The 55,970-nt window shown below is 59.1% G+C and carries 55 protein-coding genes and 2 tRNA genes (2 of these 57 cut by a window edge); 24 read left to right on the top strand and 33 right to left on the bottom strand.

The window, feature by feature from the left end; translation table 11 throughout:
* The 5 genes from AB4Y89_RS11560 to AB4Y89_RS11540 all read right to left on the bottom strand — a co-directional run.
* A protein-coding gene (locus tag AB4Y89_RS11560; RefSeq protein ID WP_442301077.1) for a M1 family metallopeptidase crosses the window boundary here: on the bottom strand, positions 1-1,134 show its 5' portion. The gene continues 882 nt to the left of window position 1, outside the view; only the first 1,134 of its 2,016 coding nucleotides appear in the window; its start codon is at positions 1,132-1,134; its stop codon lies off the left edge, out of view.
* 19 nt (positions 1,135-1,153) lie between these two features.
* A complete protein-coding gene (locus AB4Y89_RS11555; protein ID WP_442301076.1) occupies positions 1,154-1,792 on the bottom strand; it encodes a class I SAM-dependent methyltransferase in 639 nt (212 codons plus the stop codon).
* Positions 1,789-2,589, bottom strand: coding sequence for a hypothetical protein (locus tag AB4Y89_RS11550; protein ID WP_442301075.1), 801 nt, complete (start codon positions 2,587-2,589; stop codon positions 1,789-1,791). The genes AB4Y89_RS11555 and AB4Y89_RS11550 overlap by 4 nt, the downstream gene beginning before the upstream one ends.
* Before the next feature lie 307 nt (positions 2,590-2,896).
* Positions 2,897-4,633 (bottom strand): 1,4-alpha-glucan branching protein domain-containing protein, encoded by a 1,737-nt coding sequence (locus tag AB4Y89_RS11545; protein ID WP_442301074.1) that lies wholly within the window; start codon positions 4,631-4,633, stop codon positions 2,897-2,899.
* Positions 4,634-4,883: 250 nt separating this feature from the next.
* The gene (locus tag AB4Y89_RS11540; RefSeq protein WP_442301073.1) at positions 4,884-5,954 is read right to left on the bottom strand and encodes a BON domain-containing protein; all 1,071 of its coding nucleotides are present in this window, start codon (positions 5,952-5,954) and stop codon (positions 4,884-4,886) included.
* Positions 5,955-6,248: 294 nt separating this feature from the next.
* On the opposite strand from AB4Y89_RS11540, the gene AB4Y89_RS11535 reads away from it, so the two are divergent.
* Both AB4Y89_RS11535 and AB4Y89_RS11530 read left to right on the top strand, forming a co-directional pair.
* Positions 6,249-6,620 carry a YtxH domain-containing protein gene (locus tag AB4Y89_RS11535; RefSeq protein WP_442301072.1) on the top strand — a complete coding sequence of 124 codons (372 nt, stop codon included), beginning with the start codon at positions 6,249-6,251 and terminating at the stop codon, positions 6,618-6,620.
* Positions 6,621-6,695: 75 nt separating this feature from the next.
* Complete coding sequence (locus AB4Y89_RS11530; RefSeq protein WP_442301071.1) at positions 6,696-7,256, top strand: hypothetical protein; 561 nt, start codon at positions 6,696-6,698, stop codon at positions 7,254-7,256.
* A gap of 87 nt (positions 7,257-7,343) precedes the next feature.
* Here AB4Y89_RS11530 and mnmA read toward each other — a convergent pair whose 3' ends face one another.
* Together mnmA and AB4Y89_RS11520 are read right to left on the bottom strand one after the other, a co-directional pair.
* Complete coding sequence (gene mnmA / locus AB4Y89_RS11525; RefSeq protein ID WP_442301070.1) at positions 7,344-8,468, bottom strand: tRNA 2-thiouridine(34) synthase MnmA; 1,125 nt, start codon at positions 8,466-8,468, stop codon at positions 7,344-7,346.
* Positions 8,469-8,612: 144 nt separating this feature from the next.
* Positions 8,613-9,794 (bottom strand): cysteine desulfurase family protein, encoded by a 1,182-nt coding sequence (locus tag AB4Y89_RS11520; RefSeq protein WP_442301069.1) that lies wholly within the window; start codon positions 9,792-9,794, stop codon positions 8,613-8,615.
* 75 nt (positions 9,795-9,869) lie between these two features.
* Between AB4Y89_RS11520 and AB4Y89_RS11515 the strand changes: the two genes are divergently transcribed.
* Positions 9,870-10,475, top strand: coding sequence for a DinB family protein (locus tag AB4Y89_RS11515; protein WP_442301068.1), 606 nt, complete (start codon positions 9,870-9,872; stop codon positions 10,473-10,475).
* A 129-nt stretch (positions 10,476-10,604) separates the two neighbouring features.
* Here AB4Y89_RS11515 and AB4Y89_RS11510 read toward each other — a convergent pair whose 3' ends face one another.
* The 3 genes from AB4Y89_RS11510 to AB4Y89_RS11500 all read right to left on the bottom strand — a co-directional run bounded on the left by AB4Y89_RS11510 (position 10,605) and on the right by AB4Y89_RS11500 (position 14,124).
* Positions 10,605-11,621 carry a hypothetical protein gene (locus AB4Y89_RS11510; protein ID WP_442301067.1) on the bottom strand — a complete coding sequence of 339 codons (1,017 nt, stop codon included), beginning with the start codon at positions 11,619-11,621 and terminating at the stop codon, positions 10,605-10,607.
* Between the two features lie 249 nt (positions 11,622-11,870).
* Complete coding sequence (locus AB4Y89_RS11505) at positions 11,871-13,016, bottom strand: citrate synthase (protein WP_442301066.1); 1,146 nt, start codon at positions 13,014-13,016, stop codon at positions 11,871-11,873.
* A gap of 70 nt (positions 13,017-13,086) precedes the next feature.
* Positions 13,087-14,124 (bottom strand): FAD-dependent oxidoreductase, encoded by a 1,038-nt coding sequence (locus tag AB4Y89_RS11500; protein WP_442301065.1) that lies wholly within the window; start codon positions 14,122-14,124, stop codon positions 13,087-13,089.
* A gap of 84 nt (positions 14,125-14,208) precedes the next feature.
* Here AB4Y89_RS11500 and AB4Y89_RS11495 point away from each other — a divergent pair, with 84 nt between their 5' ends.
* Entirely contained in the window at positions 14,209-15,009 is an 801-nt protein-coding gene (locus AB4Y89_RS11495; protein WP_442301064.1) for a hypothetical protein, read from the top strand.
* A gap of 151 nt (positions 15,010-15,160) precedes the next feature.
* On the opposite strand, the gene AB4Y89_RS11490 is transcribed toward AB4Y89_RS11495, so the two are convergent.
* The 4 genes from AB4Y89_RS11490 to AB4Y89_RS11475 all read right to left on the bottom strand — a co-directional run bounded on the left by AB4Y89_RS11490 (position 15,161) and on the right by AB4Y89_RS11475 (position 18,618).
* Entirely contained in the window at positions 15,161-15,742 is a 582-nt protein-coding gene (locus AB4Y89_RS11490) for a hypothetical protein (protein ID WP_442301063.1), read from the bottom strand.
* A 5-nt stretch (positions 15,743-15,747) separates the two neighbouring features.
* On the bottom strand, positions 15,748-17,490 hold the full coding sequence (polX, locus tag AB4Y89_RS11485; RefSeq protein WP_442301062.1) for a DNA polymerase/3'-5' exonuclease PolX: 1,743 nt from the start codon (positions 17,488-17,490) through the stop codon (positions 15,748-15,750).
* A gap of 147 nt (positions 17,491-17,637) precedes the next feature.
* Positions 17,638-17,856, bottom strand: coding sequence for a cold shock domain-containing protein (locus AB4Y89_RS11480; protein ID WP_147646898.1), 219 nt, complete (start codon positions 17,854-17,856; stop codon positions 17,638-17,640).
* A gap of 147 nt (positions 17,857-18,003) precedes the next feature.
* Positions 18,004-18,618, bottom strand: a complete 615-nt coding sequence (locus AB4Y89_RS11475) for an NUDIX hydrolase (protein WP_442301061.1) — start codon at positions 18,616-18,618, stop codon at positions 18,004-18,006.
* 185 nt (positions 18,619-18,803) lie between these two features.
* Here AB4Y89_RS11475 and bshC point away from each other — a divergent pair, with 185 nt between their 5' ends.
* On the top strand, positions 18,804-20,402 hold the full coding sequence (gene bshC, locus AB4Y89_RS11470) for a bacillithiol biosynthesis cysteine-adding enzyme BshC (protein ID WP_442301060.1): 1,599 nt from the start codon (positions 18,804-18,806) through the stop codon (positions 20,400-20,402).
* Positions 20,403-20,547: 145 nt separating this feature from the next.
* On the opposite strand, the gene AB4Y89_RS11465 is transcribed toward bshC, so the two are convergent.
* Positions 20,548-21,291: a DUF6454 family protein gene (locus AB4Y89_RS11465; protein ID WP_442301059.1), complete on the bottom strand. Its 744-nt coding sequence runs from the start codon at positions 21,289-21,291 to the stop codon at positions 20,548-20,550.
* A 172-nt stretch (positions 21,292-21,463) separates the two neighbouring features.
* Here AB4Y89_RS11465 and hemG point away from each other — a divergent pair, with 172 nt between their 5' ends.
* A complete protein-coding gene (gene hemG, locus AB4Y89_RS11460) occupies positions 21,464-22,831 on the top strand; it encodes a protoporphyrinogen oxidase (protein WP_442301058.1) in 1,368 nt (455 codons plus the stop codon).
* Between the two features lie 15 nt (positions 22,832-22,846).
* Here hemG and AB4Y89_RS11455 read toward each other — a convergent pair whose 3' ends face one another.
* The 4 genes from AB4Y89_RS11455 to AB4Y89_RS11440 form a co-directional block, all read right to left on the bottom strand.
* Entirely contained in the window at positions 22,847-23,236 is a 390-nt protein-coding gene (locus AB4Y89_RS11455) for a hypothetical protein (protein ID WP_442301057.1), read from the bottom strand.
* A gap of 56 nt (positions 23,237-23,292) precedes the next feature.
* Complete coding sequence (locus tag AB4Y89_RS11450; protein ID WP_442301056.1) at positions 23,293-23,697, bottom strand: energy transducer TonB; 405 nt, start codon at positions 23,695-23,697, stop codon at positions 23,293-23,295.
* 413 nt (positions 23,698-24,110) lie between these two features.
* The gene (locus tag AB4Y89_RS11445) at positions 24,111-24,662 is read right to left on the bottom strand and encodes a DUF2059 domain-containing protein (protein WP_442301055.1); all 552 of its coding nucleotides are present in this window, start codon (positions 24,660-24,662) and stop codon (positions 24,111-24,113) included.
* A gap of 3 nt (positions 24,663-24,665) precedes the next feature.
* Positions 24,666-26,903, bottom strand: coding sequence for an OPT family oligopeptide transporter (locus AB4Y89_RS11440; protein ID WP_442301054.1), 2,238 nt, complete (start codon positions 26,901-26,903; stop codon positions 24,666-24,668).
* Between the two features lie 273 nt (positions 26,904-27,176).
* Here AB4Y89_RS11440 and AB4Y89_RS11435 point away from each other — a divergent pair, with 273 nt between their 5' ends.
* From AB4Y89_RS11435 to AB4Y89_RS11400, 8 genes are all read left to right on the top strand, one after another.
* On the top strand, positions 27,177-28,094 hold the full coding sequence (locus AB4Y89_RS11435; protein ID WP_442301053.1) for a ComF family protein: 918 nt from the start codon (positions 27,177-27,179) through the stop codon (positions 28,092-28,094).
* A gap of 69 nt (positions 28,095-28,163) precedes the next feature.
* Positions 28,164-28,733: an HNH endonuclease gene (locus AB4Y89_RS11430; protein ID WP_246153736.1), complete on the top strand. Its 570-nt coding sequence runs from the start codon at positions 28,164-28,166 to the stop codon at positions 28,731-28,733.
* A gap of 60 nt (positions 28,734-28,793) precedes the next feature.
* A tRNA-His gene (locus tag AB4Y89_RS11425) sits at positions 28,794-28,869 on the top strand.
* Between the two features lie 23 nt (positions 28,870-28,892).
* Entirely contained in the window at positions 28,893-29,636 is a 744-nt protein-coding gene (locus AB4Y89_RS11420) for a DUF72 domain-containing protein (RefSeq protein ID WP_442301052.1), read from the top strand.
* The gene (locus AB4Y89_RS11415) at positions 29,633-30,634 is read left to right on the top strand and encodes a YheT family hydrolase (RefSeq protein ID WP_442301051.1); all 1,002 of its coding nucleotides are present in this window, start codon (positions 29,633-29,635) and stop codon (positions 30,632-30,634) included. The genes AB4Y89_RS11420 and AB4Y89_RS11415 overlap by 4 nt, the downstream gene beginning before the upstream one ends.
* Entirely contained in the window at positions 30,624-31,214 is a 591-nt protein-coding gene (locus AB4Y89_RS11410; protein WP_442301050.1) for a hypothetical protein, read from the top strand. Before AB4Y89_RS11415 ends, AB4Y89_RS11410 begins: the two co-directional genes overlap by 11 nt.
* A 217-nt stretch (positions 31,215-31,431) precedes the next feature.
* A complete protein-coding gene (locus AB4Y89_RS11405) occupies positions 31,432-32,310 on the top strand; it encodes a TIM barrel protein (RefSeq protein ID WP_442301049.1) in 879 nt (292 codons plus the stop codon).
* A 103-nt stretch (positions 32,311-32,413) separates the two neighbouring features.
* A tRNA-Arg gene (locus AB4Y89_RS11400) sits at positions 32,414-32,490 on the top strand.
* Between the two features lie 52 nt (positions 32,491-32,542).
* On the opposite strand, the gene AB4Y89_RS11395 is transcribed toward AB4Y89_RS11400, so the two are convergent.
* Together AB4Y89_RS11395 and AB4Y89_RS11390 are read right to left on the bottom strand one after the other, a co-directional pair.
* Positions 32,543-33,097 carry a hypothetical protein gene (locus AB4Y89_RS11395; protein WP_442301048.1) on the bottom strand — a complete coding sequence of 185 codons (555 nt, stop codon included), beginning with the start codon at positions 33,095-33,097 and terminating at the stop codon, positions 32,543-32,545.
* Positions 33,087-34,097 carry a hypothetical protein gene (locus tag AB4Y89_RS11390; RefSeq protein ID WP_442301047.1) on the bottom strand — a complete coding sequence of 337 codons (1,011 nt, stop codon included), beginning with the start codon at positions 34,095-34,097 and terminating at the stop codon, positions 33,087-33,089. The genes AB4Y89_RS11395 and AB4Y89_RS11390 overlap by 11 nt, the downstream gene beginning before the upstream one ends.
* Before the next feature lie 263 nt (positions 34,098-34,360).
* On the opposite strand from AB4Y89_RS11390, the gene AB4Y89_RS11385 reads away from it, so the two are divergent.
* Together AB4Y89_RS11385 and AB4Y89_RS11380 are read left to right on the top strand one after the other, a co-directional pair.
* Positions 34,361-35,071 (top strand): DUF433 domain-containing protein, encoded by a 711-nt coding sequence (locus AB4Y89_RS11385; protein WP_442301046.1) that lies wholly within the window; start codon positions 34,361-34,363, stop codon positions 35,069-35,071.
* Positions 35,072-35,267: 196 nt separating this feature from the next.
* On the top strand, positions 35,268-35,555 hold the full coding sequence (locus tag AB4Y89_RS11380; protein WP_442301045.1) for a hypothetical protein: 288 nt from the start codon (positions 35,268-35,270) through the stop codon (positions 35,553-35,555).
* Between the two features lie 132 nt (positions 35,556-35,687).
* Here AB4Y89_RS11380 and AB4Y89_RS11375 read toward each other — a convergent pair whose 3' ends face one another.
* Positions 35,688-36,998 (bottom strand): TolC family protein, encoded by a 1,311-nt coding sequence (locus AB4Y89_RS11375; RefSeq protein WP_442301044.1) that lies wholly within the window; start codon positions 36,996-36,998, stop codon positions 35,688-35,690.
* A 286-nt stretch (positions 36,999-37,284) separates the two neighbouring features.
* Between AB4Y89_RS11375 and AB4Y89_RS11370 the strand changes: the two genes are divergently transcribed.
* Positions 37,285-37,557, top strand: coding sequence for a ubiquitin carboxyl-terminal hydrolase 14 (locus AB4Y89_RS11370; RefSeq protein ID WP_442301043.1), 273 nt, complete (start codon positions 37,285-37,287; stop codon positions 37,555-37,557).
* Positions 37,558-37,687: 130 nt separating this feature from the next.
* Here AB4Y89_RS11370 and AB4Y89_RS11365 read toward each other — a convergent pair whose 3' ends face one another.
* The 6 genes from AB4Y89_RS11365 to AB4Y89_RS11340 form a co-directional block, all read right to left on the bottom strand.
* Complete coding sequence (locus AB4Y89_RS11365) at positions 37,688-38,002, bottom strand: hypothetical protein (protein ID WP_263419651.1); 315 nt, start codon at positions 38,000-38,002, stop codon at positions 37,688-37,690.
* 59 nt (positions 38,003-38,061) lie between these two features.
* The gene (gene hemH / locus AB4Y89_RS11360) at positions 38,062-38,982 is read right to left on the bottom strand and encodes a ferrochelatase (RefSeq protein WP_442301042.1); all 921 of its coding nucleotides are present in this window, start codon (positions 38,980-38,982) and stop codon (positions 38,062-38,064) included.
* A gap of 27 nt (positions 38,983-39,009) precedes the next feature.
* Positions 39,010-40,050: a uroporphyrinogen decarboxylase gene (hemE, locus tag AB4Y89_RS11355; RefSeq protein ID WP_442301041.1), complete on the bottom strand. Its 1,041-nt coding sequence runs from the start codon at positions 40,048-40,050 to the stop codon at positions 39,010-39,012.
* Positions 40,051-40,178: 128 nt separating this feature from the next.
* On the bottom strand, positions 40,179-41,597 hold the full coding sequence (locus AB4Y89_RS11350; RefSeq protein ID WP_442301040.1) for an ArnT family glycosyltransferase: 1,419 nt from the start codon (positions 41,595-41,597) through the stop codon (positions 40,179-40,181).
* Between the two features lie 2 nt (positions 41,598-41,599).
* Complete coding sequence (locus AB4Y89_RS11345; protein WP_442301039.1) at positions 41,600-42,760, bottom strand: glycosyltransferase family 2 protein; 1,161 nt, start codon at positions 42,758-42,760, stop codon at positions 41,600-41,602.
* Positions 42,761-43,057: 297 nt separating this feature from the next.
* Complete coding sequence (locus tag AB4Y89_RS11340) at positions 43,058-43,942, bottom strand: energy transducer TonB (RefSeq protein WP_442301038.1); 885 nt, start codon at positions 43,940-43,942, stop codon at positions 43,058-43,060.
* 534 nt (positions 43,943-44,476) lie between these two features.
* Between AB4Y89_RS11340 and rplM the strand changes: the two genes are divergently transcribed.
* From rplM to AB4Y89_RS11310, 6 genes are all read left to right on the top strand, one after another.
* Positions 44,477-44,911 (top strand): 50S ribosomal protein L13, encoded by a 435-nt coding sequence (gene rplM, locus AB4Y89_RS11335; protein WP_147646925.1) that lies wholly within the window; start codon positions 44,477-44,479, stop codon positions 44,909-44,911.
* Between the two features lie 22 nt (positions 44,912-44,933).
* Positions 44,934-45,329, top strand: a complete 396-nt coding sequence (gene rpsI, locus AB4Y89_RS11330; protein WP_442301037.1) for a 30S ribosomal protein S9 — start codon at positions 44,934-44,936, stop codon at positions 45,327-45,329.
* Between the two features lie 131 nt (positions 45,330-45,460).
* The gene (gene rpsB, locus AB4Y89_RS11325) at positions 45,461-46,360 is read left to right on the top strand and encodes a 30S ribosomal protein S2 (protein WP_442301036.1); all 900 of its coding nucleotides are present in this window, start codon (positions 45,461-45,463) and stop codon (positions 46,358-46,360) included.
* A gap of 146 nt (positions 46,361-46,506) precedes the next feature.
* Entirely contained in the window at positions 46,507-47,172 is a 666-nt protein-coding gene (gene tsf / locus AB4Y89_RS11320; protein ID WP_442301035.1) for a translation elongation factor Ts, read from the top strand.
* Positions 47,173-47,317: 145 nt separating this feature from the next.
* Positions 47,318-48,499, top strand: a complete 1,182-nt coding sequence (locus AB4Y89_RS11315; RefSeq protein ID WP_442301034.1) for an RtcB family protein — start codon at positions 47,318-47,320, stop codon at positions 48,497-48,499.
* 196 nt (positions 48,500-48,695) lie between these two features.
* Positions 48,696-50,939, top strand: a complete 2,244-nt coding sequence (locus tag AB4Y89_RS11310; protein WP_442301033.1) for a patatin-like phospholipase family protein — start codon at positions 48,696-48,698, stop codon at positions 50,937-50,939.
* Between the two features lie 257 nt (positions 50,940-51,196).
* Here AB4Y89_RS11310 and AB4Y89_RS11305 read toward each other — a convergent pair whose 3' ends face one another.
* From AB4Y89_RS11305 to AB4Y89_RS11290, 4 genes are all read right to left on the bottom strand, one after another.
* Positions 51,197-51,949 carry a metallophosphoesterase family protein gene (locus AB4Y89_RS11305; protein ID WP_442301032.1) on the bottom strand — a complete coding sequence of 251 codons (753 nt, stop codon included), beginning with the start codon at positions 51,947-51,949 and terminating at the stop codon, positions 51,197-51,199.
* Between the two features lie 209 nt (positions 51,950-52,158).
* Entirely contained in the window at positions 52,159-52,971 is an 813-nt protein-coding gene (locus AB4Y89_RS11300; RefSeq protein ID WP_442301031.1) for an ABC transporter ATP-binding protein, read from the bottom strand.
* Positions 52,972-53,084: 113 nt separating this feature from the next.
* Positions 53,085-54,035, bottom strand: coding sequence for an ACP S-malonyltransferase (gene fabD, locus AB4Y89_RS11295; RefSeq protein WP_442301030.1), 951 nt, complete (start codon positions 54,033-54,035; stop codon positions 53,085-53,087).
* A gap of 166 nt (positions 54,036-54,201) precedes the next feature.
* Positions 54,202-54,474, bottom strand: coding sequence for a hypothetical protein (locus tag AB4Y89_RS11290; protein ID WP_147646933.1), 273 nt, complete (start codon positions 54,472-54,474; stop codon positions 54,202-54,204).
* Between the two features lie 116 nt (positions 54,475-54,590).
* Here AB4Y89_RS11290 and AB4Y89_RS11285 point away from each other — a divergent pair, with 116 nt between their 5' ends.
* Entirely contained in the window at positions 54,591-55,136 is a 546-nt protein-coding gene (locus tag AB4Y89_RS11285; RefSeq protein WP_442301029.1) for a hypothetical protein, read from the top strand.
* A gap of 101 nt (positions 55,137-55,237) precedes the next feature.
* On the opposite strand, the gene add is transcribed toward AB4Y89_RS11285, so the two are convergent.
* Positions 55,238-55,970 carry the 3' portion of an adenosine deaminase gene (gene add / locus AB4Y89_RS11280; RefSeq protein ID WP_442301028.1) on the bottom strand. 299 nt of this gene lie beyond the right edge of the window, so 733 of the gene's 1,032 nt are visible here — the last part of the coding sequence; its start codon lies beyond the right edge, outside the window; the stop codon is at positions 55,238-55,240.

Raw genomic sequence — 55,970 nt, 5'->3', positions numbered from 1 at the left:
CCAGGCTTCTTCGAACTCATTGGTAGCGACCATGCCGTACCAGTACTGATGGCCGAACTCGTGTTCTGCCGTGACCTCAAGGATATGAATCCATGAGGGCTCCCACCAGTTGGTTCCTCCGGTGATGAGAGTGGGGTACTCCATGCCTTCCATGGCGGAGCCCGGTTCAGGGTCGATCACTGTGATCTGTTTGTACGGATAAGGACCGTACCACTGCTCAAACTTCGCCATCGTCTGGCGGAGGATGGCGGCATATCGTGGTCCGGCCTGGGGATGCGATTTGAGGGCAAGGACACGGATGCGGACCGGGCCCATGGCTGAGAGATACGTCTCTGTGGTCTCAGTAAAGTGCGGTGAGGCAGCCCACGCGAAGTCGTGGACGTCTTCCGCGTAGAACGACATGGTCTTTCTTCCGCCGCTGTGGGTGATACCGGTGGAGACGCCTGTGGTGCCGACGATGTAGTTCTCGGGTAAGGTGAGCTTGACGTTGTAGGCGCCGAAGTCAGAGAAGAACTCGGTGGTCGCGTGGTACTGATGGCAGTTCCATGCGCCATGCCAGAAGGCACCGATTTTTGGGAACCACTGGCCGCCCATCATGAAGTCACGCTTGTAGCCGTTGCGTGCAATGGATTCCGGAAACCTGTCGTGAAACGCAATGTGGAAGGTGATGGTTTCGCCAGGTTCGAGAGGATGCGGCAGCGTAATCTCCATCACAGTGTGATCGGCGGCGTTGCCGTCGTCGGGCGCGATGAAGCGCTGTGCCGAGGTCAGGTCTCCGAAGCCGTCGGCCGTGATGGAGGCGATACGGATCTCGCCGCGGCGATGTTCAGGATACTCACGCTCTACTTCGCGGAAGCCGCCGCTCTCCGCAGTCTCGCGTGCGAACGTGGACTGCGGCTGAAACGCATTGAGGTAGAGATGAAAGGGGAAGCTCGTCAGCCGCCGGCCAGTGAGGTTGCGGTACGCGAGGGTCTCGATGGCGTCAACGGTGTGTTTTACCGGATCGATCTGCGCATCGATCGCGTACTGCACCACGCGTTCGGATAAGGGCGTGGGTGAGTTGGTCGCGATGGATGTCTGTGCACCGAGCGCAGTGGCAAGAGAAAGCAGAGCAAGGAAGAGGGTCTTTCTCATGCCGAGAATTGTATGCGTTTCAGGGCCGTTGCCATAGCTCTGAGATCAGGATGCCACCAAGGAAATCACGTCTTCGGATGCAGATCATGCCTGCACGCTGCAAGACGGGGGCATAGTCGGGAAGGCGATTGGCGCGGAGACCGGTCAGAAGACGAAAGGCCACGTAGAGGGTGCGGGTTAGAAGCGCCGCGATGGGACGGATGGCGCCTTGCTGAGGAACCTGGAAGTCGCTGACCAACCATATGGCATTGTCTGTCAGGGAAGGCAGCAGGGTCTGCACGAGCTGCTCTACCTCTGTCGTAGAGAGGCAATCCAGGAAGAAGTGTGTGGCAACAAGATCGTATGCGGCGTCGGGAACGAAGTTCAGCGCATTGGCCTGGGTGGTGACAAGGCGATCTGCATACGGTGCGCAACGGCGGCGCAGTTCCTGCAGCATGGCCGCGCTGAAGTCTACGGCGTGAACGTGAAGCTGCGGGTTCGCGCTGAGTAGGTCACGTGTGAAGCGGCCGTCGCCATCGCCGAGAACAAGACCGCTGCGGGCCTCGAGAAGTTCAGGCAGCCATGCTGTGCGCGTGCGATGGAGCAGTGGGCCAAAGCTGAACCATTCCATCCAGCGGTAGAGCCGAGCGATGCGATCGAAGTTGGGAGTAGCGTTCACCGCAGAAAGAAGAGGATAAGCGGGGTGAGTAGCGCCGCGTCAGCCGCGGCGCGCAGTGTGACCGAGGAGATAGGCCGGCGGGTGCAGTCCAGTGCCAGCAACAGAAGCGCAGAGCTGGCGGTGCACAGGTTCAGGATGGCGAAGGGGTGGGGTGCGGGAGAGAACGGCGTAAGAGCGCAGACGGCGGCCAGGATAAGGATGAGCGGGCGGAAGTTGCGTGCGCTCCAGTTAGACGATCGCGGATTCTCCCAGCGATGGATAGCGACACAGTTCAGCCAGCAAAGCAGCGCAAAGAAGGTGGTGGCAATAGCCACGCGCGGCGTGAAGAACTCAGGTAGAAAGACCGCTGCTGCGAAGAAAATGCCGACGACCGCCTCCTTAGGAGCCTTCTGGCGAAGGCGGGTCTTATGGATGGCGGCAAAGTAGAGGGCGAGTGGAGCGCACAGCAGAATGTAGGCGAGCAAGGCGCCCGCGGGCATCTTCCACATCAGAGCCAGAAGCGCAGGCAGGGCAATCATGGCGGCGATCACGAAGCGGCGGCGAAAGCGGCCATGGAAGCGGTGCCTGGCTTCGAGCTCTTCACCTTGTTTGTAATCGAGCAGGCGATCGGCAACATAGACCAGCCATACCGCGACGAACATGGCTCCGGGTACATACCAGGAAAGCGTGTGGTGGGTGATGCGCGCCGCCGCAAGAGTCCACACGACAGCGACCGTCGGAGCATCGAGCGAAAGCAGATGCCAGCGGTGAAGGACGCTGTAACGGTGCGTCGGGAGTGTGGGAAGTGCGACAGCCATTGGAAGAGTTAAAAGTTGAAAGTTAAAAGCTGAAGCGGTGCCTTTGTGGTGACGGAAATCATTGAGGCACACCGATTATTGGATGGAGCTGTTTGCCCCATCTTTTAAGGGTAAAGCAAATGGAAGATGGCCGCTGCCATTGGATCTGTCTGCGGCAAAAAGCAGAAGTTGGCGAGTTAAAAGTTGAAGCGGTACCCCTGTGGGAACCGAGGCTGTCGAGGCACAAATCAAGGTCAACCCTTTTCGGGACAAAGCAAAGAGGGACGGCAGCCGATGCCGTCCCTCTTTAACTTTTAACTTGCAACTTTTAACTCGCCTTAGCGCCTGCGGCCCAGAAGCTGGGATCGATGTCGGGAAAGACGGAGTCTCTGATTTCGAGTTCGGAGAGGCGGCGGTCCTGGACTTCGTTGAGGGCGCCGTTCTGTTCGAAGGCCTGCCAGATGCCTTTCATCTCCAGGAACTGATCTTTGTGCACATTGAAGCGCTTCTCGGCGTAGTCGCGTGCGGCTCCGGTGGTGATGAGGAACTGCCAGTCAGAAGACTCAAGTAGCAGCAACTCACGGCAGAGCTGTTTCATGATGCGCTCGCCGAGACCACCGTCTTTCCACTTGCCGGCGGTTGCGATGTCGCGGGTGTACAGTTCAGCGGGATAGATGTGGTTGTAGGTCCAGGAGGTCTCCGGGTTCATCCACACGCGGTTAGTGCCTTCGGACCCCCATGAACCTTCGTGCATCGAGATGAAGCCGGCACGTGGGTACTTGTCGAGATATTCGGAGCAGGTGATGAGCTCGAGTCCGATGGGGTATTCGGCTAGAGTGCGGGCGATGGCTTCGAGCCAGAGCGGACCTTCGAACCACCAGTGGCCGAAGAGCTCGGCGTCAAAGGGCGCACACAGAACCGGCGGGATGGAGTCGTTGAAGCCGTCTTTCAGCGCTTCATAGACCAGGTGCACGAAGTGGCTGGCGTGTTCCTTGACCTTTTCGGCGGCTTCCTGCGGCCAGTATGGCATCTTGAAGGCCATATCGAGCTTGGGGCCGGTGACCTGCCAGTAACGATGGCCACCGGGCCAGCGCTTCTTGTGGAAGTCGAGATAGTTGGCATCGCCTGGATAGCCGGTTTCGCCCGACCAGACCTGCAGGCCGGTGCGCGGATCGCGCGGGAAGATAGTCGTGGCGTAACGCTTGTCGTAAGGACCATCGACGTAATAAGGCTGGTAGAGCCCGCGATGGTTGTTGAAAGTCATCTGGATGGTGGCTTCATCTCGCGGCACCTGTCCGTTGAGCAGCTCGTAGGGGGAAGGGATACGTTCGGACTCCTCGACCAGATGAGTATCGACGTAGAAGTACTCGATCTGCGATTCGCTGAGAGCCTGTTCAACCCCGATACGATCGTAGCCCGGATGCGTGGCCCCATCGTCGTCGGGGACAGGGTAGTTCCAGAAGCCGGCTGGTCGATAGCCACACTCTGGCACCCAGATGCCGCGAGGATGTTTGCCGATGTGCCGCTTATGAGTAGCGACGGCAGTCCGGACCTGTGCGCGTACGCTTTCATCGGTACCCAGCAGAGGCATGTACCCATGCGTTGCGCCGCAGGTGATGATCTCAATGAGACCTTTGTCGTTGAAGTGGCGGAAGCCCTTGATGATGTCGCCTTCGAGGGCGTTGAAGTCATCCAGTGCTTCCTGGAAGAACGCGTGCCAGAAGCGGGCGGTTTCCGCGAAGTGCGTTTCGCCGCCCTGAATGAAGAAGGCTTCGTCTTCCGTAGCGGCGGTGATCTTGCGATCGAGATACTTCGGGAACTCAGCCCGGAAGACGGGATGCGCGAGCTGCTCCAGAAGGATTGGCGAAAGATTAATATTCGCCTTGAGTGCTAACCCGTCTTTTTCAAGACGTCCAAGGACGCGCAACAGCGGGAGATAAGTTTCGGCCGTTGCCTCATGTAACCACTCCATACCATGTGGCCATGTACCGTGGTTGACCACGTAAGGTAGATGAGAGTGCAGCGTAAATGTCAGAAATCCTGCAGGCTTCTTCGTCGATGCCAAGGCGGTAGACCTCGTACAGTCTTGATTGCAGGTGGTTCGTTTGTATCTCGGGAAGGAACGACGCATCCCTCCGGGGCAGCGTTGCTCCGAGTCTACTACACGAAAATCGCACCTTCGTGGTTGTTTGAGTAGACGCAGGTTGATGAAGCGGCGTTGTAACCTGCGCGGTCGCCGACAAACGCCGACATGAAAAAAGCTCCGGATCCACGAAGGAATCCGGAGCCCTTTTATTGAAACGTCTTAGAACCGTTTATTGCATCGGGTGACGTGTAGAGTCATCGTTGTTCGACGCTCCCGCGGGTGTTGCCTGCACCGTGAACGCATTGGTCAGGCGGAAGCGGATGAGCGACTCGGTGGGGATCTGTACCTGCTCACCTCTGGTGACAGCGTTGATGCCCGCGCCGCTTGCGCCGCCGGCGGCTGCGCCGATGGCAGCGCCCTTACCGCCGCCGAAGATACCGCCCAGAATGGCTCCAGCGGCTGCGCCGACACCAGCCTTGGTGGCGGTGTTCTTACCGCGTCCGGCACCTTCCTTACTGAAGGCTTCGGTGGAGACCGCGATGCGCTCACCGCGGCGGGAGATGCTGGTCAACTCAATGGAGAGCAGCGAGCTTCCCTTGAAGTGGGCAGCATCTTTCGCTTCCACAACGCGCCCGCTGACCGGGGTTCCCTGACGAAGAGCAACCCATCCATCGACGATGATGTCGTTGGAGATGACGCCCGTGAAGGAGTCACCCGTCTGTGTGGTCGCGGAGTCCAGACCCTGCGTGATACGTACCGGGAGGAAAGTTCCGGCAGCCACCGTCACATTCTTTGTCGTGGGCGCCGGCGGCGGTGGCGGAGGAGCCTGAACAACAGGGGCCGCGGCTTGTCTTACAGGGGCTGGTGCAGGAGCTGGGGCCGGAGCCGGCTGACGCTCGACGATGACGGGCTTGGGCCTCTTCTCACGCTCGGGCCGTATTGGAGTGGGCTCGGGAGCGGCAGCAACAGGGGCCGGGGCCGCAGTCGGAGCCTGGACGTTCAGGTTGTTGATGACGGTCTTGACGCCGGGAATCGCTGCCGCGTCGTTGGAGGCCAGTGTTTTGGCCGCCGCATTGCTGACATTTCCGCTCAGCGTGGCAACGCCGCCCGAGACGCCTACCTGAATCTGTTCCGCGCTCAGAGCTGAGTCCGAGGTGATCTTGCTCTGGATGGAGGAGGCCAGGCCGTTGTCATCCGGAGGGGCCGGAGCATCGGCCTTCTTGCATCCAGTTACAGCGAGGGCCAGAGCAAGCGCCAGGCCGGTGGTGCGAAGAGTGTTGTGCATATGTTCAAGATTCATGGAAATCCCTCTCCTTACGCGGGATGTGCGTCCTGATCTGCGATTTCCCGGCGAGCTCCGGGGGAGTGTGTGTCGTCACTCATCTTAGACGTCAAGTTTATCTCCGATGTTTCTGTCATAAGAAAGGGAATGTTCTGGGTAAACCTGGCTCGCGCGAGTAGCATCCTCATTAAGCAGCGGTTTTGTGCGCGATGACAGGCGAGGTTTGCCGCCCGGAAGGGGATTTGCTACCATCCGATTCTCCGCAATTCGAAGGTTATATACACCAATCTCGCTCAGGAAAGAGGGAAACAAATGGCAGAGAATGACAATGGCTCGAACGGAATTGGCTGGTTTCTTGCAGGACTTGGCATCGGCGCGCTGATTGGTGTGCTGTACGCTCCAAAGTCCGGGAAAGAAACGCGTGAGGAGCTGGTGCTCTCCGCCAAGGAAGCCCGCGACAAGGCCAATCAATATGTGGAGCGCGGTAAGGAACAGTTGGATGAATACGTTGACCGCAGCCGCCAGTACTATGAGCGCGGACGCAGCCAGTGGACCGAGTATGTAGAAAAAGGGAAGGATTTTCTGCACGAGCAGCAGGACAAGGTGTCCGCAGCCGTAGAGGCTGGGAAAGAGGCTTATAGCAGGACTGCTGTGGAAGACCCTTCCAGCGAGCACTCAGCGTAAACTCAGCTTGAATGGGGCTCCGCGTCTCGACGCGGAGCCCTGTTACTATTTCCGGAAAGAAAGCGCGGCCTACCCATGCTTACAGCAGCCATCCTTTGGCAAAGTCAACTGGCACAGGATCATTCCAACCTGCTCATCACCTTCATCGCGGTGGTTTCCGTTGCGGTCGTGTTGCAGCTCGTTGTGCTGGCCACTATGGCGATAGGCGCTGCCAAGACGCAGAAGCAAATACTTGCAATCGCGCAGGAGCTGCAGGCAAAGGCCTCCCCGATCATGGATAGCGTCACGCGCGCCGTGGAGAAGACAGCGCCGAAGGTGGACCGGATTACCGACAATCTGGTGGAGACGACAAACATTCTGCGCGACAAGGCGCACGAGTTGGACATCGTTGTCTCCGAGGCTGCCACACGTGCACGCGCCCAGGTAGTTCGCGTTGATACTGCGATGACCGATACGCTCAATACCGCCGGTCGCGTAACCGCTGAGGTGCACCATGCCGTTATGGTGCCGGTACGTCATATCTCCGGTGTGATTCATGGGATCAAGGCGGGATTAGAGACGTTGATCGGCCGCGCCAAGACGTGGAGAGATGCTGCCGCGTCGGTTGCGACGGGCGTGGGCGATACCGAAGATTAGGATCGTACCAGCAAGGCCTAGAGTATGGCCGACAGTATGGTGGGAGCAGCACCCTCTGAAGCACACGGCTCCCGTTGGAGCGCTACATCAGCGAATCCAGCCGCCACCTATGACTTCGTCTTCCTGATAGAAGACTGCGGCCTGGCCTGGAGTGACGGCGCGCTGCGGTTCGTCGAAGATGGCTTCCACTTCGTCATCGCTAACTCTCTGCAGAGTCGCCCATGCGGGTTCGTGGCGATGGCGGATCTTTGCCTGCACACGCATCGGCTCTCCGAGTGAGGCGATGGAGATCCAGTTCAAATCGCCTACACGCATGGCGCGTGTCAGCAGTTCCTCTTCCGTGCCGACGGTGACGCGGTGTGAGTTTGGGTCGATCTGCAGAACGTAGAACGGATTCGGCTGATGCCCCTTCAGCCGCTGCTGGATGCCCTTGCGCTGGCCGACGGTGAAGTGATGTACGCCCTCGTGCGCGCCGACAACCTCTCCGGTGCTGGTGATCAACTCCCCTGAAGTATCAGGAAGGGGCTGCTCCTGCTCTTCCAGATAGGCTTCCATAAAGAGCTTGTAGTCGCCGCCGGGGATGAAGCAGATCTCCTGCGAGTCCGGCTTCTTTGCGAGAGCGAGGGAATAACCTTCCGCGAGCTCACGGACTTCGGGCTTCGTCATGTGGCCCAGGGGGAAGAGCGTGCGCGAGAGCTGCTCCTGGGTAAGGCCGAAGAGGAAGTAGGTCTGATCCTTGGCCTTATCCGCAGGCCGCTTGAGAATCCAGCGATCACGCGCCGGATCGTACTCGTTCCGCGCGTAATGACCGGTGGCAATACGCTCGGCGCCGATGGAGCGGGCGGTGAGAAGCAACTGGTCGAACTTCAGGTGGTTGTTGCACAGGGTGCAGGGAATAGGCGTGCGTCCATGCAGATACTCGCGGACGAAGGGCTGCACCACATCGCGCTCGAAGCGCGCCTCCTGGTTGACGACGTAGTACGGGATACCAATCTGCTCGGCCACACGACGAGCGTCGTAGACATCATCGATCGAACAGCAGCGGCCCTGAACAGCCTCCGGCATACCTTCATGCCCTGAGAGGCGGCGCTGGTTCCATAACTGCAGGGTAAGGCCGATGACGGTGTGCCCTTCGGCGCACAGCATCGCCGCGACAGTGGAGGAATCAACTCCTCCAGACATGGCGACGGCGATGGTCTCCTGCTGACTCATACTTCTCTATTTTCGCCCATTTTCGAGGAAATTTGTGGTGAAGCGGGTCCGTGGTGAGTTAGGCGGTATAGCCATCGACCCACCTCGCTCCGTGAGGGTGGGTTAGGAATACCTCAAATTCCTAATAACGAATTGGTCGATACGCTAGACCGTGACAGCCAACTTCCATGCCGGAGAGAGTGCGCGAAGACGGGAGACGACCTCAGGGATGGTTGCCAGAACGGCATCGATCTCGTCTTCGGTGGTCGTCCGCGAGAGTGAGAAGCGGATGCTGGCGCGCGAACGTTCGGGGGAAAGTCCCATCGCCAGAAGGACATGCGAGGGGTCGGTGGCGCCGGACTGGCAGGCAGAGCCGCCGCTTACGGCGACGCCCTTTAGATCGAGAGCGATGACCAGGGCTTCGGCCTCAAGATGGGCGAAGTAGAGGTTGGTCGTATTGGCGACCCGGTCCGCACCTTCCCCATTGATCTCAGTCTGTGGAACCCCGGAGAGAATGCCTGCTTCAAGCCGGTCGCGCAGACTTGCGAGCTGCCGGGGGCCTCCCGTTTGAAGATATTCCTGTGCAAATTCAGCGGCTCGTCCCAGCCCAACGATTCCTGGCAGGTTTTCTGTCCCGGCGCGACGCTGGCGCTCATGGCTTCCGCCGTAAAGCAACGGGCGCAGGTGGAGGCCTCGCCGCACATACAGCGCGCCTGTTCCCTGGGGAGCGTACATCTTATGCCCGGAGATGGAGAGCAGGTCGACGCCGAGATCTTTGGCATCGATCTCAAGCTTGCCGGCAGCCTGGACGGCATCGGTGTGGAAGAGCGCCCCACCTTCGTGAGCGATGGCCGCGAGCTCTTTGATCGGTTGGACGACACCAGTCTCGTTGTTCGCCAGCATGATGGAGACCAGGCGCGTATTCTGCCGCATGGCGGAGCGCAGGCTCTCAGGGGAGATGATCCCGGCGCGGTCAGGGCGAAGGACGGTGAGCTCAACGCCGCGCCGTTCCAGCTCTTCGGCAGCGTTCAGGATGGCATGGTGTTCGACGGCGCTGGTGATCAGATGGTCGCCGCGCGCGATCTCACTGGCGGGCTGCAGCGCACCAAAGAGAGCAAGGTTGTCGCTCTCCGTTCCTCCGCTGGTGAAGACCACCTCCGCCGGGCGGCAGTGCAGCAGTGCCGCCACGGACGCTCGCGCGTGTTCCACCGCAGCCCGGGCCTGCTGCCCCGGTTGATGGATCGACGAGGCATTGCCAAAGCGCTGCGTGTAGAAGGGGAGCATGGCCTCGAGTACTTCCGGCAGCACTTGCGTGGTCGCGTTGGCATCCAGATAAATCCGGCGCATCACTCCATTCTAAGAGATGACGCCCTTCCATACGGGTGCTAGGCTGATTGCGCGCTACACCTAAAAGGAGAGGCAATGAAAAGTAAGATTCTTGCAATCGCATTGGCTGCGTTGTGTTCCTCAACCATGTTCGGGCAGGCGCCACCGCCCGCACCTCAAGGCCCTGTAGAACCGGCGAAGGCGGCGGACTTCATGGTCTCCGGTGCGGAGAAGGATTTCATCAGCCTGATCGAAGCCATGCCCGCGGACAAGTACAGTTTTGCCCCCTCGTCCAGCCTCTTCAAGTCACCCGAGTCAGTTGATTTCAAAGGAGTACGGACGTTTGCTCAGCTGGTGACGCATACCATCCAGGCAAACTACTTCTACTGGGCTCCGGTGCTGGGCGAAAAGCCCGATCCGGAGAAGGTTGCCACGATCGGCAAGCTGACCGAGAAGGATGCCATCGTGAAGGCGGCGAAGGAGTCGCTGGAATACGGCCATAAGGCTGCTGCTTCGATTACGGCTGCCAATGCCTTTGAGGGAGCGGGCCGCGGTGCGGCGTCCACGAAATTGATCAGCCTTGCGGGTGGCGTGAGCCATATTCGTGACGAGTACGGCCAGATGGTCGTGTGGGCGCGTATGGTTGGCGTAGCTCCTCCGGCAAGCAGCGGACGTCCACCGGCGAATCCAGCGAATAAGTAAATTGTCGAGAGGTATGTGAAGAGGGCACGGCGACCGCCGTGCCCTCTTTGCTTAAGGGATTCGAGCTTCGCTCCAATGCCCATGTCCCCGAGGGACATGGGGCACCCAGAGTATGGGTCGTTGAGGGGGCTAGTAGGAACTGTGCTTGAACGGATTGCGCATGGAGACCGTCACAGATACGCCGGTGGTGTCGTACTTCAGCCTCACGCTGCGACTGTAGAAGCCGGAGACGATGACATTGCGATTCAAGGGAATCTCGAGGATGGTATCAACGCCATTATCTTCTGCGAGACTGACACCAACTGCGCGCTCTACCCATGCATGATTCACCCGCACGGGACGGTAGATCTTCTGGTCGCCGATCGGGAGATTTTCGTAGGCCGAGGCCGTGAAGGCACTGCGGAACGGCAAAAGAAACTGAGAGCCGGCCTGGAAGTGGGCAATGTGGCCGATGGTAGTGTAGGTCCGCTGAATCTCGCGATCGATCAGACTGGAAGTGTCGCCGATGCCGGTCTCGACAAAGGGAGCGACCCAATGGGCACTGTAGTCCACCCGGTGGTTCAAGTTGTACGTGACCTGACCATTGCCGAGGCCGTAGCTGTCGGCTCCCGTAGGAAGTGACATGGTAGCCGAACCTGTATAGGTGAACGCGCGGCCGAAGTCGGTGGTGTAACGCGTCGCGAGCGAGGTGTCTCCAACGAGGTGACGCAGCGTCTCCAGTTTGTAGGTCGTAGTGGAGCTGGTGGGGGCTGTGCTGGCGACGTAGCTGTGGATGCTGAAGAACGCCGGAACCGAAAGGTCTACCGACCAGTGACGATTGAAGCGATATGCCACGACCGGGGTCGTCATCTGGGTCCATCCGAGGACAGAGTTATGGATCGAGGAGGAGATGAGGCTGAAGCTCAGAACGTTGCGATCCTGGGGTTGAAACCGCTCCGGATCATAGCCTTCCCGGGCGACCGCCATCGCCAGTTCAGCGGCGACTGCATCATCAAGAGCGTCGTCTGCCGTAGAGCGGGAATCAGTGACCGAAGAGCTGACAGCCGTTGAGGCAGGGACCTGCGCCGATTGGCTCTGGGCGCCTGCGGCAGAGACAAGCCAGATGGGCAACAGGCAAAGACCCGCAATCGTTCGAACGACGTGCAAAGAGACACTCCAGGGGGACCTAGAGGAAGGCTACGCCGGGGCTGCGGCGAATGGCAACGAAAATCGCGGAGGAGATTTTCTCCGTCTGGTTAGAACATTTTCCCTGTTACTGGGTATCCCGGAAGAGGGGCAGAGGCGCCTTCATCTCGGAAACGCCCCTAGATGCGGAAGCCCCACGCTACACCGACAGGGAAATGCTTTAGCGCTGTTTGATCGGTGTGAGCGCTCGATACTCCGGTCCGATGACGGTTACCGCTGGTCAATCGGTATATAAGTCGCGGGATATTCCGGCCCGATGTAGTCGGCACGCGGCCGGATCAGGCGGTTATCGTCATGTTGCTCAATAACATGCGCGGCCCATCCGGAGATGCGGGAGATGGCAAAGATCGGCGTGAACAGATCGATATCGATGCCCAGCATGGTGTAGGTGGAAGCGGAGTAGAAGTCGACGTTGGCGTTGAGCTTCTTCTCGTTCTTAATGAAGAGCTCGATCTCGCGAGACATGCCGTACCACTTGCTGCCGGTGGACTTGGAGAGCTCCTCGCTCATTTTGCGCAGATGGGTGGCGCGGGGATCTTCGGTCTTGTAGACGCGGTGACCGAAGCCGGAGATCTTCTCCTTGCGCGCGAGCATGTCTTTGACGTACTGGACGGGATCTGCGCCGGCCTTGTCGATGGCATAGAGCAGGCGCATGGTCGCCTCGTTGGCTCCGCCGTGCAGAGGACCCTTCAGGGCGCCGATGGCCCCGGTGATGGCAGAGTGCATGTCAGCGAGAGTGGCGGCGATGACGCGGGCGGCGAAGGTGGAGGCGTTGAGCTCGTGGTCGGCGTGAAGGATGAGGGCTACGTCGAACGTGCGGGTTGCGGTCTCGGTCGGTTTCTCGCCATTCAGCATCCACAGAAAGTTTGCGGCGTGCGAGAGCGATTTATCGGCCTCGATCACAGGTTTTCCTTTTCGAATGCAATCGAAAGCCGCAACAATCATCGCGATCTGCGCGGTGAGACGGAAGGCCTTGGTGACGTTAGCGTCGTGCGTCACGCTCTTCTCATCGGGGTCGTTGCCTTCGGGATACATGGAGAGCAGGCTCACGGCGGTGCGCAGCACCTCCATCGGAGTTGCATCCTTCGGAACGGTCTTCAGGAACTCGATGACAGCCGGAGGAAGGCTGCGTGCCTCGGCAAGACTCTTCGTAAAGTCAGTCAGCTCGCTCTTCGAGGGCAGCTTGCCAAACCAGAGAAGATAGGTGACCTCTTCGAAGGTAGACTTCGGAGCCAGCTCATGAATATCGATTCCCCGGTAGGACAGGACGCCCGCGTCGCCGTCGATCCAGCAGATACCAGAGTTCGCGGCAATAATGCCTTCCAGGCCTTTGGGTGCGGCGGTCATCGTGGTCATGCTGAACTCTACTCCCGTGAGAAAACGTAAATTTAGTACTAACGGTTATAGCGCAGCGCCGCGAGGATTGTCATGATGGTTGTGCGAATACCGGCTCAAATGTGCGATTTACGGCGTAGGCTTGCATGTCGATCGGCATGGCCTCTCCGGCCAATTTCAGGCTGATGGCGCGAGCGGTCGCGGCGGCGAGCTGGATCCCATTGCGATAGTGGCCTGTGGCGGCGTAGAGACCTTCTTCAACGGCTCCAATCAGCGGCAGGCCATCGTGGGTTGCTGGCCGAAGACCGGCCCATGTTTCGACGATGGGCGCCTGCGCTACAGATGGAAACAGTTTCAGGGCGCGCGCTTTCAGGGCAGCGATGTCGGCGCTGTGCACGGTCTTGTCATAGCCCGCATCTTCGATGGTGGCGCCGATGACGACACGTCCGCCGCCTCGTGGAATCAGATAGATCTCCGGTGTGCGCACCACGATATCGAGCGGCGCATCCGTCTCGACGGCCATCATCTGGCCTTTGCGGGGGAAGACGGGGAGGTTACGGGGACCGGCCCAGCTTCCGGTGCAGAGGACGACACGGCCGGCAACGATGTCGCCACCACCGATGTGCAACCGCCATCCTGCGCCTTCGCGCGCGAGCGTGTCGACAGCGCAATGGGATCGTATTGAGACGTCTGTATTAGCACATGCGGCATGGAGGGCTGCGCCGAGGTCGCGCGGATCGAGTGAATCTTCTTGTTGGAGTGCCCAGGCGTATCCCTCGGGAGACAAACCGATCTCTTTCAGGGTATTGAGGGCCTCAGGGGAGGAGTTGCCTTCATGGGAGCCCTGCAGCGCACGATGGGTGCGGATGGGAACACTCAGACCACTTTGCTGTTCGATGCGCGCAAGGAACTCAGGATAGAGATCGCGCGACCAGGCGGAGAGCGGCCGCAGGGGGGCGGGATTTTCGGGATCGTCGACGGCGAGCATACCCCCGGCGGCCCAGCTTGCTTCCCTGACCGGATCGTTTTTGTCGGCGATAGCGACCGAAAGCCCGCGGCTGCGAAGCTCCAGCGCAACGGCCAGCCCAATGACTCCTGCTCCTACGACGGCTACATCTACCTGCTGCATACGGTCATTGTAGAAACTCGTCTATCTCAGCGGGCGGGGCAAGGCTATACTTTGCCCCAAGGCTAAGGAGAACATGGGACGCATATGAGTGAAGAAATTGAACAGAGACAGATGTCCGGAGCTTTTATTGCGGTGGTCTTCATCGCCTTGGCGCTGGGGATCGCCTCGCTGATCTGGTGCTATGGGCTGCAGAATCACCTTGGAGAGGCAGAGAAGAATCTGGCCGCCGCCAAAGCAGCGAACGCCGATCTGAACGACAAGCTTACGGCGACAAATGCGCGCCTGAAGGCCGCCACGGAGACCCTGGGAGCCAGCGTCGGTTTGACGCAGCGCCAGCTCGAGCAGCGCGCGCAGAGCATTCTGGCGGCGCAGAAGGCCGCCGACGCGAAACTGATCGCCGCACAGGAGGCGACGAACAAACAGGTAAGCGCCGTATCGAGCGAAGTCAGTACCGTGAAGACGGACGTAGGCGGCGTGAAGACCGACGTGGCCAGCACCAAGGCCGATCTGGACACCACCAAGACCCAGCTGCAGCGCGTTGTTGGGGATGCCGGCGTTATGAGCGGACTGATTGCGAAGAACCACGACGAGCTGGAGATTCTGAAACACAAAGGCGACCGCAACTACGTCGAATTCACGCTGCAGAAGGGCGGGCAACCGACGCTGCTTTCGACCATCAAGGTGCAGTTGAAGAAGGTTGACCAGAAGAAGGGCAAGTACACGATGGTGATCTCGTCCGACGATCGCAATATCGAAAAGAAGGACAAGACGATCATGGAGCCGGTGCAGTTCTACTCCGGCAAGAGTCCGGCCCTGTTCGAGATTGTGGTGAACAGTGTGGCGAAGAACCAGATCAGCGGGTATCTGTCGACGCCGAAGAGCTAGATGGATTTGTTGGAAATGAAGCAGGGCTGAGAGAAATCTCAGCCCTGCTTTGTTTCTGCTCGATGATTGGCAAAACAAAGAGCGGTTCGAGCTGCGGCTCGAATACCCAAGTCCCCTTGGGACATGGGGCACCCGGTTGGTGGCCGGGATGCTACTTCAGCTCGGCCACGATGGGGTCGTAGTGGTAGGGCGCGATCTTGACGGCCGCGTGCTTGCTCTGGTCCCAGGTCTGCTGCGTGGCGTCGCGGAAGCCGAGGAGGACCAGGCCCTCCATATCGCTCATGCCGGGGACTTCGGTTTCGCGCAGCAGTAGAGGCTTGCCGTCGGCGGCTTCTTTCACCTTCGGGAAGGCCGTGAAGGTGGCCGGCACATCATCCTTTTCGACGGCGCTGGTCAGCAGTTCCGATCCATCAGGCATGGTGAGTGCTCCGGTGAGGTCCTTCAGAAAGACCGGAGTTTTGAGGTTGTTGTGCACCTTCACCGTCGCCAGAACATAAAGGGTATTTTCGTTAGAGTCGGTCTTGCCGAGTAGCTTCAGCGTTCCCACGTCGTTGGAGTAGGTAACCGTCGTAGGCACCGCGGCGACGTGTGTAACGCTCACCTTTGCCGGAGTATGCGGGCTGCGGAGATAGATCCCGATGCCGACCGCGGCAAGAACCACGAAGGCAATGGCGATGGGCCACAGAAAGTGGCGGAGGGGTCGGTGGGTCTGGTGAAACTTGATCTCGTGCATGTTCCTCACGGCCTGGGTCGTAACGCCGCAAGAAACTCCTCCGGCGAGTAAGTGTTGATTACGTCGGCCGGTGTAAGCCAGGCGCGGCGCAGTTGAGTGATGCCAAAGGGCATCTGTTCGAAATCAGAGACAGCGTGCGCATCTGTATTGACGGAGACGCGGCAGCCAAGTTCCTTAGCCAGGCGCAGATTGCGGTCGCTGAGATCGAGACGGGGCATGCCGGCGTTGTGTTCCACTACGACGCCGAGCTCGGCGCAACGCCGCAGTACGCGTTCAAGATCGAAGGTATAGGCTTCGCGCGCCATCACCTTCCGTCCGGTCGGGTGTCCGAGAATGCGCAGATAGGGGTTCTCTACGGCACGCAGGATGCGGGCGGTCATCTCTTCGTACGGCTGATTGAAGAGCGTGTGGACAGAGCCGATGACGACGTCCATTTGTGCCATGGTGCTGTCTTCGAGGTCGAGCTTGCCATCGCCGAGAATATCGACCTCGATGCCGGCGAAGACGCGGATGCGACCCTCCATCTCGCGGTCGACCTGGCGGATGGCGGCGATGTGTTCCAGCGCCCGTGCATCGTCAAGGCCATTGGTCATGGCGAGGTTCTTGGTGTGGTCGGTGATGGCAAGAAATTTGTAGCCCCTGGCGAGGGCGCCTTCGGCCATCTCGCGGATGGTCTGCCGGCCGTCACTGGCGACGGTATGGGAGTGTACGTCGCCGCGAATGTCGGCGAGTTCGATCAGGCGGGGAAGGGTGTGGGCCTGGGCGGCTTCGATCTCGCCATTGTTCTCGCGCAGCTCAGGGGGGATGTAGTCGAGGCCGAGGGCCTTGTAGATCTCCTGCTCGGTGGCCGAGGCAACGATCGAACTGTCGTCCATGCGCGCCAGGGCGTATTCGCTGAGGGTGTAGCCCATCTTGATGGCCCTCTGGCGAAGTGCGACGTTGTGCATCTTGGAGCCGGTGAAGTACTGCAGTGCGGCGCCGTAGCTGCTCTTTGGAAGTATGCGCACATCGACCTGCAGGCCATTGCGCATGTTGAAGCTCACCTTGTTCTGACCCTTCGCAATGAGATTGGCGATCAGGGGAAGGCCGGCGACGTGATCGACAACCGCAGCGACACAGTCGGGTTCACAGGCGGGTCCGGTAACAAGGAGGTCAAGATCGCCGACGGTCTCGCGGCCGCGGCGCAATGAGCCGGCCGGGGTAACGGTGTCGATGCCCGGAAATTCGCGGATGAGCGCAGCGATGCGCTCGGCAATGGCGGTGGCATCGTCAATGCGATAGCGGCCGGTGTTCTTGCGGAAGTCCTCGATGCCTTTGAGGATTTTGTCGACCTGCTTCTGGCCGAAACGCGGCAGATCGTTCAGCTTACCTTCTTTGGCGGCGGTCTCCAGGCTATCGATATCCGCAACGCCAAGGGCGCTCCAGATGAGGGCGACGGTCTTCGGTCCCATACCGGGGAGCTTCAGCAGCTCGAGCATGGTGGGCCGGTACTTGGCCAGCAGCTCCTCGCGCAGAGGCATGGAGCCGGACTTGACCAGGTCGACAATGTTCGCCGCCATACTTTTGCCGATGCCGGCGATGGCGAGTAGTTGTTTCGGTTCGTCAACGAGGGTGGTGAGCTGGGTGGTCTGCTGCTCGACGGCTTCGGCGGCGCGGCGATAGCTGCGAATGCGGAATGGGTCGGCGGCGTCGATCTCGAGCAGATCGGCGGTCTCATCCAGCAGGCGGGCGATTGTGACGTTTTCCATGAATCAAAAGCGGACAAGGCTTGAACAAAGCCCTGTCCGCTAGTATGCACCGTGCGGTACAGCTATGAGAAAACTCTGCGGCTCGCGGGCTAGAGCATTTTCCCTGCAGGTGTAGAGTAGGGCTTCCGCATCCCGCAGGGAAATGCTCTAGGATGCTTCTTTTAGCCGTGTGACCTGGTCGGCCTGCGGGCCCTTCTGGCCTTCAATGATGTCGAACTCGACTTCGTCGCCCTCTTTGAGGCTCTTATAACCTTCGAGCTGAATCGAGCTGTAGTGGACAAACACGTCCGGGCCATCGTCCCGGCCCAGAAACCCGTAGCCCTTCGCGTTATTGAACCACTTCACTTTGCCCTTGTAATGTGCCACGTTCGTCGAACCTCGCGGGAGGGAAGTCTGCTCGGGAACGAATGAACCCGCGCGTGATCGGTATGACGCGGATGAGGGGCAGGAAGGTTTTCTGAAGGAACGCAACGGGCGGGAAGTGGTCTTCCCGCCTGAAAGTGGATTGATGTTCTAGGCTTTGCCGGTGCGCCGCAGAGCTTCGTAGATGGAGATGCCGATGATGGTCTTTCCGTCGTGAATTTGGCCTTCATTGCGCATCTTCAGCAATTCAGAGAGGCGGATACGAAGAATCTCGATCTTTTCATCGTCTTCAGGCTGGGCCTCGCCTTCCGTCAGATCGGTGGCGAGGTAGACTTCCATCCACTCACCCAGGAAACCGGGACTGGCGTAGTAGCGGACCAGCTTTTTCCAGCTGCGGGCGCGGTAGCCGGTCTCTTCGATCATCTCGCGTTTCGCGGCGGCCAGAGGCTTCTCGTCAGCTTCACGCCGGCCGGCAGGGAGCTCCAGCAGGAACTGCTGCGCCGCCTGGCGATACTGCCGCTCCATGATGATGTAGGGATCACGCTTTGATTGGCGGTCGTCGACGGCGAGAATGACGACCGATCCGTTGTGACGGATGATCTCCCGGTTGGAGACGATGCCGCCCGGCTCCTTCACGGTTTCAGACCATACCTTGAAGAGCGGGCCGTCGTAGGCAAGCTTCTGTTCGAGGAGTTTCGCCTTGCCGGAACGTCGCGCCGGAGCCTTTTTCGCGGGTGTTCGTTTCGCGGATGTTTTGGTCGCCATAAAACTAAACCTAACACTCTGCATCGCCGGGGCGGGCTGATGAATCTAACCGTGCAACGCGAATTTATGATGCACCGGCTGACAAAACTCGTACGGCAAACGTCTCTTCCTTACTGTGAAAATTTGGAAAACGGATTGTGTCGGTATGCGAGACTCATCTGTGTGCCTCTGCACGAGTAATCTCCATGCGTTCTGAGTGTTACCCCATCACGGTGCTGCCCGGCGTCTCGCGTCTGTTTCGTGAGTATCTTGCCTATTGGGACAATCCCATTCTTGCTGAGAGCTTCGGCGGCCATCCGTCCGATGCGGCGTGGCGCGACAAAGCACCCGATCTGACACCGCAGCACCGCGCCCGCCTGGTCTCCCTGCTGGAGGCCCAGAACCCCGATCCTTCGCCGGCAGCCCGCAGGCACCTGGAGATGCTGCGTGACGGCGCTGGTGTGGTCGTGAGCGGGCAGCAGGTCGGCATCCTCGGTGGACCGCTGTACACCCTCTTCAAGGCGGCGACCGCGGTTCGCAGGGCAAAGGAAGCGACCGAAGCCGGAGTCCCGCATGTACCGATCTTCTGGCCGGCGACCGAGGATCACGACCTCGACGAAGTCAATCAGGTCCTGCTGCTAACGAAGAATTCAGCCGAGACATTGCGGCTGAAGAGCCTGGTACATCGCAACACCGCTGTGGGCGGCGTGGTGCTGCCCGAAGAGATTACGACGTTGGTGGAGCAGGCGACGGAACTGCTCGCCTGGGCTCCGATCACGGAGACATTGAAGCGTCACTACGCCCCTGGCAAGACATTGGCCGAGGCATTTACCGGGCTGCTGCGCGAGATCTTTGCGGCTGAGGGCTTGCTGACGATCGATGCCGCCGAGCGCGGCTATCATGAGCTGGGCTCTCCCGTGCTTCTGGCTGCGATCGAGCAGGCTGAGGAGCTTGAGGCTGCGGTTCGCGCGCGTTCCCAGGCACTGGTCGACGCCGGCTACCATGCACAGGTCTTGTTGCCCGAACAGGGCAGTTTGCTCTTCCTCTTTGATGAGCAGACGGGCGAACGCCATGCCTTGCGCCATAAGGACGGCGCATGGAAGGCGGGTCATGTCACGTATACGACCGGAGAATTGAAGGCGTTGCTGGCGGCATCTCCGGAGCGGTTCAGCCCGAATGCGTTGCTGCGCCCTGTCTTTCAGGACCAGATTCTGCCGACGTCAGCCTATATTGGCGGGCCGGCGGAGATCGCCTACTTTGCACAGTCAGGCGTGTTGTATGACACCATCCTGGGGCGTCGCACGACGGTCCTGCCGCGTATGTCCGCCACGCTGGTGGAGCCGGCGATTGCTAAGGTGATGGATCAGCATGAGCTCGGGTTGAAGGAAGCGTTCTCGTCGGCAGACGATCTGGCGCTTCGCCTGGGTGCGCGAGCTATGCCGGTCGAAGGCAAGAGAAGGCTGCAGGCCGCAGGCAATGCGCTGGACCGCGAGCTGGATGCGCTGCTGGGATGGATGCAGTCAGTCGATGGTGAATTGGCAAGGTCTGGCGAGGTCTCCGCTTCGAAGATGCGCTACCAGATGAATCGGCTGCGCCGCATGGCTGCACGCTTTGAGCAGGAAAAGAACGCTTCGCTGCGCAAGCATGCGGATGCCGTGACGCTGAATCTCTTCCCGGAAGGTCACGTGCAGGAGCGCGYTGTCGCCGGTACCTGGTTCCTCGCCCGCACGGGCGACGACTTCCCGGCGGAAATCGTCAGCCACGCCGGGCAGGAATGTAGCGGCCACAAGGCAATTTTCCTCTAGTGTCCTTGTCCCTAAAGTTCGCGACATAAATCATGAAGCGCTTATCGTTTATATTGCCCGGGTGCCCCACCCTCGCAACGCTAGGGTGGGTTCGGAATACCCTAAATTCCTATTCGAAAACTTAAATCGAATTTGTCGATACGCCCTAGTTGCTGGCCGTGCCCAGCAGGAAATGGAAGATCCGACTCGGCCCGTCTTCAGGCACGAGATAGAGATCTTTCCCCTTCAGCGCCATACCCTCGCCGGAGTACGGTCTGCCTCGATCGGTCGTGCCTGTCGCCACACTGCGCAGTAGTTGCATCGAGGGCCATGCGTACCAGTCCACGGCTCCGGTGGTCTTGGTCAGGTTCCCGCCACCGACCAGCTTGCCATCCACAAACTTGATGTCCTGGTATTGGTTGTTCGAGGCAACATCGATCACGCGAAGCTGCCGGCCGTCCATGGCGAGAACATACAGCTGACGGCTTCCCCAGTTGCCCGCGATCAGGCTGTCACCGGTTACGGCGACGCAACCGATGTGATCGGCGACAGAGAGCTTTCGCTTCACCGCAAGCGTGCGCTTGTCTAACTCCACCAGAGTCGCTGTGCTGCGCGGCTTGTACTCCGCAACCGGCACCCAGATGGAGTCGCCCGCGATGGAAAATCCTCCCGGATGAAACCGGGGGCCATCGGTCACCTCCACCTGCCGTTCAAAGCGGCCGGTCTTGCGGTTGAACTGATGCAGATATCCCTTCTTCTGCGTGATGTCGACCGAGGTCACCCAGATGTGCTCCGCATCGAGATCGACGCCTTGCACATGGAAGAGCGTGCCATCGAGAGGCAATGTCTCCACTAGTCGTGCGTTCTCGACGCCCTGGGCCGAAGGTGTGGACTGCGCAAAAACAGGCACAGCAAAAACCAAGCTCAGAATCAGACAACCAGTTGCTCGCAACATGCCGCTCCCAGACCATACGGGCAATCCGTCTTTTCATGCCGATCGCCTGCGACAGAATAACCTGCCGAAGATTGCATGTGATCGCCGGCATACCAGACAGCCCTTTGCCCTTCTACAATCAGCCTGAGTGAAGAAGATTGCCATCATCGGCGGAGGCATCTCCGGCCTTACCGCTGCCTACCGCCTGCGTCGTCTCGGCATGGACTGTACTCTCTTCGAGGCCGGATCGCGTCTCGGCGGTATCGTCGAGACTCATCGTGAAAACGGCTTCGTCATGGAATGCGGCCCTGATTCCTGGGTTGCTGAGAAGCCGTGGGCACGCGAACTTGCCATCGAGCTCGGTCTCGGCGCCGAGATTATTCCCTCCAACGACCACAACCGGCGCACCTATGTCTTGCAGCAGGAAACACTCGTTCCCATGCCCGAACACATGCGCATGATGGTGCCGCAGGGGCAGGCGGGCATGGACTCGTTGCTGGCCTCAACGCTCTTCTCTGAAGAAGCGAAACGCGCTTACCTGCAGGAGCCCTCACGAGCCAGGGAACTGAAGGAGTATGCTGCGGCCCATGACGGCGATGACGAATCTGTTGCTTCTTTCGTCGCGCGTCACTTCGGTCAGGAGGTTGCCGAAAAGCTTGCCGCGCCCCTCCTTTCCGGAGTTTTCGGAGGCAGCATTCATAAGCTTTCCGTCCACGCCGTCATGGCTCCTTTCGTCGCTCTTGAACGCGAGTACGGTTCTTTGATCACCGGGCTGGCATCGCGCCAACGTACCGGCGCGTCACTCTTCGCCTCGTTGCGCAGCGGACTTGCCGGACTGATCGAACGCATGGCAGCTGTTCTGCCGCCCGCATCGGTTCGCTTACAAGAGGCAGTGACAGCTCTGATACGCACCGGGAATGGGTGGAAGGTGCAGACCGGGCGAGGCCAGGCGTCTTTTGACATCGTGATGCTCGCGACTCCGCCGCAGCAGACCTCTGCTCTGCTGACACCGCTATTGCCCGGCGCCGCGGAGCTTCTCCCTCGTGACGCCAGCTCGGCCATCATCATTGCGCTCGCCTTCCGCGAGCACTTCCCGCTGCCTTCGGGCTTCGGTTTCCTGGTGCCTGAGGGTTCCTGCGAAAGCCGCTTGCTTGCAGCCACCTTTGTCGATCAGAAGTTTGCCCATCGTGCGCCGGATCAGGGTCGCGTGTTGCGCGCCTTCTTCGCCGACGAAGACCTGATGGATCTGCCCGACTCTGTCCTCGTCCGTCTGGGGATGAATGAGCTCACCAATATCCTCGGACATTCGCTGCCGGAGCCGGTCATCAGCCTGGTTCGGCGCTGGCCCGCATCGCTGCCGCAGTATGAGGTCGGGCATCGCGAACGCGTCACTGCCCTGGAAGCGCAGGTCGCCTCTCTGAGCGGATTACGGCTGCTGGGGAATGCGTATCACGGCGTCGGTCTGCCTGATCTGGTGCGCCAAGCAAATGAGGCTGCCCAATGGGCAGCCTCGTAGGGGAAGGGCTCCGATTTAGCGGAGGTCGAACTTCAGAACCATCGGGAACTCGTAGCTCTGGCCGTTCAGCTTGCCGGCCTGGTAGCGCAGCTTGGAAACGGCGTCAGAGATCTTCGCCGCAGCGGCCTCGTTTGCGCCCTCAACAACGATGTTCTGCGGTACGCCCGAAGGGTCGACGTCGAACTTAGCAACCACTGGCTGGGAGGAGGTCAGGCCGACGAAGACCGCGCGGTCGATGTCAGTGATGCGCTTGGGGGCGATGATTCCGGTGAAGGTCGAGACCTTCGGAGCCACAGCCGCGGCAGCGGCCATCATCTTCGGCGCCTCGGCACGAACCGGGCTCTGCTGGGCGTGCATCAGGGTGGGAAGAACGAACAAGCTTGCTGCGATCAGTTTGCGCATCATTGTCTCCTTTGACAGGGTTATGAGTTCAGAGAGTGAGTGGGTGGCAGAAACTCGCGTTACTTGAGGTCCAGCGAGAGAGCAACGGGGTAAGCAATCTTTTCGCCGTGCAGCGAGCCGGGCGTATAGCGCAGAGCAGAGACGGCCTGGATGATGCGGGCATCGACCGAAGAGCTGATCGAGCGGTCCAGCGTGATGTCCTGCGGAATACCGTTGGTGTCGACCGTGAAGTGCACCGTTACCAGACCGGCAGCGCCTGCTGCGATCTTGGAAGCATCAAGCTGGCTCTGACGAACCGGAGGAACCAGGGCGATGGCGGCGTTGACCGGCTTGGCCACGCCCGTCGCACTGGCAATCGCGGCAGGAGCGATAGCACGGGCCAGGAACCCGTCCGTGATCGGCATCAACTGGGCGTTGGCGGCTACGGATACAAGGGCGATGCTGGCAGCAATAAGCTTCTTCATGTGTCTATCTCCTGGCAAAAGGTTGTTAGTTGCCAAAACCACTATGAGATATATCGGCCATGATTGTCAACTAATTTCTCGGAAATAATTTGAGACGCTTCACGGCAACGAAAATTCAACAACTTACGGTATGCGCTCGAGGAGATTGAAAACCAGGTTTGCGAAGAATTTTTGGACGAGCGCGATCCCTTTAATGGAAGGTCCGACCACACACTCACCCGTAAGCTCTACAAAAGTCGTAAGCCGGGGAGCATGTCTTTTAGAGCATTTTTCCTGATGCGGAAGGGGAGTGCAGCGGCGTTTTCATTGCGGAAACGTCCATAGATGCTCTATCGGAATAGAGAAGGGCCTCGCTTACGCGAGGCCCTCATCCAGCAACCAGGAATCAGCAACCAGGAACCAGCAACTGCCCCTTAGGGCTTCGGCTTCGCCGCGTGCGCGGCATCCAGATCCTTCTTCAAATCTTCAGTGAGCTGTTCCAGCTTAGGCTGAATCTCTTTCATGTGTGCCTGGCTGATCGCCATCGACTGCTGCACCAACTGCGGCGTCTTGGTGAGCATGGATTGACCCACGGGAGATTTATAGAAGGTCAGAATGCCATCGACCTCCTCCTCGGTGTAGGCCTTGGCATAAAGATCAATGAACTCTGACTTCAGCTTCTGCCAGCCCATCGTCTCCTGCATCGCGGCCATCAGCTTGGTCATGAAGTTGTCCAGAATCTTCTTGTCGGCATCGGTCAACTGCGACGGGTTAGTCATCGACATCCCCATCTGCCGGCCCTGCTGCTCGACCTGCTTCATCAGGAGATTGAAGTTGTCTTCCATCTTCAGCACGGTCAGCATCTGTTCGATCTTGGCCCGCTTGCTGGCCTCGTCGGCTCTCGCGGAAAGGGGAAGCGCGAGCAGCATGGCTGCAGTTGCGATGAGAATCTTTCGCGTCATCTTTCGCATCATCTGTCGCGTCATGGGTTACTGCTCCTTTTTCTGTTCCAGCGGTTTACGGGCAAAGTAGTAGAGCGAGAAGGCCAGGAGTGCGAATCCAATCACCGAAACCCAGTCGTTGTGAAGCGGGTTGGACTCCGGGAAACGCCAGATCGTCGTCTCCTTTAGATTCTCGTACAGTTTGACGCACACGCCCAGCAGACCCACGATACCGCCGGCAGCAATCAATCCTGACGCATACAGGGATCCCGGCGAGATCTCTTCGGAGGCCAGCTCATCGGCAGCAATCGGATGGGTTTCGCGGTGCTTCTCCAGCGCACGTTCCACCATCCATCGCATTACGCCGCCGACAAAGATCGCCAGCGTCGTTCCGATCGACAGATAGGCACCCACGGCAAAGGTCAGGGAGCGGACGCCGAGCAGCTCCACCACAATCACCAGCGCCACGCCAAGCATGACCAGTCCCCAGGCCAACTTGCGTGTCAGAATGCCATTGATGACGGTTGCCATCAAGCGTCCCTGCGGCGCTGCCGCCTTCTCGCTGCCGATGCCCTGTACCCACTGGATCTCCGCCTGCCCTGTCGCGGGGTTATAGAGATACTTGCCATCCTCCAGCACCGACGATCCGATGGCGTTCAGCAGAATGTAGCTGCGCATTCCTTCCATCGGCTGCTTCGATTGATGCCCCGCGGCATCGTGACTCATCACCTCGATATGCGTACGGGTGAAGTTGCCGTTGCTGGAAACTCCCTGCGGCAGCGCACCAAGATCCAGCACACGCGGCGTCGGCATCTTCTGAAAGGTTTCCAGGCCGGTGTTCATCGCATTCAGCGTCGCTCCGATGGAGAAGACTGAGACGACGACGCCGACCATGATCGCCACCTGCTGCTTCCACGGAGTCGCTCCAATCAGGAAGCCGGTCTTCAGATCCTGCGAGGTATCGCCCGCATTCGACGCTGCGATACAGACGATGCCGCCGACCGTAATCGCCAGGGCTCCGAAGGCGGGCGCTGTCCATCCCTTCACCAGGAAGATCGCCGCCGTCGCCATCAGGGTTGCAATGGTCATTCCGCTCACCGGACTCGCCGACGAGCCGACGATACCCACGATGCGCGAACTCACCGTTACGAAAAGAAATCCGAAGATGACGACCAGCACCGCGGCTGCGATATTCGCCAGCAGACCCACCTGCGCCCCCGGCACCGGCTTCATCTGCAGGAACAACACCATCAGCACCACCAGCGCCACCGATCCCAGCCCGACCCACTTCATCGGAATGTCATGTTCGACACGGCTGGCCTTCTCCTCGGCCGAGATCGTCGCCGACCCTCCTTTCTTCCGGAAGCCTGCGGTCAGAGCGTTGACAATGGTTGGAGCCGTCCGCAGCAGCGTAATCAGACCGCTGCATGCCACCGCCCCGGCGCCCATCGGACGAACATAGGTTCGCCACAGGTCCGAAGGAGACATCTGCATGATCGGCACCGTGCCGGGATAGAGCGGCCCCTGCAGATGTCCACCGAAGAAGACGATCGCCGGCATCAGCACCAGCCACGAAAAGACACCGCCGGCCAACATGATGGCCGCGACGCGAATGCCGATGATGTAGCCGACTCCGAGGTACTCCGGGGTTACATCGGCGCGAATTGCCGATCCGCGCAGCAGATGCTGCGGCCCATAGTCCGGCTGATAGTTCGGCGTTCCCGGAAACAAACCGAAGAGGTTCTCATTCTGGAAGAGCGTGTAGACACCGCCGAGGCCCAGGCCAAGGAAGATACGCGAAGCGAAGCTCCCGCCTTTCTCCCCCGCGATCAGCACATCGGCGCACGCCGTTCCTTCGGGATAGGTCAGCGTGCCGTGTTCTTCCACAATCAATTGCCGCCGCAGCGGAATCATGAACAGCACACCGATCCAACCGCCGAAGAGCGCCAGGGCAAAGATGCGCGCCGCCTCCAGATCGAAGCCAAGAAAGATCAGCGCGGGCAAGGTAAAGATCACACCCGAAGCAATCGACTGCCCAGCGTTTCCCGTCGCCTGCACGATATTGTTCTCGAGGATCGACGACCGTCCGAAAGCTCGCAGAATCGAGATCGAGAGCACCGAGATGGGGATCGAAGCCGCCACCGTGAGTCCTGCTTTTAAGCCGACATAGACTGTGACCGCGCCGAAGAGCACACCAAAAAGCGCGCCGATCAACAGGGCGCGCAGAGTGAGTTCAGGACGGGTTTCGTTTGCAGGAACAAAGGGACGGAAGTTGTCGAGAGCCATCGATGAGCAATCCTTATGTTGAGCAGGAGTGTATCAGCGAAGTCGATGGATCAATTCGGTCTATCCGATAGAGCTTGTAGTCCTTACTTCCTTCGTTTCAATAGCATCACCCGCGTCATCACTGCCTGCATCCCTGATGGTTCCTATCTTTCTCAAGATATTGACTGGCGTTACCGCACAACCTATGGGTATACTGCGACCAACTGGCGCAAGATGTAACCTCTTTCAACCTGCGCCGGCCAATCGAGGTGCGTCTTCAGTCAGGCTGCAGACATGAAGCTCGGTGTGGAACGGTGGCGCGCACGCGTCCGCTACCTGCGAAGTCACGTGCTTGGGCGAAGTGATGCGCCGCCCGGTCGAAACCTGGCCGACAGCCTTTCCACTGTCCTGTTTCCCTCCGATTGCCGCGTGTGCCGCGAACCCCTGCTGCGCGCCTCCCGCGTGCCGGTCTGCGATGCCTGTCGCGGACTCCTGGTTCCCCAGACAATTTCCATGTGCGCCCTGTGCGGAGAAGCCCTGGGCTTTGAGTCCATCCGGCTCGAAGACGCTCCCTTGTGCCGCGTCTGCCGCTTCTCTCCACCGCCCTTCGCTCAGGCCGTGGCCTTCGGAGAGTACACCGGGGCGCTGCGTGAAATGGTCGGGCTCTTCAAGTTCGAACGCGTGGCGGTGCTGTCACGCCTGCTGGGTGAAAAGCTCGCCGAAGAGGTTCGGCAGATGCCTGGCCTCTCCCGCAACGCTATCGTCGTGCCGGTGCCGCTCTTCCGCAACCGTTTGACGGAGCGCGGTTTCAATCAGTCGCTGCTTCTGGCCGAGCAGGTCGTTCGTGTGCTGAATCGCCGCTATAACTTCCGCCTGCGCATCGCCGATGCGCTGCACCGCGTGAAGTCGACTGAGAACCAGTACCTCCTCACGCCGCGCCAACGCCGGCAGAACCTTCGCGGCGCCTTTGCGGTCAAGGATAAAGCGGCTATCGCGGAAAAGGACATTCTTCTGATCGACGACATTTACACCACTGGCGCGACCGCGCGGGAGTGCGCACGCATTCTGCTGCGGGAAGGTGCAGCCAGCGTACGCATCGCCACTTTGGCGCGTACGCAGCGCGATGTAGCCGTGCCATGGACAGGATTGGTAAGACCCACGCAATCGATCGCGGGGACAGGGAGTTTGCAACAGAATCAGGGTTTGATCTAACGCAGCGGAGGAAACACACAAATGCACGGCAAGGCGCGCAAGCAGAAGTCACTGGCGAAGTGTCACACCATGCAACACGGTCTGGGGCCTGCACATGCCCCGGAACGCACACGGGGATCCTCGCCGCTGCAGACCCCTGTGCTGGTGCTCAACGCTTCGTATGAGCCGATCAACATCTGCGGTGCTCGCCGGGCTCTGGTGCTGGTGCTCAAGGGAGTCGCCCGCACCGAAGAGGCGCAGGGAACTGAGCTGCACTCCGCTCGCGTGAAGGTGGAGATGCCCTCGGTCATCCGCCTTCTGGAGTACCGCCGCATCCCGCACCAGACCCGAGCCCTCTCGCGCAAGAACATCCTTCTGCGCGATCGCAATACCTGTCAGTACTGCGGCATCGTGCTTACGGCAGGCGAACTCACGCTCGATCACGTCGTTCCGCGTTCTCGCGGCGGAGCCTCCACCTGGGAGAACCTGGTCGCATGCTGCCACACCTGCAACCGGAGGAAGGGAAACTCGCTGCTGCATGAGCTTACGGACATGAAGCTAGCACGTGAGCCCCGCCCCTTCAGCCTGCACACCAGCCGGCACATCATGCGCATGATCGGCTCCAGTGATGCCAACTGGCGCAAGTATCTGTATTACTAGGGCGCGTCTTGGCTCCCACAGGCACCAGCCGCCGTCCTTTGCTACAATTGCAGAGGTACGGCGGCTATAGTTCAGGGGTTAGAACGCGGGTCTGTGGCACCCGATGTCGAGGGTTCAAATCCCTCTAGCCGCCCCAAACACACCTTTTCGTTGCGCGTCTTGAGCGAATCGCCCATTCTTCCGCATACGCTTTACACAGGTAGCTCGGGCTGGGCCTATCCCACCTGGAAACCAGGCTTCTATCCCGCCAAGACTCCCGCAAAACAGTTCCTCCCCTACTACGGGACCCGTTGCAACTCCGTGGAAGTGAACTATACCTTTCGCGCGCTACCCACCAACGCCATGGTTGCTGGTTGGGTCGCCGCCGTGCCGGAGAAGTTCCGTTTCAGCTTCAAGGCACCGCAGACCATCACCCATATCAAGCGTCTGCGCGACTGCGGTCCGTTGGTCGATGCCTTCACCGGCTCCCTCGCGCACGCCTATGCCGCCAAAAAACTCGGCGTTTTGCTCTTTCAGCTTCCTCCGAACTTCAAGGCAGATCTCGACCGCCTCAACGCTTTTCTCGATCTGCCGACGTTGCGCGACTGTCGCGTTGCGTTTGAGTTCCGTCACGAGAGCTGGTTTACCGACGCCACCTACGATGCCCTGCGCAACCATAACGCGGCGCTCTGTGTCGCCGAGAGCGAAGACCTGGTCACACCAGAGGTGCATACCGCGGCCGATTTCACCTTCTTCCGCCTGCGCAACCCGGCACACTTCACCGCCGACGATCTGCCGCGTTACAAGGCTCACTTCACAGAGCTGACGCAGACGCGCGATGTCTTTGCCTACTTCAAGCACGAGGATGAACCGGCAGGCGTGCTGGCAGCCGCCTCGCTGCTGGAACAGGCGGCACCCCGGTGAGTCACAGCAGGCACTTCAAACCGCGCCGCTGGGTGCGGCACGGCGATCTGCAGACGCTAGTCGGCAACTTCCTCAAGCGTGATCCGCACCTGCCTTCGTCCGAGGCCGTCTACATTCAGACCGAGCCCGAGACTCAGATCCTGTGCCACTGCAACTGGCAGCCCTCTTCCGATGCGCCGCTGGCGATTCTGCTGCATGGCCTGGAAGGCTCCTCTGCTTCGCAGTACATGCGTGGCAATGCCTCCAAGCTATGGGCCGCTGGCTGGTCCGTCATCCGCATGAACATGCGCAACTGCGGCGGTACGGAGCACCTGACACCGACGCTCTATCACTCCGGCCTCTCCGTCGATGTGTTGGAGGTCATGCGCTGGGCTATCCGCACGTATGGCGCGCAACGTATCAGCCTGATCGGCTACTCGATGGGCGGCAACATCGTACTTAAGCTCGCCGGCGAGCTTGGTAGTTCCATGCCTGAGCTGCAGTCGGTCGTCGGCGTCTCGCCGGCCATCGATCTTGGTCCCTCGGCTGATCGTCTTCACCGGGGCCGCAACCGGGTCTATGAGTGGAAGTTCCTGCGTGGCCTGCTGGTGCGCTATCAGCGGAAGTGTGAGCTCTTTCCGCAGATCTACGATCCTTCACGCGCAAACAACGTTCGCTCGATCCGCGACTTCGATGAGCGCGTGATGACGCCCTACTGTGGCTTCACTGGCGCGGACGACTACTATCATCGCGCCGCAGCAGCTCGCGTACTTGATCGCATCGCTGTACCCGCGCTGATCCTGCACGCCGCTGACGACCCTTTCGTCCGCATTACATCGGAGACCCGCGCCGTCATGGCTGCAAACCCGAACGTCACCTTTCTCGAGACGGCGCACGGCGGTCACTGCGCCTTTCTTGCCGAGCCTGGTGAAAGTTACGATGGCTACTGGGCCGAGCACACAGCACTTGCCTTTCTGCAACAGCACGTGCACATCCCGCAGGAGGCACATGCTCGCTGAGTGGTCGACCGAGACCGGGCAGCACGATCCGGTACTCGTCCTTCCCTGGCAGGCCGAGGGTTCGGCTCATGCCTTTGTAGATCTGCGGGACGATCCGGATGCGCTGGACTCGATTCCCGAGGCCGACGACCACGCCGCTTTGCTGCACGCGTTGCGCTCGCTCAACGTCTCCCGCTCGCCCGTCTACACCGCCAAATGCGATGCCTGGGAGATGGACGAAGCTGAGCTCGATGGGCTGCGGATGGAGTTGTTGATCGACTCACCGGAAGACGCGCCGCAGGGCTTCGCCAGCTACATCGACGTCCTCTGGCGCGACCGTAACGCCTTCCTCTCGCCGCACAAGCTCACGCCGCTGCTCGACCGCCTGACACGTCTTGCCGGCAAGCTGGAGCACCCGACGGCCAAGCTCGAGTTCATCCTGCGCCCCGCCGTCACCGACTTCGGCATGGTTCAGGAAGGCTATGCCGTTTCTCTCTATGTAAAGGCTGTTGGCCAGGATGCGAACGATGCTTATCTGCACTGGGCGGACGCATTGAGCGACGTCGTAGTTCTGATGCGCAGCAAAGACGCGATCCCGTAAATCGGGGCTGAAAACCCACTGCTCCCACCAGAGCTAAGCTCTATTGGTAGAGCCGCCACCATTCAACTATTCAACAAAAATGGCACCATGGGCGCACTGCTGAATCTCACCCCGTGAGACGAATCCCCGACGTGGTCTCACCACTCCCCCGTTATACTTTTCTGGCAAACCCAGCCACGCCTTTCGCTGCGCTGAACCCTCTGGAGACCACAGACCCATGATGAATCGTCGTCACTTCCACAAGCTTTCCCTGAGTGCGGCCGCAATGCCGTTCCTCGGTGGCCTTGAAGCTGCTGTCGCCGCCCCGGCCCCATCCAATACCTTCTCCGTCATGCTGTGGACGCTGGACAACAAACTGAGCTTCGAACAGAAGCTCGAACTGGTGGCCTCCGCCGGCTATAGCTCTGTCGAGGTCGGCAATGAGTACGAGAAGTGGACCCCTGAAGAGTGGAAGACCAATCTTGCGGCTCTGAAGAAGTACAAGCTCGGCGTCGACTCTGCTGTCCCTGGCCGCAACTCCCTGGCCGATCAGAGCAAGCGCACCTTCCTGCACGATGACCTGGTCAAAGCCATCCCCGGCGCAAAAGAGCTGGGTTGCAAACAGTTCATCTATACAGCCTTCAAGCGTGTCCCCGGCCAGACACCGGAGCAGCAGCGCGCCGCCATCGTCGACACGCTGAAGTACGCTGCCGACGTCCTCGAAAAGGACCAGATCGAGATCGTGCTCGAACCCATCGACCTGCTGGAGCACAAGGAAGAAGCGGTGGTCAGCGTGAGCGAAGCCTTCGCCATCTGCCGTGAGGTCAACAGTCCGCGCATCAAGGTGTTGTACGACTTCTACCACGAGCAGCGGCAGGCCGGTAACTTGATTGAGAAGCTCGACGGCAACATCGACCTGGTCGGTCTGGTGCACGTAGCCGATGTCCCCGGACGCCACGAGCCCGGCACCGGCGAGATGAACTACACCAACATCTACCGCAAGCTGGCGGAGCTGAAGTACAACCGCGTCATCTGCATGGAATTCCGCGCCACCGGCGACTGGGTCAAGACCCTGAAGACCGCCCGCGAAGAAGCCATCGCTGCCCTGAAGTCGTAACGCAAAACCCATCCACGCCGACTATGAGGCGATGCGTGGGTGGGTTTTCTCTTGTATTCCTGTGTATAGAAGGGCACCCTGCTCGCATACAATCAAAGCAGGCGGGCGAGTAGCTCAATTGGATAGAGCACGAGCCTTCTAAGCTCGGGGTTGCAGGTTCGATCCCTGCCTCGCCTACCACGACGCCCTTCCGCCCTCCTCCCCAGTAGGCCAAGTACACTTTCAGGAAGTGCTACTTTCCCGGGGCAGATGCGAGAGTAGGCTTTGGCAACTCAATGCGAATGTGATTGCCATAATCGAGAGCCAGAAAGCCGCTAACTGATCCAATTGCGTCGTTATAGCAAATTTGAGGATCTCTTTGCGTAGTGATTCCGGTCTTCATGTCTAAGTCTGCGCAAGAATATTCCAGCCGGATCTCGACCTCTGCCTTATCTTTTGCGGGGATAAAGAAGGCGTGGTCAAGCTTTCCGTTTAGCTCTGAGAGAGCCTGTGTCTTGGTATCTCGCTTGAACAGTTTCACATCTTCTGGAACGGTAAGGTCGCGCCCTGTCGTATTTGCCAGTACGAAACCTAAGGTGAATCCAGACGGTGTTATTTCCCTTCGTGCATCGTCGATAGTAAACGTTTGCGTTGCCCTCGAATCGACCGCTTTGATTGCGGTCGTATCCAGCTGTTTTGGCCTATTTGACAGCCAAGAAATGACTCCTCCTGCAAGGAACATCGTTATAGCCGCCGCAATCCCGAAGGTCGCACCGAAGATCGTTGTCTTCTTCCACTCAATTGACACGGGAAGCCCCACATGATTGCAAGAGTTCCGTTAACGCGTCCGAGCCCCACCGGTTTCGTTCTTCGGCAAGTTCATCCCACCGTCTATACATGTTCTCTACAGATGACAACGTAGCAAACGGGCTAGCTAAGTTTTGATACATCCCCAATGGGGGACGAGGAGTATTCTCCCTTCCGACGCGGAATGATAAAACCTCATCGATGAGTATTCGTTCCACTTTAACGATCGTCTTTTGCACTTCATCAAGCTGAGAGAGATTGATCCCTTTCCATACAGTCCCATCACGCTCAAAGCTATCAGCCGCATGTGCGATGAATTTGTTGCGCAAGTCGTTGAAGTCACGAATCGATGGCGAAGAGAGCCAATGTTCGAGTTCCTTGAAGAAACTTTCAGAAATCACGTCGCTACGGCTGCGCTTGTCAGCAGATACGCCAGACAATCTATCGAACGTCTCATGAAGGTGAAGAGCCATGATCCATTTGCCATTACCCGGGGCATGCAGGCCGAAGATTGTTGTCATAGGGTCGTCCTGATCTGCGTGCTTGACCCAAGCAGCCGGATCGTAGGGAGTACCATCTCCAGAAACGTATACTTCACGGGTTATTTTCTTGCGATGGTGCCTCACATCTTTCAGTAAGCGAAATAGTGAAATTACATTGTTGCCTTTATCGAGGAGACGGAGGATTGCGAGTATTTGAGTTGCAATGAAGCCGCTATCTAGGAGAAACGAAAGAGCTCCATTTTGAGATGCCAATGGAATTCTTTGGTCCGTTCTAGCGCTAGCCACCGTGCGATACACCAAGTCGTTGAAGAGCATTAAGTGAATTTGATGCTGGACACTATGAGGTTCCTCCGGTGCGGATTCGTACCACTTCATCCACTTGCTCCACAGTTCGCGGAAGGAATAAAGGTTTGGCTTATCGACGACATCACATTCGTTGACTGGAATGTTGAACCGGTGCGCAGAAATACGTATGGCATCTACGGGAGTAGTTGTCATGAAAAGCCTCTATTGGCCGCCACCATAGTAAGGACGGGAACTGTGGGATGAGCTATAAGATCCGCGAGAGCCGCGGGCCCAGGCTGGCATAGTGATCGGAGAGATTCCGAGCAGGCAGGTAGAAAAGAGGTGCAGACGCTTCATGTGCTTCCTAAAGTGAGAATTTGGGTGTGAGAACGGTACCTCCTTCCGTGGAAGGAGGGTAGTGCACTGGTGAAAATTTGTCGCCTCTGTCGGTACTTTAACGTAAGATTGTAAGCCACATGCGCCGCACCACTGCTGCCCAGTTCATCGCTAGCCTAGACTCCCGAGCGATGCCTCGGTATTCGTTCGGTGAAGCTGCGTCGATTCTGGGACTTCCGGAATCGACCATTAGAGCTTGGTTTGTCGGCATGCCGTATGGCACCAAGAACTCTCGAAAGATGTTCAGTCCGATCCTTCATCCAGCAGGCAAAGAACGACTTTCCTTCTATGACATCGCGTCGGCACACGTCCTTATGGCCTTCAAGTCAAAAGGGGTGCCTCAATCGGACATCCGTGAAATCGTAGATGGACTTCGCCGCGAATATCCAAATGCCGCATATCCCTTGCTCGGGCGAGAGTTCTCCTTGTTCGGTCGCGATGTCGTGCTTAAGAATGTCGCCGAACGTCTGAACCTCTCCAAAAGCAGACAACTTGGGATTAAAGCCGTGATGGACAAATTTCTGGCACGTATCGAGCTTGACGCTAACCTTATGCCTGTCAGGTTCAGCCCACTCCGCACACATCGTGAGCGCGGGAAGTCTTACATCGTTGTGGATCCTGAGCTTGCCTATGGGCGACCCACGATCAAAGGTACTGGTATTCCTGCAGAGATCATTGCTAAGAGAAAGGGAAGCGGCGAATCGGAGGCACGCCTAGCCAAGGATTACCGCATACCACTGCGTGCCGTCCAAGAAGCGGTCAAACATTTCCCGCAGCGTAAAGCAGCCTAGATACCGATATTTCACAGACCGGAATCTTGGTTCGTACTTCTTCCCCGAACAGCTACGTAAGGCGGGGATAGATTTGGTCGTGCACGATGACATCTATGGGCCTACAGAGCGGGACCCCTGGATTTTCTACGAATGCGGGATCAAAGGTTTGGTCGTCATAACGAGCGACATTGAGTTTAGGAAGTCGTTCCCCCACATGGCTGCGATCACAATCGCACAAACCAGCGTGGTTGCCTTCACCAACAACCATTACAAATCAAATGTTCGTGGCGCAGCTTTCATTAAAGCGTTGCCAACGATTGAGCGAACCCTAGGAAACCACAAGCGTAAAAACATAATTGCTGTCGTGGGTACCAATGGTGCTTTTCGCCTGTGTGAAGAGTCACCCTTACCTTCACGGAAGAGCTGTGACGCTAGAGACTGGGATAGTTTTGAACGAGTATGCAAGGAAGCAGGAAGACTTTTTCTCACACCAAAGCACTAATCCCAAGGGCTCGTTAATCTTGATTGGCATGAAGGTACAGGCGAGCAAAAAGCGGCAATCCTCTATGTTCAACAATTGTGAGATATTCTCTTGATCGGTGTGGCAGCTTGGGTGATGCGGGCGCTCCGCTGTTTACCTACCGGTCGGCGTTTTCAGCCACTCTTCCAGTTGCCCGGTCAGGCGCAGTGCGCTGATCTGTGCTTCGCGAAGCTGCCGGTCGGCATCCAGAAGATCAAGGTATTTCTGCCGTTCCTGAATGAGCGCATTTTGCTCATCTTTCGGAGATGGCGGAGCGGCGCCATTGCCGGATCCGTTATTCAATTGAATCCGTAGCGCGTCAAGCTGTTGTCCGGCAATCTCACGCTCCAGCGCAGCGATCTCGCTTTTTGCGTTCAGCTCCGCGAGTGTGTTAATTGTCTTCACGCGTCCTTCCAGGAAATCAAGCTTCACACGATCCGCGTCGGACTGCGCGTGTAATGCGTCGGCCAGTGATTCCTTTGCCTTGGCACGTAGCTGAAGTTGGAAGATAGGGAGGTCCACCACCGTTCCCACGGTGAAGTTATCTGTGCGGAACGAACCGGGTTTGTAATAGTCCTGATAGTTATTGAACGTCGCGTAGCGGTCGTATTGAAAATTAAAACTGACACGTGGACGATATAGCTTTCTTGCATCTCCAAATGCAACCTGGAATTTTGACCGCGCGTTGACGTACGCCGCCTGAATTGCCGGCATGTATTCACTATCGCTCCTTAGTTTCGGAGCCGGAGGTGACGGAATGCTACCGGAAACGATGGAGAGGCCTTCAGCCGGCAGTCCTGTCAGATTCGCAAGGTGTGTACGCTGAAAGGCGATATCCGCTTCAGAGTGCAGCGTGGCGAGGGTGATTTGAGCCTGGGCCAGTCGGGACTTTGTCAGCTCCATCCGATTGTCCTGACCGGCATCCATACGCGAACGCACAATCTCCACAAGATGCACTGCAAATCCCTGTTCCTGTTTCAATGCCTCAAGCCGCTGCAGGTCGTGATCTAGCACGACGCATGTGCGGGCAGCATCTTCCGCTACGGCCTGGCGCGCATCTGCTAATGCAAGATTGGCCGCCTCCAACCCCATTCGCGCTGCGTCGATGTACTTTTTCTGGGCGAGATCAAAGACCAGCGATTGCAGGTTGAAGTTATAGAGTGTCGGTTGACCGACAGGGAAGCCGTAGGAATAACCCAGCCCTGAACCGGCGTTCAACACCGGAATGAAGACCACGCGCGATTCCGAAAGAACAGCCGTTGCCTTGGCTGCATCCGCTTCGGCCATCTTAACCCGCGGGCTATTGCGAAGCGCCAGGTCGATCGCAGAGGCGAACGAGAGCTGTGCTTCAAGCTTCGCTGATGCAAGCAGCGTGCATGCGAATAGCAGAGGCAGGGGATAGAGAAGAAAACGGACGGCCTTCATAGGACACTCTTCTGAAATCCTGTCGATACTTACCACTTAGAGCATCTTCCCTGTTGCCGGGTATCCCGAAAGGAGTGCGGCGGCGTTTTCATTGCGGAAAACGCCCATGGATGCGCAAGCCCTACTCTTCACCTGCAGGGAGATGCTCCATGGTACAGATTCGTCATCGCGAAAGTTTGACTCTAAAAGAGTTCACCTCACCACTTCCCGCGTGAAAGAATACCCACAGGCGAAGCAGATCTGAGATCTTTTCAGCACCTGCCATATCCCCCAAGGAGATTTCTCTGTGGCTCAGCATGCCTGCAAACACTTTGCGCATCTGCATCCGGTAACGCCTTCCGCAAAAGGCTGTGAAGAGTGCCTGAAGATGGGCAGCTCCTGGGTGCACCTGAGAATGTGCCTGATCTGCGGGCATGTGGGCTGCTGCGATTCTTCCCCGAACAAGCATGCCACCAAGCACTTTCACGACACCAAGCATCCCATCATGCGCTCGGTCGAACCCGGCGAGAGTTGGGCATGGTGCTTTGTGGATGAGGTTGTCGAAGAGCTGCCACAGTAGAGCAGGTTCCCTGTGGGTCTGGCGTGGGGCTTTCGCATCCATGGGCGTTTTCCGCAATGAAAACGCCGCTGCACGCCCTTTCCGGGATACCCAGCAACAGGGAAAGTGCTCTAACTGCGGCGTATCGGCATCAGTCCAGATCGAAGTCCCGCAGCGGCTTCTCCGTCAGTGGAGTCTCTTTGGCCTTCTTCACGGCCTCGGCGAACTTCTTGGCGAGAAGATCTTCCTTGTTCTTCTCTGCTTCCACTGACTGGCGGAAGAGCGAGTCCCGGCGGTCGTCCTGTTCTTTCAAGGCGGCTGAGGCCTGGGACAGGCTCTCAAAGGTGCGTTTCTTCGGCGCAGAGGTATGGCTGATGATCTGCTGCGTGACGGGATCGATCTTCAGGATCGCACCACAGTCTGGACACAACACTTCAAACCCTTGCTCGACCTTCGACTTCGCCATGGAGAGGATTGCAGTACGGGATGGCTCAGGCCGTCCCGTAACTTCCTGGCACTCGCGACCTAACGGCGCGAGCCAGCCAACTCGGCCAGAGCTTCGATCAGCAGTGGATGATCGTTCAACGACTCCGGACGTGACAGTGCGATGCCGATCTCTTTCGCGAACTGCTGGAAGTTGATGTCGATGTCGTAGAGCACCTCGACGTGATCGCAGACAAAGCCAATGGGGTGCAGCACGACCTCGCCGTAGCCCATGTCTTTCAAGGCGCGGAGGGAATCTTCCACCGTGGGTCCGAGCCATGGGCCTCCGCTGACACCCTGCGATTGGAAAGCGAAGTACCAGTCTTCGGTGCCGGTCTTTTCTGCAACCAGAGCAGCGGTGTTCTTCGCTTCATCGGAATAGGGATCCGGATTTTCACCCTGTACCGTTCGGCATGGGACGGAGTGCGCTGTAAACAGGACTGCCCGCTTGCTGTTAGCGTCGATCGATACCTGAGGAACACGCGTATGCAGCAGGCGATCGGCGAAGGCATCAATCAGCTTCGGGCGGTTGTGCCAGCCTTCGACGAAATCGATCTGGATCGCGGGATTCTCGCCCAAAGCCTTCATCAGGTCGCGTTTGTAGAGACCGATGGAGGTACGCGAGTTCTGTGGGGCCAGGCAGAGGACGCGTGCCGAAGTGACGCCGTCCATCTTCATCTGTTCGATCACAGGAGCGATCAGCGGCTTCCAGTTGCGCATGGCAAAGTAAACTGGCTCGCTGATCTTTGTGCGCAGCAGCTCTGCCTGTTTCATGGTCCAGCGGGTGAGGTGCGGCGGTTCAGGGCCGGGTTCTTCGCGAAGGCCGATCTCGGCGTAGCGGTGCTGCAGCTCTTCGACGACGTGGTCGGGAACACCGCGACCAGAGGTAACGAGGTCGAGGTAGGCTTTCATCTCGCCGAGAGTGTCCGGCGTGCCGTGAGCGAGCAGAAGAATCGCGTGCATCGCTTTTTATTTTAGTGCGCCCGCGCCCTAGAGCTGGAACTGCTTGACCCACTCGGCGACAGCGATGACGTTTTCGACTGGTGTACCGGGGACGATGCCGTGTCCGAGGTTGAAGATGTGGCCGGGTTGGCCGGCATTGCGGCGAAGAATCTCTTCGGTGCGCTGCTTGAGAATATCCTGCGGCGCAAACAGCGTGATGGGATCGAGGTTTCCCTGCAAAGCAACGTTGTTGCCTAAGAGCGTACGGGCTTCGTCAACGGGAATGCGCCAGTCGAGACCGAGGACATCAGCTCCGGTCTGTTTCATGTGTGGCAGCAGCGTGGCCGAGTCGACGCCGAAGTAGATAACGGGAACGCCCATGGCCTGGACTGCCTGTACCAGGCGCGTTGTGGACGGGAGTACGTACTCGCAATAGTCGGAGACGGAGAGTGCTCCTGCCCAGGAGTCGAAGATCTGGATGACATCCGCGCCGGCTTCCACCTGCTGCTTCGCATAGGGCATCAGGATAGTGACGAGCTTGTCCATCAGCAGGTCCCATGCGCCGCGATCGCTGTACATCAGCTTCTTGGCCTCGATGTAGTTGCGCGAGCCGCCGCCTTCGATCATGTAGCTGGCCAGCGTAAAGGGAGCGCCGATAAAGCCGATGATGCCGAGCTCATCGCCATCCGGACGCGGAGCGGCGAAGTGGGCGCAGACCTTCTCGATCGCGCGGGCGACATATTGGAGATCTTCGGCGCGGTCGGTGCGCAGGGCTGCGATCTGCTCGGCGGAGCGAATGGGCGTGTGTACGACCGGGCCCTCGCCGTTGACGAACTCGAAGTCCAGGCCCATCGGGGTGAGCGGCAGAAGCAGGTCCGCGAAGATGATGGCGGCATCGACACCCAGGCGCTCGGCCGCGGTGATGGTGACCTCTGCGGCAATCTCGGGCGTGCGGCAGATCTCAAGCAACGAGTGATGCTTGCGTACGGCCATGTACTCCGGCATATAGCGGCCGGCCTGGCGAAGGAACCAGACGGGTGTGCGATCAACGGACTGACGGAGGCAGGCTCTTACAAAACGGCTGGACATGCAGCTTTGATTCTACGTGGAAGGTAGTTGAATGGTTGAATCGTTGAATAGGCCGACAATCTGTCGCATGGTTCAGACCTCGGCCAGGATGGCCCCGGCGAGCCACGAGAAACGCATCGCGTTCGACTCTAGCGAAGCGGGACGAGAATGAGGACACCGTCACGTTGCATAACCGGTGTGTAGTGCTTGCGAATGATCTCAAGCATCTCCGGAGTGAACCGATTGGCATCGGTATCGGCTTTGGTGAGATCGATCGATTTGTTCAGTTGCACGGCGGCGAATTGCCGGCTTTCGAGCTGCCTGTAGAGCGGTGACGGATCGAGTTTGCTCAGCTGAATGAAGCGTGTCGCATTGAACGGGTCGTAGAGATAGGGCTTGCCCGCTTCGGCGCAGAGCAGCAGCGATTCACAGATGGCAGGGCCAGGTGTTTGCTGCAACAGAGTGAGCGATTCGCGATATGTCTGTTGTTGCTGTCGAAGATGCCTAAGATCCCGAATCGGAAGACTGGTTTCGTTGGTAATGAAGAGCGGCAGCAGTGGCCAGAGAGCGATGGCCATCGGGAGATAGGTCAATGGCGGCGCAGCCTCGCGCACTTCATCGAGGAAGATGCCAATCAACAACACCATGGCCAGCACCGTGTCGAAGAGGGAATTGGTAGCGACACCGACTCCGCCGGCAAAGAAGAGATTCAACGCCAGTGCACATGTGAACCAGATTCCGGTGATGCGGAGTGCAGGGTATCGGCGCGAACGCCATGCCGTTATACCGGCGAGGACGACGAGAGGAATCAGCGGACCAAGGGTGCCGATGCCGTTGTCAAAGGCATGATGCAGGGAGTATCCGCGGCCCGCGAGCAGGTTAGTGAGAAATGCCGAGCCTGCGAAGTGCTGGTTGATCCACAGCGAAAACACAGTAGCTGGTATTGCCGTGCCGAGGAAGAGAGTTAATCCACGCCAGCGGCGCGCCAGCAGAAGATCCAGCGTGACCGCCAGAGGAATGTCGATGAGATTGTGCTTGATGTTTCCGGCTAAGACAAAGAGCAACGCCATGAAGACAATCGCCGCTGGACGTTCGCGAAAGCGCAGATAGAGATAGAGTGCCGCGAGAAAGAAAGGTGTGGCAAAGAGCTGCGGGTCGTATTGTCCGATATAGCTGGGGGCGGAGGCGCAGACAACGCTGATGGTGAGCAGCGCGGTGAAGGCGGCGGCATAGCGCGATCCCGCGAGATGCCTCACCATAGCGCCCAGAAGAAGCGCGGAGCAGACCAGGCCGACGATGGACAAGGCACGGCCTGTATAGAGCAGATCGCCGGTCAGGTGCGAGAGCCACGCAGAGATATAAAACGACAGCGCGGGATAGTTAACCGTGTGCCATCCGAAGCGCTCAGCATAGAGCGGCTGATGTAGCAGGACGGTACGGGCGTTATAGAGATTCCAGCCCTCGTTGTATCCCACTTCAAGCTGCATACCGGAACGCATCACCGGAACAAACGCGGTGTAAGCGGCAACCAGAACTGCTGCGAGAAGCTGCTTGTGAGAACGCTGCATCCTTACGGAGTGTAGCTGGAGAGGCTTACCGCGCGGCGCGTTTGTGGTGTCTCCCAGGTAAATATCTGGGTCATAGCGTAGTTCCACACAGAACCGATAGCGATGCCGGCGAGTGCAGCTAACGCCCATGGTGTTTGCGAGAGGTGGAGGCGGTTGGCGTAGGAGACAGAGAAGATTGCGCCCAGACCGCAGAGCATAAGGAAGCGCAGGTAGCCGGTCCAGGCGCGGTGTCCGCGCAGGCGGCTCTGCTGCAGCGCGTTATTGACTGCGAAGTTGGTGCTCATCGCGGCGATGGCGGCAACTGCCTGTGAGGTGAGAAAGCTCGCGTGCAGACCGAGATACATAGCTGATAGAAGGGCAAAGTGAACCAGCAGGCCGCTGGCGCCGGTGAGCGCGAAGAGCGTTAAGCGCGGGCAGAGATGTCCGCCGGTGAGTTTGTTCACAATGAGGAATAGATACTCGATGGCGACGTGGAACGAGAGCTTGGACTGGCCATGCATGCGCGTGCGGAAGCGATAGCCAATTTCGCCGATGCGCGGCTTGCAATCGCTGGAGGCCAGCAGATCAAGCAGTATCTTGAAGCCGCCGGTCTGTAAACGGGGAGCGGCGGAGCGGAAGAAGTCGTCCCGCACCAGGAAGAAACCGCTCATCGGATCGGAGACCTCACATTGGCAGACGGAGCGCGAAAGCTGTGCGCTTAGCTGGCTGACGCGGACACGGACGCGTGCGAAGTTTCCCATGCTGCCGCCGTGGGCGTTACGTGTTCCGACGACCAGGTCAAGATGCTCGCGCTGCATCTTCTCGATCATGCGGGGGAGGGCAGATTCATCGTGCTGCATGTCCGCGTCCATTACCGCAAGCATTGGTGCGGTGGATGCCATCATGCCTTCGATCACGGCCGAGGAGAGACCGCGACGGCCGATGCGATGGATAAGGCGGATACGGCTGTCCTGACGAGCAAGTTGGCGAACCACATCCGCAGTGCCGTCCGGCGAGTTGTCGTCCACGACGATGATCTCGTGCGGCATGTTGCCCAGGACTGTCTGCGTGCGGCGGATCGCTTCGACGATATTGGCGCGCTCGTTGTAAGTCGGCAGAATCACCGCAAGTTCAACGGCGTTTGATGTTTGTTGCAAATCGAGTTGGACAGCAAAATCGCTCATGCTTCAGGTCCTGGCAGGATTCGCGCTTTAGAATGCGTGACCCGCTGTACCTGTTTTTGTTGCGAAGCAAACGGAATTGATTACATTCCATGCCTCATTTGTCGTTGGGAGCGCGCTCTATATCCCACCCAGTTACCGCGGCAGATTTATTCCATTCTTCAATCATCAAATTCTTCAATTCCCTGGAGCATTTTCCCTGTGGAAGTAGAGTAGGGCTTTCGTATCTATGGGCGTTTTCCGCAATGAAAACGCCGCTGCACACCTCTTCCGGGATACCCAGCAACAGGGAAAAATGCTCTAGTGCATCTGGAACCGGATGGCCGTTCCAATCTCCGTGGACTGCGGCTTGCCGTTGACCATGCCAGGACGGAAGCGGTACTGAAGCACCGCAGCGACAGCGGCTTCGTCCAGGCCGAGACCAGCGGGCTGGGCGACCTGCGGTTTGCTGACCGAGCCGTCGGCATTGACGGTGAAGCGGACGATGACGACGGCGGCATATTTCAGCCTCCGGGCGGCGGGCGTGAAGTCGGGGTTGGCGCCGGAGAGCAGGGTCGGTTGAGTGCTGCTGCCGGAGGCTGTCTGGTTCTGATCTTGTCCGGAGAAGGTGCCCAGGGAGACATAGTGCTTCAGGTCGGGGCCGCGCAGGCGAGAGGCTTCCGGCAGGGGAGGCTCGTTCTGGCCGAAGAACTGCGTGGCCGCTGTCTGCCAGTAGACGGGCAGGCGGGGAGCGAGGTCGTTGACGCTGTCGGCGAAGATGGCGTCGAGGGCGGCGGTGTAGTCGCCGGACGATGGCGGACTGATGTGGAACTGAAGGGGTTCGGCTGCTGCGTGATCGTTCGGTGTGTCAGCCAGGGTAATGGGCACCCAGCGGACGGCTCCGCGGGCTTTGGCGTCGATCTCCAACCCCATGCGGTGCGCTTCGATCTGGAGACCGTTTTTGAGCAGCTTGATGCGATCTACCTTGACTCCGGCGAGGGCGAAGGGGAGCTCCGGGTAGTCGTTCAGCGGGCGACCGTCGGCGGTGAACCAGAGGTTCGCGCCCTGCCAGCAGCCGCGCAGCAGGAACTGCCGGCCGGCGAGGCGCTTTGTGAGGGCGGCCTCGGTGGACTGGCCCAGGGCGGAGGAGACCGACAGGGAGAACCAGGCAAGCAGAGCGAGGGAGAGGGAGAAAAAGCGCCGCATGGGGGCAAGGGTACCGGATAGCGATGGGCGGAACAATGCTTCCGGGTGGAGGCTTCCGGTATGGAGGGTTTTGGAGGGGATTTTTTCAGGCTTGTGCATTTCCCTGTAGGTGTTGAGTAGGGTCTCTGCAGCTATGGGCATTTTCCGCAATGAAAACACCCTGCACCGGCTATTCCGTAACAGGGAAATTGCTCTAGACTGAAGTTGGCTCTGTGAGGAGTACCTCCGTTGACTCCTCCCTGAAAGTGAGCTACTGTTAAATCTCGCGCAGTTCTGCGCCTTTTTGAGGCGAGAACTCCGCCGTGGATCCACCTGGGGCAGCCTGGGGTGAATGGGCAGAAAGAGCCGTTTGATCGGCGATGAGGCCCGACTCCTGGTAGCGTCCGCTTGACGGACAAGGACCCCGAAAGCACCCACTGCATTGAGCGCAAGTCCACCTGGCAGGTCCGGGCGCATTTTTCTTGCCCCGTTTTGGCCGTGTGGAAGCGAAATTTTAGTCGTTTTCGTAGGATTTTGGTTTCAGGAGAAGCAGCAATGTCGACGTTTGTGCCCGGCGCAAAGGACATCAATCGCAAGTGGTTCGTGGTGGACGCGACCGACAAGACCCTTGGACGTCTTGCCAGCAGCGCGGCGAACATTCTTACCGGCAAGAACAGCCCGAAGTACACCCCGTACATCGATACGGGTGATCACGTCATCGTGATCAACGCGGAGAAGATTAAGCTGACCGGTCTGAAGAGCCAGCAGAAGATCTATCGCCGCTACACTGGGTTCCCCGGCGGTCTGCGTGAGGAAGCGTTCGACAAGCTGTTGGCGCGCAAGCCCGAGGCGATCGTCGAAGAGGCGATCAAGGGCATGCTGCCCAAGTCGAAGCTGGGCCGTCAGATGGCGACCAAGCTGAAGGTTTACCGCGGAGATAAGCATCCGCATCTGGCCCAGCAGCCTGAGGCTGTTGAGCTGACTGCATAACGGTAGAGGATTCGAGAGGATTATGGCGGATTTGGTTCAGTACTATGGCACGGGTCGCCGCAAGTCGGCGATCGCGCGTGTGTTTTTGCGCCCGGGATCGGGCGAGTTCACGGTCAACGGCAAGCCCCGTGAGGTCTACTTTGTGACCGAGCAGCAGCGTGCTTCGGCGAAGCGTACCTTGCAGACCGCTCAGGTCGAGGGTCAGTTCGACGTGGTGACGACGGTTGCCGGCGGCGGCGTTGCCGCTCAGGCCGATGCCGTGAAGATGGGCATTGCCCGCGCCCTGCTCGAGGTGAATCCCGAGCTGCGTAAGACCCTGAAGGCCGACGGCCTGCTGACCCGTGACGCCCGCGCCAAGGAGCGTAAGAAGTACGGTCAGAAGGGCGCCCGCAAGCGCTTCCAGTTCAGCAAGCGCTAGTCGCTGGCTTCTGGTTTTGGTTCGACCCGGCGGCGGCTTCGGCTGCCGCCGGCAAGTAGTTAAATTTCCCACGAACGGGATCAATCGGCCGCTCTGTTGTACCGGCTCGATGACCTGATGAAGGAGCCTCAATGGCAACGATTACGATGAAGGAGCTGCTCGAAGCAGGTGTACACTTCGGGCACCAGACCAAGCGTTGGAACCCGAAGATGAAGGAGTACATCTTTGGCGAGCGTAACGGCATTTACATCATTGACCTGCAGAAGACCTTGAAGATGTTCAAGGAAGCTGCGAAGTTTGTCACAGACATGACGTCTTCGGGCAAGACCGTTCTGTTCGTCGGCACCAAGCGCCAGGCGCAGGACGCCATCGCTGAGGAAGCCGAGCGCGCCGGTATGCCGTTCATCAACAACCGCTGGCTTGGCGGTCTGCTGACGAACTGGGTTACGGTGCAGAAGTCGGTCAAGCGTCTGCAGGAGCTGGACGAGATGTCGACCGATGGCCGTTATGAGCTGATGACGAAGAAGGAAGTCATCCGCCTGGAGCGCGAGCGCAAGCACCTGCATGCCAATCTCCGTGGCATCAAGAACATGCGTCGCCTGCCGGATGCGATCTTCATCGTCGACTCGAACAACGAAGCTATTGCCGTCTCTGAGGCCCGCAAGCTGGGCATCCCGGTAGTAGCCGTTGTCGACACGAACTGCGACCCCACCGTGGTTGACTACGTCATCCCCGGCAACGATGACGCTCTGCGCGCCATCCGTCTGTTTACCACCAAGATCGCCGACGCAGCCCACGAGGGCGTGCAGATGGTTGGCGACAAGGCGTTTGCCGACGAGTACCAGGATGTGACCCCGGTTCAGACCGAGTCGCACTTCCTCCCTGACGACGGCGAAGAGGGCGATGTCGTAGTTGCTGCTCCGGAAGCTGCGGCTGAAGAAGAAGAGACCGTCGATCTGGAAGCTGCCCTGGGTGGCGGCATCCGCAAGACGGAGAGCGAGACCGAGGTTACCGCCGAAGCCGGCGCCTAAGCAGATCACGAACTTTCACAAGGGAGCGTGGCTGCCGGTTCATTGGCAACCACGCTCTTTTTGTATGCCTGCCGCGTAACCGGATATTGATGTGCGCGGGATGGCAGATCAACGAAGATTTGAACGGAAAAGAAGGGAAATGGAACATGGCGACTGAGACTGCAAAGATCGACGCAAAGCTGGTAAAGGAACTCCGCGAGAAGAGCGGCGCTCCCATGGGCGACTGCCTGAAGGCGCTGCAGGAGGCCAAGGGCGATATGGAAGAGGCATTTGTCGTGCTGCGTAAGCGCGGCATGGCTTCCGCGGCCAAGAAGGCTTCGCGCTCGACCAACGAGGGCCTGGTGGGCAGCTACATCCACGCCGGCGGAAAGATCGGCGTTCTGCTGGAGCTGAACTGCGAGTCCGACTTCGTTGCCCTTACCACCGACTTCCAGGAACTGCTGAAGGACATCGCGATGCACATCGCTGCAACCGATCCTCGCTACGTCGGCAAGGAAGAGGTTACGGCTGAGGACATCGAGCGTGAGAAGGAAGTCTACCGCGCTCAGGCTGCCGCCAGCGGCAAGCCGGCCAACATCATCGAGAAGATGCTCGAGGGCAAGATGTCCAAATTCTACGAGGAGGTCTGCCTGCTGGAGCAGCCCTTCATCAAGGAACAGTCGCTGACTATCGCGCAGCTTATCGCGCAGAAGATCGGCAAGCTTGGCGAGAATATCTCGGTTCGCCGCTTTGCCCGCTTCAAGATCGGCGAGTCCAACTGGACCGTCGCGACCACCAAGCTCGCCGCTTCGACAGAGGAAGCACAGGCATAAGTCTGCGCTTCAACTCTGCACCAGACGAGGCCCGGCGACAGCCGGGCCTTTTACTTTGCCGCCAACGCGATTCGCGCGGAGGTGGTGACTCAGCCTTGTTCCCGCGCTTGCTCGGCGCGGAGATCAGACAGAAAGGAGAGCAGCAATGCAGTTGGTAGACAACATCCCGGTATGGGGAAAGCATGAAGAGAACACGCTGGAGCAGGCAAAGGTCTGTGCCCGCCACGCGGACTATATGGCCCTGATGGCCGATGGACATCTTGGTTACGGCGTGCCAATTGGCGGAGTGATCGCAAGCGAGGGTCGCATCAGCCCTACGGCTGTCGGGTTCGATATCGCGTGCGGAAACAAGGCCGTGCGCCTGGATATTCCGGGCAGTGAAGTGCGGCAGAACATCACGCGCATCATGGACGACGTGTGGAATACGCTCTCCTTCGGTGTCGGTCGCAGGAACAACGAAGACGTGGACCATGCGATCTTCGCGAAGGACGGCCATCCCGGCTGGGATACCGATGCCGCGAAGCCTCTGAAGCGTAAGGCCCAGGCGCAGTTGGGTACCATCGGCAGCGGCAACCACTACGTCGATCTGTTTGTCGACGAGCAGGACCGCGCTTGGGTTGGTGTGCACTTCGGCTCGCGTGGCCTGGGCCACGGCATTGCGACGTGGTTCCTGAAGGCCGCAGGCGCGAAGGACGGCATGATGGTTGATCCTGTCTTCCTGGACGTGACCAGCGACCTGGGAGCGCAGTATGTCGCCGCCATGCAGTTGGGCGGAGCCTATGCCTACGCGGGGCGTGACTGGGTGTGCGATCGTGTGGCGCGTCTGCTGGGTGCGAGTGTGGTGGAAGAGGTGCATAACCACCATAACTTCGCCTGGCTGGAAGAGCACGGGGGCAAGCAGATGTGGGTCTGCCGTAAGGGCGCCACGCCTGCGTTTCCGGGGCAGAAGGGCTTTGTCGGCGGCACGATGGGAGAGCGGTCGGTGATTCTGGAGGGTGTGGACTCTCCAGACTCTAAGACTGCGCTGTACTCCACGGTGCACGGCGCGGGCCGAGTGATGGGCCGTAAGCAGGCGGCAGGTGTGTACGACCGCAAGACCGGGGAGTGTAAGCGTCCCGGGCTGGTGACGCTGCAGATGATGCAGGAGTGGCTGCAGGCATCAGGTGTAGTGCTGCGTGGCGGTGGGCTGGATGAGAGCCCGCACTGCTACAAGCGTCTGCACGAGGTGATCGCGGAACATGGCGACACGGTGCGTGTGCTGCATACGCTCACTCCGCTGGGCGTGGCCATGGCGGGAGCCAACGAGTTCGATCCGTATAAGGATTGAACAACAAGAAGGCCCGGCGAAAGCCGGGCCTTCTTGTTGAACCAACCCATACACTGGGTGCCCAGCTGCGCTCGAACAACCCACCCATTACTGCGCAATGGATGGGGCACACAATGTATCGCCCCACGTTAGCCATTCCGTTTCCCTCGCGTAGTTTTTGCTGGACCGCAGGTGAGAGAAGGGCATCCCATAAGATATGCGGAAACGTTCGACGGTAGCGGCTTTGCTGGCTGCCGCATTGTGTTCCACCTCTCTGTCCTCGCAGACCGCGGTGTCTACACCCCAACCCGCGCGCAAGAAGATTGGTCTGGCCCTCGGCGGCGGTGGCGCGCTTGGCCTTACAGAGATCGGTGTACTGCGCTGGCTGGAGGAGCATCACATTCCGGTCGACGGCATCGCGGGCGCCAGCATGGGAGCGCTGGTCGGGGCACTCTATGCCACCGGGCATACGCCGGATGAGATTCAGCAGTTGACCAGCGATGAGGTGCTCACGAAGGTCTTTCGTCTCTCCAACGACTTCAGCATCTTGAACTATCGCCGGCGCGAGGATCGCCGCGGCGCACCCAACTACATGACCATCGGTCTGAAGCACGGCATCAGCGTTCGCAATGGCCTGCTGGTCGATGCCGGGCTGAATGCCTTTCTTTCGGCGCAGTTTCTCTCGTATGGCGACAAGACCAGCTTCGACCAGTTGTCGGTTCCGTTCCGCTGTACGGCGACGGATATTACCGAGGGCAAGCCGGTGGTGTTCGCACGCGGATCACTGCCGGAGTCGATCCGTGCCTCCATCGCGCTACCGGGAATCTTTCCCCCGGTGCAGAGAGAGGGACACACCTATGTGGACGGGGGAGTACTTGAGAATCTGCCGACACAGACTCTGAAGTCAGACCTGCATGATGATGTGATTCTGGCCGTCTCGATGCCTTTGGCCAAACTGGCGCCGAACAACACCAGCCTGCTGGGAACATTGCAGAGGTCGTTCTCGGTGGCGATCTGGGGCAATGAGCTGCAGTCGCGCCGGCTGGCGGATGTCGTTATCGAGCCGCAGACCGGCAACCTGACGACCATGGATTACGCCAGGGCCGAAGACCTCGCGAAGTTAGGCTACGACGCCACGGAGGCGCAGAAGGACAAGCTGATGGCCTATGCCCTCTCCGATACGGGGTGGGCGGCGTATCTTGTGAACCGAACTTCGCGGACGGCGGACAAGCCGCGCAACATCTCCTCCATCAAAGTGGAAACCGAAAGCCACGAGGTGAAGGAGGCGGTAGAGCACAAGCTGCAGAAGCTGGTAGGCCAGCCCGCCGAAGCTGCCGTCATCGACAAGCGGCTGGATGAGGTGCGGGCGGACGAACGTTATGAGGTGACCTATCAGGTCAGCTATCCCTCCGGACCGATACGGGGTGTACGCGATGCGGATATCGCGGTGAAGCTGGCCGATAAGGAGAATGGGCCCCCGTTCATTCTTATCGGCGTCAATGGCCAGGCACAGTCGGGCCAGACCCCGCGCTTCACGCTCGATCTGACATATCTGCACCAGGACTTCGGACGGTATGGCTCGGAGCTGCGCGGGTCTGTGCATCTGGGCTGGCTGCAGCAGTTCGATCTGGAGTACTACCGCCTGCTGAATGCACGGGGTATTTTTATCGCACCGCATGGAGAGTTCACGCGGCGGCCATATTTCATCTATCACGATCAGAATCGCTTGTCGGAACGGCTGTGGCAACAGGGAGGAGGCGGTGTCGATGTCGGATACACTTTCAGCCATAGCACCGAGGTGCGTGCGGGGTGGCAGGCATGGAGCCAGCGCTGGGTCACCAAGACGGGCAACGACGGCCAGGGCGACTCATCGCAGGTCGCACATCTCTTCGATGTACGCTATGCCCACGACGCGCAGGACCGTGCCGAAGTGGCGCAGCGTGGGTTTCACTACGACGTCGGCGCTGGCTATTTGAAGGCAGGCGAACATGCGGCCGCGGCTCCGCGCATCGTTGGTAAGATCCAGTTCTCTCATACGATCGGAGGCAACAGCTTCCTGGCTGCCGCAGAAGGTGGCACGTTGTTCAATCGCGACGTGGCCCAGCCGTACCGATTCACGCTGGGTGGGCCTGGGAGGCTCTCCGCTTCAGCCTTTGAGGAGTATCGCGGAACGGATTACTTCTACCTTCGCGAGGCGTATTTACGCAGGATTGCGAAGCTACCCGATCCCCTGGGACAGAACATCTATCTCGCGATTGCGTATGAGGCTGGACAGATGCGTGCCCCACGATCGATCGGCGTAACCGGTACAGACTATGCTCAGCCAGTCTCAAGTTTTCTGCGGCAGGACGTCATGTTCGGTGTGCTGGCAGAGACCCCATTAGGCGTGATCAGCTTCGGTCCGGCGCTTGGCGATGCAGGTAGAAGGAAGTTGAGCTTTACGATCGGCCGCTCCTTTTAGGAGCGGGTTGGATGGTTGAATCGTTGAATGGTTGAATAGTGCACAAATTGCATTGCGCGGTTTGGTAATTTCGGCTTACCTAGAGCAATTCTCCTAATACTGTGGTGTTGGATAGATCCGCGAATGCCGTTTTCTTTGCGGAAAACGGCGCGAACAGCCAGCACTTCGCTCTACACCTTTAGGAGAATTGCTCTAGCCGCTGTTCAATAGCTTGTTGGTTTACTTTCACCATTCAACTATTCAACCATTCAACCGTTTTATTTACCGTCCCTGAGCCGTATCGCCAGCCGATCGGGCAGTCCGGCCATCAGGATTTTGCCCTGGGCTTTGATGATGTCGTAGGGCAGGCGATGGAAGGTGATGGTGGCCTCGTCGGTGTCGTAGATGGCGCAGGCGACGCGCCAGTCGCCGTCGCGGGGCTGGCCGGCGGAGCCTGGATTAATGAGGTAGCGGCACTCCGGGTCGAGCTTCAGCACCCATGTCTCGGCGACTTCGCGGGAGCGGTACTCCGGAATCAGTTCGCGCCAGGCAGTCCCTTGCTGGATGAAGCCTCCCTGCACGTGGGTGTGACCGAAGAAAGTAAGCGGCTGCTGCATCTGCTGCAGCGGCGCCCAGGCATCGCGAACGTTGAGGATGTAGTCGTCTTCGTCGAGCGGAGAACCATGCACGCAGGCCACTGCAACGCCCTCGGGGTAAATGGGGCCTAGGAGCATGGCGCGTACCCAATCCATGTTGGTGGGCGAGAGCGCCTCCTGTGTCCACAGAGCGGCAGCGCGGGCGATGGGATTGAAGTTCAGGGAAGACGTCAGGCCGGCAGCGACGCGGTCATGATTGCCGCGAACATGCAGTGAGCCTACCGCGCGAATCTTTTCGACAACATCATTGGGACTGGCGCCGTAGCCGACGACGTCACCGAGATCCCACACTCTGTCGACGGCGCCAGCTGCCTCGAGGACAGCCTCTAAGCCTTCCAAACTGCCGTGAATATCGGAGAGAACAAGCGCGCGCATGACAGATAAATTCGGTGTTCGGCGCGCAACTGGTGTGGGTTGGGCCTGCACACCAATGTAACAAGTTTGGGCTGAAAGCTAAAAGCTTGAAAAAGAGGGATCTTGGAGCGACGAGCATCCTGCAAAAAGCAGGTTCGTCACTTATCGCCCCAGCGAACAACTTCGCTGGGGACCTCGAACGTTCAGGATGGCAGGCCGACGGCGGTGCTTTACACCTGCGCCAGGGGTTTCGACCGGTCTGTCTGCATGGTCGGGGCGGAGGCCAGCAGGCGTTTCGTATAGGGATGCTGCGGCTGGTGGAAGATCTGCTGGACCGTCGCCTGCTCGACGATGTGACCGTGCTGCATAACCGCGACCCGGTCAGCAGTCTGGGCTACGACCGCGAGATCGTGTGAGATGAAGAGCATAGAGAGACCGTGCCGTTCGCGCAGGTCTGCCAGCAGACGCAGAATCTGTGCCTGGACGGTGACGTCAAGCGCCGTCGTCGGCTCGTCGGCAATGAGCAGCCGCGGCTGGTTCACGATCGCCATGGCGATCAGGATACGCTGCCTCTGGCCGCCGGAGAACTGGTGCGGATAGTCGTCATAGCGGCGGGCAGGGTCGGGCATGGCGACCTGTACGAGCGACTCCAGAACCCGCTCTTTCACCTCTGCGCGCGATAGCTGGGAATGATGGGCGCGCACCGCCTCGGCGATCTGTGTGCCGATGGTGGAGACCGGGTTGAGCGCGGTCATCGGCTCCTGGAAGATCATCGCGATCTCGCGGCCGCGTACCTGCCGCATAGCCTCTGTCGAGAGTGTCTGCAGATCGCGCCCGTCGAAGCGGATCTGGCCGCGTACCTGCGCCGAGGGAGGCAACAGCCGCAACACCGCCAGCGACGTGGCAGATTTGCCACTGCCCGACTCTCCCACAAGCCCCAGCGATTCGCCGGCGGCGACGTCGAGATCGATGCCATCGACCGCGGGGCGCTCTCCGCCGAAGGAGACTTGCAGATTGCGGACTTCGAGCAGTGGGCTGGTCACTAGAGCATTTTCCCTGTAGGTGTAGTGTAGGGCTTCCGTATCTATGGGCGTTTTCCGCAATGAAAACGCCGCTGCACACCCCTTCCGGGCTACCCAGCAACAGGGAAAATGCTCTATTCCGCTACTTCCGCCAGGGCCGCGAGTGTCTTTTCCAGCGATGCGGTGTCTTCGACGTTGAGGGCCTTCTGGTTGCGGTCGATCTGGCGCATCAGGCCGGTGAGCACGCGTCCCGGGCCAACCTCGATAAAGTGGGTCGCGCCCTGGGCGACGAGCGTCTGCACGCACTCTACCCAGCGAACAGCGCCGGTGACCTGGCGGATGAGGGCATCGCGAGATTCGGCGCGGCGATGTTCCACGCGGGCGTCGACGTTGCAGACGATGGGGATGTGCGGGTCATGGAAGTTGACCTGTTCCAGGTAGCTGGCAAGCTGATGCTGGGCCGGAGCCATCATGGCCGAATGGAAGGGGGCACTGACCGGCAGCATGACGACGCGCTTTGCGCCGGCTTCTTTGCAGAGTTCTGCGGCGAGCTCCACGCCCTTGATGGCGCCGGAGATCACGGTCTGTTCCGGGGCGTTGAGGTTGGCGGCGGAGACGACCGAATCGGTCTCATCCCAGGCGCGGGTGCAGAGCTCTCCGATGGTAGCGGCGGGCAGGCCCAGAATGGCAGCCATGGTGCCCTGGCCGGCGGGGACAGCTTCCTGCATGAACCTGCCGCGGTTCTTTACGGTGCGGACGGCGTCGGCAAAGCTGATGGTGCCGGCGGCGACATGGGCAGAGTATTCGCCCAGCGAGTGTCCGGCGGCGATGGCTGGCCGAATGCCCTTTTCTTCGAGCACACGAAGGACGGCCACGGAGACTGTCAGGATCGCAGGCTGGGTATTTTCCGTGAGCTGCAGATCCTCTTCCGGGCCCTCGAAGCAGAGCTTCGAGAGCGGAAACCCGAGCGCTTCATCGGCTTCGTCAAAGACCGCTTTTGCGACTGGAAAATTGTCATAGAGATCGCGGCCCATGCCGACCGCCTGGGAGCCCTGCCCAGGAAAGAGGAAAGCCAGTTTTTGCATGCTCATAGGGGCATGGTAACGGAGGCCAGTTGCTAGTTGCTAGTTCCTGGTTCCTGGTTAAAAGTCGAAAGCGTGATCCAGGGACCACGCTTTCCTATTGAATCCACAATCCTTATGCGACTGGCAGCAAAACTAGCAACCAGGAACTAGCAACCAGCAACTGCTTTTAGATTCCTACGCCGAACTCGACATCCTGCATCTCGTCGCCTGCGTGCGAGTAGGCGTCGTAGGGGGTGCGGCGATTGAACTTGTAACGCTGGCGCAATTCGCGGCCTACGAAGAGGCCCAGAGCAACGGCGCCGAGGCCGGCGGAGACCCAGCCGACGGTTTTCAACACGCGCGAGCGCGAGGGCTCGCTGCTGGGTAGAGATTCAATCACTACGGCAGGAATCTTATCGAGCCTTGTGCCAAAAATGCGGCGCTTTCCAAACGGCTTCATGCCATGCATCATAACGCACCATCGGCATGGCTTGCAGAAAGCCTTAGTTTCCGGGGAAATTTTCTATCCATGAGTAACCAACTCGTCAACTTCGGGTTCTTAAGAAGGTGATGAAGATGCGTTCCTGGCTTCGTTTTCTAGTGTTACCGTTGCTGGCTGTGTCATTTAGCGCCAATGCCGGCGCACAGCAACCGCTGATGAACCGTATCCCTGAGGGTGTGGAGCTGATGGGTTCGTCCGGATCGCGCTCCAGCTTCAGCTTCGACAAGGCGATGCTGGATTCCGCGGACTCGCTGCTGGCGGATGAAGACGCCCGCCAGGCTGCCGCAGCGATTCACGGAATTACAGTTACCAACTATCACTTCCGCGACGAGATCGGCTACGACCCGCAGCAGATGGCGTCGGTGGCCGCCGAATACAGGGCTGCTGGATGGAAGCACCTGGTAAATGCCAATCAGCGTGACCCTGGAACCGGAACTGACTTGTGGATGCACTTCAGCGGAGCGCAGATCGATGATGTTTCGGTGCTGATCCGTCAGCCGCGGCAGATGAGCTTCATCTCGATCTCGTGCCAGCTCCGGCCCCTGGACCTGCTCCACCTGAGCGGTCACTTCGGAATCCCGAAGGTGGATCCGAATGCAGTGATGGTTCCCGCTCCCTGAACGGGCGCGAGTTGAATGGTTCAATCGTTGAATAGTTGAATGGTGGTTTGTGGTGCAACCGGCTCTATTCAACCATTCAACTATTCCCACTATTCAACTATTTAGAACTGTTCCACCTGCCGCAGCAGCGCAAGCTTCCGTTCCGGGCCTAAGAAGCTGGCTTCTACGGAGTTGGCGGCGAGTTCGCGCATCTGTTCCAGGGTGAACTCGAGCTGTTCGTGGGCCAGGATGTATTCGTCCAGCAGGTTGGCACCGAACATGGGCGGGTCGTCGGAATTGAGCGTGACCATCAGGCCGGAGTGGAAGTAGTCGCGTGCCGGGTGGGAATCGAGCGAAGAGCAACAGCCTGTCTTCAGATTGCTGGTGATGTTCAACTCCAGAGGGATCTGCTTTTCGGCGAGCACTTCCAGGAGCTCCGTATCCTGGGCGGCGGTAAGAGCGTGGCCGATGCGTTCCGCGCCGATGTTGATGGCGGACCAGATGCTGTGCGGGCCGACTGACTCGCCGGCGTGTGCCGTCAGCCGCAGGCCGGCCTTTCTGGCTTCGAGATAGAGATCGCGGAACTGATCGGCGGGGCCGCGCGCTTCGTCACCGCCGATGCCGATGCCCACGATGCTGGGGTACCGCTCGCGCAGCTCGGCGGCTTTGTGAAAGACGCGGGCGGCTTCCTCTACGCCGAAGTGGCGTACGGCATCGATGATCCAGAGCAGTGTGACGCCGAAGTCCTTTTCAGCGCGTAGACGGCCGCGTTCGATACCCTCGACGAAGGGTTCGACTTCGAGTTGCTTGATGAAGTAGATGATGCCGAAAGAGATGTAAGCCTCGGCATGCACG

This window comes from Terriglobus sp. 2YAB30_2 (genome assembly GCF_052114765.1).
In the GTDB taxonomy this organism is placed as follows: Bacteria; Acidobacteriota; Terriglobia; order Terriglobales; family Acidobacteriaceae; genus Terriglobus.
Note: the sequence above shows the minus strand (reverse complement) of the source record. Positions and strands in the feature narration are given on the sequence as shown.

Excerpts from the sequence above, each read along its gene's own strand:
- AB4Y89_RS11530 (WP_442301071.1), top strand. The coding sequence starts at position 6,696 with ATGCTTACAGCAGCCATCCTTTGGCAAAGTCAACTGGCACAGGATCAT.
- AB4Y89_RS11475 (WP_442301061.1), bottom strand. The coding sequence starts at position 18,618 with ATGGCGACCAAAACATCCGCGAAACGAACACCCGCGAAAAAGGCTCCG.
- AB4Y89_RS11350 (WP_442301040.1), bottom strand. The coding sequence starts at position 41,597 with ATGCAGCGTTCTCACAAGCAGCTTCTCGCAGCAGTTCTGGTTGCCGCT.
- mnmA (WP_442301070.1), bottom strand. The coding sequence starts at position 8,468 with ATGAGTCAGCAGGAGACCATCGCCGTCGCCATGTCTGGAGGAGTTGAT.
- AB4Y89_RS11550 (WP_442301075.1), bottom strand. The coding sequence starts at position 2,589 with ATGGCTGTCGCACTTCCCACACTCCCGACGCACCGTTACAGCGTCCTT.
- AB4Y89_RS11490 (WP_442301063.1), bottom strand. The coding sequence starts at position 15,742 with ATGCACGAGATCAAGTTTCACCAGACCCACCGACCCCTCCGCCACTTT.
- AB4Y89_RS11285 (WP_442301029.1), top strand. The coding sequence starts at position 54,591 with ATGCGTTCCTGGCTTCGTTTTCTAGTGTTACCGTTGCTGGCTGTGTCA.
- AB4Y89_RS11365 (WP_263419651.1), bottom strand. The coding sequence starts at position 38,002 with ATGGCGAAGTCGAAGGTCGAGCAAGGGTTTGAAGTGTTGTGTCCAGAC.
- AB4Y89_RS11385 (WP_442301046.1), top strand. The coding sequence starts at position 34,361 with ATGCGCCGCACCACTGCTGCCCAGTTCATCGCTAGCCTAGACTCCCGA.
- AB4Y89_RS11290 (WP_147646933.1), bottom strand. The coding sequence starts at position 54,474 with ATGAAGCCGTTTGGAAAGCGCCGCATTTTTGGCACAAGGCTCGATAAG.
- polX (WP_442301062.1), bottom strand. The coding sequence starts at position 17,490 with ATGGAAAACGTCACAATCGCCCGCCTGCTGGATGAGACCGCCGATCTG.
- AB4Y89_RS11515 (WP_442301068.1), top strand. The coding sequence starts at position 9,870 with ATGAAAAGTAAGATTCTTGCAATCGCATTGGCTGCGTTGTGTTCCTCA.
- fabD (WP_442301030.1), bottom strand. The coding sequence starts at position 54,035 with ATGCAAAAACTGGCTTTCCTCTTTCCTGGGCAGGGCTCCCAGGCGGTC.
- AB4Y89_RS11500 (WP_442301065.1), bottom strand. The coding sequence starts at position 14,124 with ATGCAGCAGGTAGATGTAGCCGTCGTAGGAGCAGGAGTCATTGGGCTG.
- rplM (WP_147646925.1), top strand. The coding sequence starts at position 44,477 with ATGTCGACGTTTGTGCCCGGCGCAAAGGACATCAATCGCAAGTGGTTC.
- AB4Y89_RS11495 (WP_442301064.1), top strand. The coding sequence starts at position 14,209 with ATGAGTGAAGAAATTGAACAGAGACAGATGTCCGGAGCTTTTATTGCG.
- AB4Y89_RS11450 (WP_442301056.1), bottom strand. The coding sequence starts at position 23,697 with ATGAAGAAGCTTATTGCTGCCAGCATCGCCCTTGTATCCGTAGCCGCC.
- AB4Y89_RS11345 (WP_442301039.1), bottom strand. The coding sequence starts at position 42,760 with ATGAGCGATTTTGCTGTCCAACTCGATTTGCAACAAACATCAAACGCC.
- AB4Y89_RS11505 (WP_442301066.1), bottom strand. The coding sequence starts at position 13,016 with ATGACCACGATGACCGCCGCACCCAAAGGCCTGGAAGGCATTATTGCC.
- AB4Y89_RS11305 (WP_442301032.1), bottom strand. The coding sequence starts at position 51,949 with ATGCGCGCGCTTGTTCTCTCCGATATTCACGGCAGTTTGGAAGGCTTA.
- AB4Y89_RS11410 (WP_442301050.1), top strand. The coding sequence starts at position 30,624 with ATGCTCGCTGAGTGGTCGACCGAGACCGGGCAGCACGATCCGGTACTC.
- rpsB (WP_442301036.1), top strand. The coding sequence starts at position 45,461 with ATGGCAACGATTACGATGAAGGAGCTGCTCGAAGCAGGTGTACACTTC.
- AB4Y89_RS11310 (WP_442301033.1), top strand. The coding sequence starts at position 48,696 with ATGCGGAAACGTTCGACGGTAGCGGCTTTGCTGGCTGCCGCATTGTGT.
- AB4Y89_RS11445 (WP_442301055.1), bottom strand. The coding sequence starts at position 24,662 with ATGACGCGACAGATGATGCGAAAGATGACGCGAAAGATTCTCATCGCA.
- AB4Y89_RS11455 (WP_442301057.1), bottom strand. The coding sequence starts at position 23,236 with ATGATGCGCAAACTGATCGCAGCAAGCTTGTTCGTTCTTCCCACCCTG.
- hemE (WP_442301041.1), bottom strand. The coding sequence starts at position 40,050 with ATGTCCAGCCGTTTTGTAAGAGCCTGCCTCCGTCAGTCCGTTGATCGC.
- AB4Y89_RS11435 (WP_442301053.1), top strand. The coding sequence starts at position 27,177 with ATGAAGCTCGGTGTGGAACGGTGGCGCGCACGCGTCCGCTACCTGCGA.
- AB4Y89_RS11390 (WP_442301047.1), bottom strand. The coding sequence starts at position 34,097 with ATGACAACTACTCCCGTAGATGCCATACGTATTTCTGCGCACCGGTTC.
- AB4Y89_RS11315 (WP_442301034.1), top strand. The coding sequence starts at position 47,318 with ATGCAGTTGGTAGACAACATCCCGGTATGGGGAAAGCATGAAGAGAAC.
- AB4Y89_RS11440 (WP_442301054.1), bottom strand. The coding sequence starts at position 26,903 with ATGGCTCTCGACAACTTCCGTCCCTTTGTTCCTGCAAACGAAACCCGT.
- AB4Y89_RS11340 (WP_442301038.1), bottom strand. The coding sequence starts at position 43,942 with ATGCGGCGCTTTTTCTCCCTCTCCCTCGCTCTGCTTGCCTGGTTCTCC.
- AB4Y89_RS11430 (WP_246153736.1), top strand. The coding sequence starts at position 28,164 with ATGCAACACGGTCTGGGGCCTGCACATGCCCCGGAACGCACACGGGGA.
- AB4Y89_RS11405 (WP_442301049.1), top strand. The coding sequence starts at position 31,432 with ATGATGAATCGTCGTCACTTCCACAAGCTTTCCCTGAGTGCGGCCGCA.
- hemH (WP_442301042.1), bottom strand. The coding sequence starts at position 38,982 with ATGCACGCGATTCTTCTGCTCGCTCACGGCACGCCGGACACTCTCGGC.
- tsf (WP_442301035.1), top strand. The coding sequence starts at position 46,507 with ATGGCGACTGAGACTGCAAAGATCGACGCAAAGCTGGTAAAGGAACTC.
- AB4Y89_RS11535 (WP_442301072.1), top strand. The coding sequence starts at position 6,249 with ATGGCAGAGAATGACAATGGCTCGAACGGAATTGGCTGGTTTCTTGCA.
- rpsI (WP_442301037.1), top strand. The coding sequence starts at position 44,934 with ATGGCGGATTTGGTTCAGTACTATGGCACGGGTCGCCGCAAGTCGGCG.
- AB4Y89_RS11520 (WP_442301069.1), bottom strand. The coding sequence starts at position 9,794 with ATGCGCCGGATTTATCTGGATGCCAACGCGACCACGCAAGTGCTGCCG.
- AB4Y89_RS11540 (WP_442301073.1), bottom strand. The coding sequence starts at position 5,954 with ATGAATCTTGAACATATGCACAACACTCTTCGCACCACCGGCCTGGCG.
- AB4Y89_RS11380 (WP_442301045.1), top strand. The coding sequence starts at position 35,268 with ATGGCTGCGATCACAATCGCACAAACCAGCGTGGTTGCCTTCACCAAC.
- AB4Y89_RS11375 (WP_442301044.1), bottom strand. The coding sequence starts at position 36,998 with ATGAAGGCCGTCCGTTTTCTTCTCTATCCCCTGCCTCTGCTATTCGCA.